The sequence below is a fragment of the Marinobacter xiaoshiensis genome (genome assembly GCF_031631795.1).
Taxonomy (GTDB): domain Bacteria; phylum Pseudomonadota; class Gammaproteobacteria; order Pseudomonadales; family Oleiphilaceae; genus Marinobacter; species Marinobacter xiaoshiensis.
In genome coordinates this window covers 57,672-115,342 of the sequence record NZ_JAVMBO010000018.1, presented here as the reverse complement: position 1 = coordinate 115,342, position 57,671 = coordinate 57,672, and the positions used below count along the sequence as shown (strand labels likewise).

The window sequence follows — 57,671 nt, the reverse complement described above, 5'->3', positions numbered from 1 at the left end:
GTTGAAGCGGCTACCAACGAGGTTATCGCCAACGCAAAGGATATGATGCTAATCCTGGTTTACAGTGTGGTGAGCTTGCTGTGCTTTGCGACCTTCCGTTCTGTGAGAGCTGTGCTGTGTATTGTTGTCCCGTTAGGGCTGACATCGATTCTTTGTGAAGCGATCATGGCCGTGTCGGGTATTGGTATCAAGGTGGCAACCCTTCCGGTTATAGCACTTGGTGTAGGTATCGGTGTGGATTACGGTATCTATATTTACAGCAAGCTTGAGAAGTATCTGCTGGATGGCAAACCACTTCAGGAAGCTTACTTCGAAACTCTGCGTTCAACCGGTAAGGCCGTTATGTTTACCGGTGTTACACTTGGGCTTGGCGTAGTGACCTGGATCTTCTCGCCAATCAAGTTCCAGGCAGATATGGGCTTCTTGCTGTTCTTCATGTTCCTCTGGAATATGATTGGCGCAATCTGGCTGCTTCCTGCGCTTGCGCGATTCTTGCTACGGCCAGATCAAATGGTCGCCAAGGCTCGTGCTGCCAAATAGGAATGTCTACAACAAAAAAGCCCGCTTATGCGGGCTTTTTTGTTGTCCACTCAACTGGTTAGCGTGCTACCTCAAGCTTTATTTATGACGTAAAGTGGTCTATGTTCTATGGTGAGCGTGACACTTGCCCCCGTGCTCAGGCGGGCAGTTGATTACAACGATGATAATAAGGAATGATTCATATGACACTGAAACTTAAAGCCTCTGCATTTGCTATTGCTGCGGCTGTTACCTTGGGTGCTGCTTCTACCGCTGTTTCTGCGCAGGAGCAACGCTTTGTTACTATCGGAACCGGTGGTGTTACCGGTGTTTATTATCCGGCGGGTGGTGCTATTTGCCGCTTGGTCAATATGGATCGCAAAGAACACGGCATCCGCTGTTCCGTTGAGAGCACCGGCGGTTCTGTATACAACCTGAACGCAATCCGCCAAGGTGAGCTGGATCTTGCAGTTGCCCAGTCTGATTGGCAGTACCACGCATTTAACGGCACCAGCCAGTTCAAAGACGACGGCCCTAACAAGAAGCTTCGTGCTGTGTTCTCACTGCACCCTGAACCGTTCACCGTGGTGGCCAGCAAAGGCTCAGGCATCAAGAACTTTGAAGACCTTGCCGGTAAGCGGGTTTCTGTGGGTAACCCGGGCTCAGGCCAGCGTGCCACAGCCGAAGTGCTGATGAATGAAATGGGCTGGACCATGGACAAGTTCTCTCTGGCGGCCGAGTTGAAGGCGGCTGAGCAGTCCCAGGCCTTGTGTGATGGCAACATTGATGCATTCTTCTACACCGTTGGTCACCCATCTGGTGCTATCAAGGAAGCAACCACGTCTTGCGACAGCGTTCTGGTAAATGTTTACAACAACTCAGCCAAAAAGCTGATCGATGACAACCCGTATTACCGGAAAGCTGTTATTCCAGGCGGGATGTACCGCGGTTCTGATAATGACGTAACCACATTTGGTGTCGCCGCTACCTTCGTATCCTCAACGGATGTGCCCGACGACGTGGTGTATGAAGTGGTTAAAGCAGTATTCGAGAACTTTGACAGCTTCAAGCGTTTGCACCCTGCATTCGCGAATCTGAACAAGAGTGAAATGGTGGCTGATGCCTTGAGTGCGCCTTTGCACCCGGGTGCGGCCAAGTACTACAAAGAAGCTGGCCTGATCGATTAATTCGATCCCGGACGCTTGAATTGGCTGCGGGCAATCTCTGCCCGCAGCTTTAATCTTTCTATCGTTTCCCTCTGACAGGATTCTGCTATGACCAATAGCGACCCGAGAGCCGGGGATGGTATCGATAAGCAGAAGGTAGAGGAGTTTCTTCAAACCGAATCCGGTGGAAGGGCTGCAACCGGATCTGCTGCGATCATCCTTTTTGGTGTTCCTTTGCTCTGGTCTCTTTTCCAGCTTTGGATAGCATCACCACTACCCTATATTTTCGAATTTGGCGTACTCAACTCTACGGAGTCGCGTTCGATTCACTTGGCATTCGCATCATTCCTGGCGTTTGCGGCTTTCCCAATGATCCGGGGGAAGCAGACGAATAAAGTGCCGATTTACGATTGGTTGCTGGCCCTCGCAGCTGCAGGGACAGCCTCATATCTTTACGTTTTCTATGATCAACTGGCAAGTCGCCCAGGATCCCCTAATACACAGGATCTTGTGGTTGCTCTGGCGGGCCTGGTTCTGTTGCTGGAGGCCACACGCCGCGCACTGGGCTTGCCGCTGACGATTGTTGCCGGGGTCTTCATCATATACTCCCTCGCTGGCCCCCACATGCCAGATGTGATCTCCCACAAAGGGGCGAGCCTAAATAAGTTGGCTTCGCATCAGTGGTTGGGCACCGAAGGTGTTTTCGGTGTTGCTTTGGGCGTTTCAACCAGCTTTGTATTCCTGTTTGTGCTGTTCGGTGCACTGCTTGAGCGTGCCGGCGCCGGGAATTATTTCATCAAAGTTGCTTACGCCATGCTCGGCCACATGCGTGGAGGGCCCGCCAAAGCGGCGGTTGTTGCCAGTGGTCTCAGTGGCATTATTTCCGGTTCCTCGATTGCCAACGTGGTCACCACGGGTACCTTCACCATCCCGCTTATGAAGAAGGTCGGTTTTCCAGCCACCAAAGCGGGTGCGGTAGAAGTTGCAGCCTCGACCAACGGCCAGCTAACGCCCCCTATCATGGGCGCTGCAGCATTTTTGATGGTTGAATATGTGGGTATTTCTTACCTTGAGGTGATCAAGCACGCCATTCTTCCAGCAATGATTTCCTACGTGGCGCTGATTTATATCGTGCACCTTGAAGCCTGCAAAATGAACATGATCGGTGTGGAGCGCTTGAACAAGCCGACACTCGCTCAGCGCATGCTTGTGTGGGTGATGATTCTGCTAGGGCTGAGCGTGCTTACACTGGCTGTGTATTACGGCGTTGGTTGGATGAAAGACGTGTTCGGCAGCGCAGCTATGTGGGTGCTTACGCCCCTGCTGATAGCGATTTACATCGCACTTGTGGGCTATGGGTCGAGGTTCCCGGACCTGGAGGATGATGATCCGAACGCACTTATGGATCAATTGCCCCCGGTGGGGCCAACGGTGAAAACCGGTCTGTATTTTCTTTTGCCTGTTGTGGTGCTGGTTTGGTGCCTCACGGTTGAGCGGTTCTCGCCGCAGCTGTCAGCATTCTGGGCCACGGTGTTCATGGTGTTTATCATTATCACCCAGCGGCCTTTGAAAGCTTTCTTCAAAAACAGCGGTGATTATTTTGGTGGCCTGAAGCAGGGCGGAGTAGACCTGACTCAGTCACTGGTCACTGGCGCCCGCAACATGGTGGGCATTGGTGTGGCCACTGCCACTGCGGGTATCGTGGTGGGCACTGTGACATTGACCGGTATCGGCCTGGTTATGACGCAGTTCGTAGAGTTTATCTCCGGCGGTAACCTGCTTCTGATGCTGAGCTTCACCGCTGTCATCAGTTTGATTCTCGGTATGGGGCTGCCTACTACGGCTAACTATATTGTGGTGTCTACCTTGATGGCGCCGGTCATCGTTACTCTGGGCGCTGAAAACGGCTTGTTGGTACCACTGATTGCCGTGCACCTGTTCGTGTTCTATTTCGGCATACTGGCTGATGACACGCCTCCGGTGGGATTGGCGGCTTACGCTGCTGCAGCGATTTCCGGGGCGGATCCGATAAGAACGGGTATACAAGGCTTCACCTACGATATACGGACAGCGATTCTGCCGTTCATGTTCATCTTCAACACTCAGTTGTTGCTGATCGGGCTAACTGGCTGGTTCGACTTGTTGGTGACTGTATTTAGTGCCGTGACTGCAATGCTGGTGTTCTCTGCAGCTACCCAGGGCTTCTGGTTTACCAAAACCCGTTGGTGGGAAACCATTGGCCTTCTGCTGATTACCTTCACTCTGTTCCGTCCTGGTTTCTGGTGGGATGAGATATACCCGCCCACTAACGACCGTCCCGGTTCGGAGTTAATGCAGCACATTGATGAAGTGGCTCCAGGTCAGCCCATTATTCTGCAGGCCACCGGTATGTCGCTGTCAGGTGACGATGTCTCCAAATACCTGAAGTTGCCACTGCCTGCAGCCGAAACGCCAGAGAAACGGCTGGCGGCGGCCGGGCTGGAGGTATCTGAAGCCGGTGACGTGATGAACGTCGAGTTCGTCAATTTTGGCAGCGATGCTGAAAAGGCGGGACTCAACTTTGGCTGGACGATAGATATAGTACAGGTGAAAAACCCACGTCCACCTAAAGAGTTGATGTTCATTCCAGCGTTGCTTTTGCTCGCGCTTTTGGCCTTTGTGCAGTTACGACGAAGGGCGGGTGAGGGCGAGCGGCCAGCATTCGTTCCCTCCCCATAGGCAGGCCAGCAAGTATCGTAAAGGCGCAGTAAGGCCCTAAGTAAACCCCGGCATTAACCCGTCGGGGTTTTTTCTGTTAAACTACGCCCCGAAACGGCTCGCGGTTTGTATCGCGGAACGCCGTAACCATGTGATCTCTGGTATAGATCACCGCTGAGTAATTAACAGGAGCTTTTCATGCCCGTCATAACCCTGCCGGATGGCAGTCACCGTAGTTTCGCAGAACCCGTTACCGTACACGATGTCGCCGCTGACATTGGAGCTGGCCTCGCAAAAGCCGCACTTGCCGGCAAAGTAGATGGCCAGCTTGTGGATACCAGCTATCGGATCGAGCAGGATGCCGAGCTTGCCATTATCACTGAGCGCGATGAAGACGGTGTTGATGTTATCCGCCACTCTACCGCTCACTTGCTTGCGATGGCGGTTAAAGAGCTGTTTCCTTCAGCTCAGGTGACTATCGGTCCGGTTATAGACAACGGCTTCTACTACGACTTCAAATTCGACCGGCCTTTTACCAATGAGGATCTGGCCCGAATTGAAAAGCGCATGGAAGAGCTCGCCAAACAGGATATACCCGTATCCCGCTCTGTGCTTTCCCGCAGTGAAGCGGTAAAGCTGTTTGATGAGATGGGCGAGGAATATAAAGTTCGGATTATTGAAGATATTCCGGGTGATGAAGATCTGTCCTTCTATCGCCAGGGCGACTTCATCGATCTTTGCCGGGGCCCTCACGTGCCCAGCACCGGCAAGCTTAAAGCATTCAAGCTGACCAAAGTTTCTGGCGCATTCTGGCGTGGCGATACCAACAACGAGCAGCTGCAGCGGGTTTATGGCACTGCCTGGGGTAACAAAAAAGACCTCAAAGCCTACCTGCATCGCCTGGAGGAAGCAGAAAAGCGCGACCATCGGAAACTTGGTAAAAAACTCGACCTTTTCCATATGCAGGAAGAGTCTCCAGGTATGGTGTTCTGGCACCCGGACGGCTGGACCGTTTATCAGGAAATTGAGCAGTACATGCGCTCAATCCTTCATCGCCATGGCTATAAAGAGATCAGAACGCCCCAGGTTGTCTCCCGCAGCTTGTGGGAGAAGTCCGGGCATTGGGACAAGTTCCGTGATGATATGTTTACCACGGAATCTGAAAAACACGATTTCGCCATCAAGCCGATGAACTGCCCCTGCCATATTCAGGTGTTCAATCAGGGTTTGAAGAGCTACAAAGACCTTCCTCTGCGGCTCGCTGAGTTCGGCTCTTGCCATCGTAATGAAGCTTCTGGTGCGCTGCACGGCTTGATGCGGGTGCGTGGGTTTACTCAGGACGATGCCCACATTTTCTGTGAAGAAGATGCGATTCAACCGGAAGTGTCAAAGTTTATCGAGCTTCTCCATGAGGTGTATGAAGACTTCGGCTTTGAGGAGATTCTGTACAAACTTTCTACCCGCCCGGAAAAGCGTGTGGGGTCAGATGAAGTTTGGGATAAAGCTGAGGCCGCACTGGAAGAAGCCCTGAATCGCGAAGGAGTGGATTGGGAGCTGCTGCCGGGCGAAGGTGCGTTCTATGGCCCGAAAATCGAGTTTTCTCTCAAGGACTGTATCGGACGGGTGTGGCAGTGTGGCACTATTCAGGTAGATTTCTCTATGCCTGGCCGCCTTGGTGCCCAGTATGTTGCAGATAACTCCGAGCGCAAAACGCCAGTTATGTTGCATAGAGCAGTACTTGGCTCTTTTGAGCGGTTTATTGGTATCCTGATTGAAGAGTATGAGGGCGCGTTCCCTACATGGCTTGCTCCAACTCAGGTCGCAATTCTCAATATTACCGATAATCAGCGTGATTATTGTCAGGATCTGGCGAAAAAGTTGGATTCTTTGGGCTTTAGGGTTAATGCTGACTTGAGAAACGAGAAGATCGGCTTTAAAATCCGCGAGCATACAATTAACAAAGTTCCCTTTCTTGCCGTTGTCGGCGATAAAGAAGTCGAAAACAACGCCGTTGCGGTGAGAACCCGCAAAGGTGAAGATTTGGGAACCCTATCGCTTGAAGCGTTCGAACAACTTCTGAAAGAAGATGTTGAGCGCAAGGGCAGAATCAAGACGGAGATTTAACTATTAAACAGCGAACGAATCGGGGTGGGCGTACTCCAAAGGCGCCGATCAATGAGAATATTGATGCAACTGAAGTCCGCCTGATAGATGCCGAGGGCACGCAGGTAGGTGTAGTTCCGATCGCAGAGGCCCTCAAGATGGCAGAGGAGGCGACCCTGGATCTGGTACAGGTTACAGATTCCGATCCGATCGTCTGTAAAATAATGGACTATGGCAAAAAGGTCTTCGACGAGAAAAAGGCGAAGGCTGCTGCCAAGAAGAAGCAGAAACAGACGCAAGTCAAAGAGCTTAAGTTCCGACCAGGAACTGAAGAAGGGGATTATCAGGTAAAACTACGCAACCTGGTACGTTTCCTTGAAGGCGGGGACCGCGGCAAGATCACTATCCGGTTCCGTGGCCGTGAGATGGCACACCAGGAAATTGGTATGAAACTCATGGAGCGCATCGAGGCAGATATCGAAGCGTTGGCGCAGGTAGAAATGCGCCCGAAAATGGAAGGCCGTCAGATGACCATGATTGTGGCTCCCCGCAAAAAGAAGTGAATCTGATTCAGTGATGAATCCCCTGCCTGTCGGTAGGGGTTTTGTCGTTCAGGTTCATATTGATGTATTAAAAAAACAGAATGCGGAGTTTTAAAAAATGCCTAAGATGAAAACGAAGAGTGGAGCGGCCAAGCGGTTCAAGAAAACTGCTACCGGCTTCAAGCACAAGTCAGCCTTCACCAGTCACATCCTGACCAAGAAGAGCCCTAAGCGTAAGCGTCAGCTGCGTGGTACTTCATTGGTTGCCAAATCTGATGTGGCATCCGTAAAGCGTATGCTCCGTAAGTAACGCAGCAAACACTCTCAACGGTTTTAAGGTAGAAGGATTAAGGTATGGCTCGTGTTAAACGTGGCGTGGTTGCACGTCGTCGTCACAAGAAGATTTTAAAGCAGGCCAAGGGTTACTACGGCGCTCGTAGCCGTGTATTCCGCGTTGCCAAGCAAGCGGTTATCAAAGCCGGTCAGTATGCGTATCGCGACCGTCGTAACCGTAAGCGTGCTTTCCGCGCACTGTGGATTGCTCGTATCAACGCTGGCGCCCGGGCTAACGGCCTGTCTTACAGCCGTTTGATCGCTGGCCTGAAAAAGGCAAATGTTGAGATCGATCGTAAGGTTCTGGCCGATCTGGCCATGAACGAGCAGCAGGCGTTTGCCGCTGTTGTTGAGACGGCAAAAGCATCTCTCTGATCGCTTAGCTCTTTCATCGATTACGAATCGAGCCGGTGCCAAGCGCAGATTTATTCGCGTATCAGGCGCCGTTTAATAGGGGAAGGGCACGCTCTTCCCCTATTTTTGTTTAAAGATTTCTTTTTTGAAATCCTCATTTCTGGTTTGGAGCAGGGTCAATGGAAAACCTGGAGCAACTGGTTCAGGACGGTTTAACGGCGGTCGAAAAAGCCGACAGCTTGCAGGCGCTTGATCAAATTCGTGTTGAATATCTTGGCAAAAAAGGCGCTATTACCCAGCAGGCCAAAACCTTGGGTAAGCTTTCCGCCGAAGAGCGACCCGCCGCCGGCCAGAAGATAAATGAGGCGAAAGGACAGGTTGAACAGGCGATTAACGTCAAACGCAGCGACCTGGAGCGAGTTGCCATTGAGCAAAAACTTGCTGGCGAATCCATTGATGTAAGTTTGCCCGGACGAGGTCAGGACCTGGGTGGATTGCATCCGGTGACTCGCACACTGCAGCGTATCGAAGAATTCTTCTCCCGTGCCGGCTACACCGTAGAGCAAGGCCCGGAGATTGAGGACGATTACCACAACTTCGAAGCGCTCAATATTCCTGGCCACCACCCGGCCCGTGCTATGCACGATACTTTCTATTTCAATCCCGGTACCTTGTTGCGCACCCATACCTCTCCAGTGCAGATTCGCACCATGGAGGCTGGTAAGCCGCCGTTCCGTATGATTTGCCCGGGGCGTGTGTATCGTTGCGATTCGGATATGACCCACACCCCTATGTTTCATCAGGTTGAGGGGCTGCTGGTTGAGAAAAATGTCAGTTTTGCTGATCTGAAGAGCACAGTAGAGGAATTTCTACGGGTGTTTTTTGAGCGTGATCTTCAGGTTCGTTTCCGGCCATCTTATTTCCCGTTTACCGAACCTTCTGCTGAGGTGGATATTGAGTGGGGGCGCGAAGCCGATGGCAGTATCAAATGGCTTGAGGTTATGGGGTGCGGCATGGTTCACCCGAACGTGTTTGGGCACTGCGGTATTGATGCCGAGGAATATCGCGGCTTTGCATTCGGCATGGGCGTTGAGCGCCTGGCGATGCTCCGCTATGGCGTGAACGACCTGCGTATGTTCTTCGAGAACGATTTGCGCTTTTTACGCCAATTCCGTTAATAACACGTTTTACGGCATCCGAATCAAACGTCGAAACCGCATCAGAACAAGGCATTTACCATGAAATTCAGTGAGCAGTGGCTGCGCGAATGGGTCAACCCGGAAATCAACTCCCAGGAGTTGATGGATCAGATAACCATGGCAGGGTTGGAAGTCGATGGCTTCGAACCTGTGGCTGGCAAATTTGAGGGCGTCGTCGTTGGAGAGGTTCAATCTGTTGAGCCTCATCCGGACGCAGACAAACTGCGTGTATGCCAGGTAAGCGATGGCGCCCAGGTTGTTCAGGTTGTGTGTGGGGCCCCTAATGTACGTCAGGGTCTGAAGGTACCTTTTGCAGTGGTTGGTGCAGTGTTGCCCGGTGATTTTAAAATCCGCAAGGCCAAGCTTCGCGGCCAGCCGTCTGAAGGCATGCTGTGCTCTGAGTCTGAGCTGGGTTTGTCTGAAAGCCATGAGGGCTTGATGGAGTTACCCTTTGATGCACCCGTCGGAGCATCCTTGAGTGATTATCTCAAGCTGAATGATGTGGCCATCGATGTGGATTTGACTCCCAACCGTAGCGATTGCCTTTCAATTAAAGGTATTGCCCGTGAGGTTGGCGTTCTGAACAGCCTTGTTCCAGAGGCTCCGCAGATTGAGCCAGTAGAAGCTGTGCACTCAGAAGTTCCCGATATCCGCGTGGATGCACCGGAAGGTTGCCCCCGCTACCTGGGGCGTATTCTCCGAAATGTGAACCTCCAAGCCGAAACGCCCTTGTGGATGCAGGAAAAGCTCCGCCGTTCCGGCGTGCGTTCGATTGATGCAGCTGTGGATGTGACCAACTTCGTGATGCTGGAGCAGGGCCAGCCAATGCATGCGTTTGATCGCGATGAAATCAGTAAGGGCATTATTGTTCGTATGGCGCGCCCCGCTGAAAAGCTGGTTCTGTTGGATGGGCAGGAAGTCGAGCTTACTGAGCAGACGTTGGTGATTGCCGACCATGAAAAGCCAATAGCCATCGCAGGCGTTATGGGTGGCGAGCACTCGGGTGTAAGTGCAAAGACCCGTGATTTGGTACTCGAGGCAGCCTATTTCGACCCGATAACACTTGCTGGCAAGGCTCGTCACTTTGGCTTGCATACAGACGCCTCTCATAGGTTTGAGCGTGGGGTAGATTACGAGCTTGCCCGTGACGCTATGGAGCGAGCTACCCAGCTGCTGATGGATATCGTAGGCGGTGAGCCTGGAGAAATCGTTGAAGTGTCCAGCGCCAAGCATTTGCCAAAGGCGCGCTCAATTGACTTGCGATCCAAACGCTTGGCGGATGTGCTCGGTCTGGAAATTGACCGCACAACGGTTGAGGAAATTCTTATCCGGCTAGGATTTCGTGTTGATAAACTCCTGAAGGATGGCTGGCGGATTATGGTGCCCAGCTTCCGGCCGGATATATCCATTGAGGAAGACCTGATTGAAGAAGTTGGCCGCATCTATGGTTACAACAATCTTCCGGTCACCGAACCTACGGGCTCTCTCGGGTTGCGTGTAAATGACGAAGCAACCCGGCCAGTGTCTGCCATACAGAATTACTTTGTTTCTCATGGCTACCAGGAAGCGATTACCTACAGTTTTGTAGATCCGAAAGTACAAGCACAGGTGGATCCCGAGCATGAAGGTATTGCTTTGGCGAATCCTATTTCTTCGGATTTGTCCGTTATGCGAACCACCCTCTGGAGTGGTTTGCTGAAAACGGTTGCTCACAATCAGAATCGACAGCAGCCACGGATACGTTTGTTCGAGACAGGTTTGCGCTTTTTGCACGATGGCCAGAGAATTGATCAACAGCCCATGTTGGCAGGTGTTGTAGTTGGCCCCCAATATCCTGAAAACTGGGTAAACGGTCGCAGAACTGCAGATTTTTTTGATGTAAAAGGTGAGTTGGAAGGTCTTTTCAGTTTGCTGGGTATTCAAATCGGGTTTGTTGGCAGCCGGCACCCGGCTTTACACCCAGGTCAGACTGCCGAGCTAATCCGGGATGGGGAGCATGTAGGCTGGCTGGGCACACTGCATCCACAAGTTCAGAAAAATCTTGAACTTAATGGCACCATTCTAATGTTTGAGCTATCCTTGAATTCGGTCATTACGGGATATGTGCCTAATTTCAAAGAAATTTCGAAATTCCCGGAAGTTCGACGGGATTTGGCGATCATTATTGGTAATGATGTCTCGTTTGCTGACGTAGAGCGTGTAGCCCGCAAACATGCCGGCGAGCGATTAACAGCGTTGCGTGCGTTTGATGTTTATGAAGGTGAAAGTCTGGGCGAGGGTAATCGTAGTCTGGCTCTCAGTTTGTTCTGGCAGCATCCTGAACGCACGTTGAATGAAGATGAAGTGCATTCGCTCTTTAATGGTGTTATCAACGCACTGAAGGAAGAGCTGGGGGCAACACTGAGGAGTTGAGACATGGCGGCTTTGACGAAAGCGGAAATGGCAGAGCGCTTGTACGAAGAATTGGGTCTGAACAAACGCGAAGCCAAGGAAATGGTGGAAGCTTTCTTCGATGAGATCAGAGGCGCACTCAGCCATAACGAACAGGTAAAACTGTCGGGTTTCGGTAACTTTGATCTGCGAGACAAAAAGCAGCGGCCCGGCCGAAACCCCAAGACCGGTGAAGAGATTCCGATAAGCGCACGGCGTGTTGTTACTTTCCGCCCGGGACAGAAACTGAAACAGAAAGTAGAAGCGTATGTTGGAACCCAGTCATAACAACGAACTCCCTACGATTCCCGGGAAGCGTTACTTTACGATAGGTGAAGTCGCAGAGCTGTGTGCGGTTAAGGCACACGTACTGCGTTATTGGGAGCAAGAGTTTCCGCAGCTGTCACCAGTCAAGCGTCGTGGTAACCGCCGTTATTATCAGCGTGCTGATGTGATAACCATCAGGCAGATACGCAGCTTGCTTTACGAGCAGGGCTATACCATCGGTGGTGCGAAGCAGAAGCTGAGTAGCCACGAAGTGAAAGACGACACAACTCAGTACAAGCAGCTTATTCGTCAAATGATTACCGAGCTTGAAGACGTCCTGGACGTGCTCAACGCCCCAGTAAAATAGACCGTGTAATTAAGTAGAAAAGCCGAAGCGATTTACCATCACTTCGGCTTTTCTGTATCTTGTATCCGGTCTTAGCCAGATTCGTTGCTTACTGCTTTTTGCAGGTTTTGATGCCGAGCAGTGAATAAGCAGGGCAGTTGCCCAGCAGAGCGGTCGCCAGTGGCACAATACCAATCCAGCCCCAAGGTGTTTGTGGCCCAACAAACACCAACGCCAGAAGCACAATGCCGACAATGGCGCGAATAATTCTGTCCGCAGAACCCATATTAATGCTCATAATCCATTCTCCTGTGTTGGTATGAGGCTACAGTTGTCACTTTAGCCCTCACCGTGAGTCCGTTCAGTGATAAAGTCACACTGACCCCTTCATTATTCAATGCCCATGGAAGAGTTCATGCTACAGCACAGTATTCTGGAGACGTTGCCCCGGGAGCTTCAAAAAGAAGCCCTTGAGAGTATTCAGGTTATGCGATTCCCGCCAGGTAAGATCCTGTTCCGGGCCGGAGAGCATTGCCAGGGCTTGCCCCTGATGCTCAGCGGTGCAATCAAAGTGCAGATGACGGGCGTGTCTGGTAACAGTATTGTGCTTTATCGCATGGGAGCCGATGACATTTGCACCTTGTCTATCGGTTGCCTGATGACAGGGTATGGCTATCGGGCAGAAGCTATCGTGGACGAAGAGGCTGAGGCAGCAATGGTTCCCCGGGGGCTATTTGACCGGCTGATGGACCAGTCTGCCGCCTTCCGTCTTGGAATAATGGAGTCATACGGACGCCGGCTGGATGACCTGATGCTCCTGGTAGAGGAAGTGGCATTTCGCCGAATGGATGAGCGCCTTGAAGAATGGCTTCAGGCTCGCAAAAGCCCAATACACATCACCCATCAGGAGCTGGCTGTTGAGCTCGGCACCGCCCGAGAGGTTGTTAGCCGGCTTTTGAAGGAGCTTGAGCGCAAGGGGCGGGTGAGCTTGGCGCGAGGGAGGATTGATGTCTCAGGTTAAGATTACAAGCGCCCCGAAGGTTTAGTCCGGAGCGCCCAAAGTGCTCAGTTGATCAGGCGAATTCTGGGTGACAGCTTAGCCTCATCCCAGTTAACTGTTGCCGGCTGAGTGTCTTTGCCGGTAAACAGGTGCCCAACCTCTGGTATGGCATAACGCAGATCGCCACGAGTTGGGCGTTGCTGGTTAAACTCCGCATGGCTGATGCCAACTTCCCAGATGTTATCTGAGCCTTCACTCGCCCAGCCCTCTGGGCGCAACTCAACGCGCACTTCGGATCCAATCAGGCTAACGGCTTCGATGCGCAGTGGAAGATTGGCGTGTGCGGCAGGCGCTGTGGCCAGGCGTACTTCATGGGGCCGCAGGTAGAGCTGAGCAGTGCCTTGGTGCTGGATGTCCGGAACTGTTACCCAGGCGCTGCCCTGGCTCAAGGTGCCATGCTTGATGTCACCAGACAGCACATTTACCTGCCCGAGGAAGTCGAACACGAAGCGGCTGTCTGGTCGGGCGTAAAGCTCAGTTGGCTCGTTCACCTGTTCCACATTGCCTTGGCTCATGACCACTACCTGATCCGATAGCTCCAGAGCTTCTTCCTGATCGTGAGTCACGAAAATGCTGGTGAAATGGAATTCATCGTGCAAATTGCGCAGCCAGCGCCGCAGGTCTTTACGCACCTTGGCATCCAGTGCACCAAAAGGCTCGTCCAAAAGCAGAATTTTGGGTTGTGTTGCAATGGAGCGGGCAAGGGCTACACGCTGTTTTTGACCGCCAGAGAGCTGAGCGGGGAAGCGATTGGCCAAATGCGGCAACTGAATCATTTCCAGCAGCTCGCCAACTCGCTTTTGAATCTCTGCTTTGGATGGACGCTGTTTCCGCGGCAGTGAATCCAGACCAAACGCTATGTTCTGTGCCACGGTCATGTGGCGGAAAAGGGCGTAGTGCTGGAACACAAAACCTATGTTTCGGTCACGTACGTGCAGCTTGGTTACATCTTTGCCCGAGAAACTGACTCGTCCGCTATCGGCAGACTCGAGGCCGGCAATAATGCGCAAGAGCGTTGTTTTGCCAGAGCCGGAAGGGCCAAGGAGTGCGGTCAGTTTGCCTTCAGGAATATTCAGAGAGACGTTGTTGAGCGCCTGGAACTTCCCGAAACGCTTGTTGATGCCATCAACAGTGATAGTCATTACGCTGTCTCCTCTGTTTGCAGACGATTCAGGGAGCGTGTCTGCCGCCATTCCACGAAACCTTTTACAGCCAGCGTAAATACAGCGATGCCGGCCAGTAGCGAGGCGCTCGCAAAAGCGCCAACAATATTGTAATCCTGGTACAACAGCTCGACGTGCAGGGGGAGCGTGTTGGTTTGTCCGCGGATATTGCCGGACACTACCGATACAGCGCCAAACTCGCCCACTGCCCGAGCGTTAGTCAGTACTACTCCGTAAATCAGCGCCCATTTGATGTTGGGCAGTGTGATTGTGCGGAATATTCTCCAGCCAGAAGCGCCCAGCACCACACCAGCCTCTTCTTCTTCGCTGCCTTGCTGCTGCATCAGCGGTATCAACTCGCGGGCAACAAATGGGCAGGTAACGAACACAGTAACCATCACAATGCCGGGCCAGGAGAACATCAGCTGCATGTCGTAACCAGCAAGCCAGCCGCCAACCCAGCCGTTACGACCGTAGAGCAGAAGGTATAACAAGCCCGCAACAACCGGAGATACCGCAAACGGAATATCAATCAGAGTGATCAGTAGTTTGCGGCCGGGAAAACGAAAGCGTGTGACAAGCCAGGCCAGTGCAGTGCCAAAAACCAGGTTAAGGGGCACGGTAAGCGCAGCCACAAACAGCGTCAGGCCGATAGCATGCAGCGTGTACTGGTCCGTCAGGTTGTCTGCCAGGGTTCCCCAGCCAGCGCCCAGAGCCTCAACAAAAATCACAAGTAATGGCACGATCAACAAAGCTAGCGCTATGGCGACTGCAATGCCGATCAACAGCCATTTCATTGCCGGGCTATCGCCAACACGCCGGTGCCGGGAAGATTGGGAGGCATTCATGGATTTAGCGCCCCTCTATGCGTTTAAGGTAGCGGGCCTGCCACAGGGTGATTGCAAAAAGCATCACTAGCGACACCATCAGTACCACGGAAGCTATGGCACTGGCGGCGGCATAGTCGTATTCCTGCAAGCGGACAAAAATCATCAGGCTGGTGACTTCGCTCACATAAGGCATGTTGCCCGCAATAAAGATAACGGCACCGAACTCTCCCAGGCTTCGGGTAAACGACAAGGCCACCCCAGTCAGCAGAGCCGGCCAAAGGGCAGGGAAGATTACCCGGCGGAACACCAGGCCATCGCTGGCGCCCAGGCTCACGGCCGCCTCTTCGTCTTCAGGCGCGAGTTCTTCAAGAACCGGCTGAACTGTGCGAACTACAAACGGCAGACTGGTAAACGCCATGGCCACAACTATTCCTACAGGCGTAAAGGCAACCTCAATTCCCAGCTTGCTCAGCCATTGCCCGTACCAGCCATTCTCTGCAAACAATGTAGCGAGAACGATGCCCGCTACAGCAGTGGGCAGGGCAAACGGTAAATCAACGACCGCATCAATCAGTCGTTTTCCCGGAAATTCGTAGCGCACCAGAACCCAGGCCAGAAGTAATCCGAAGATGCCGTTAAACAGTGAGGCCGCCAGTGCTGCAAGGGCGGTAACTTTGTAAGAGGCGACTACCCGAGGGTCAGTGATTACAAACCAGAACTGATCGAAGCTCATGGCAGAAACTTCCATCACCAGCCCAGTGAGTGGCAGCATCAGGATAAGGCTGATAAACAAAAGCGAAATACCGAGGCTCAAACCGAACCCCGGTAGTACCCGCTTGCTGCGGTTTCCGATCCGTGGCCAGCGCTGAGAGACTACAGCGCCGGCCTGGTTAGCCGTGGACATGAATTACCGCCGGCGTTGCAGTTGGTCGAGTTTGCCGCCACTGGCAAAGTGCTCTTTGGTGGCGTTTTCCCAGCTGCCGGCAATGGCATCGATGGGCAGCAGTTTTACTTCAGGAAAGCGATCTGAAGTTTCTTGCTTCACGGTCTCGTTATGAACCCGATAGTTGAATCCAGCCAGCAGGCGCTGGGCGTCTTCACTGTACAGGTGCTCAAGATAGGCTTTCGCAAGATCCTCGGTTTTGTTCTGCTTCACGTATTCATCGATCCAGGTAACCGGGAACTCTGCCAAAAAGCTTACTTTTGGCGTTACAACTTCATATTCACCATTGTCGTAGCGATCTGCCAAATTCAGTACTTCTGATTCAAATGTCAGAAGAACATCACCAATTTCACGCTCAATAAATGTAGTGGTTGCACCACGCCCGCCGCTGTCGAATACCTTTACGTGCGAAAGGAAATCCTGAAGGAAACTATCAATTTTTGTCTGGTCGTCGCCAAAGCGGTCCTGGGCGTAACCCAGGGCAGCCAGGTAAGTGTAACGGCCGTTGCCTGAGGTTTTCGGGTTGGGCATAACCAGGGCCACATCTTCTTTAATCAGGTCGTCCCAGTTTTGAATGTTTTTCGGGTTACCCTTGCGAACCAGAAACGCCATGGTGGAGTAGTAGGGCGAGCTGTTATTAGGCAGACGCTCGGCCCAGTTCTCCGGAATCAGGCCGCCACGAGTGTGCAGGATATCGATATCCGTAACCTGGTTGAAAGTCGCTACGTCTGCTTTCAAGCCCTGGATGATGGCCTGTGCCTGCTTTGAGGAGCCAGCGTGAGACTGGCTAACTTCAAGCGTTTCACCGGTTTGCTCTTCCCAGTACTGGTTGAAGTGCACGTTGTAAGCCGCAAACAGTTCCCGGGCAATGTCATAGGAGGTGTTAAGCAGCTCACGATCGGCGGACACAGCCGGTTGTGCAAAAAGTGAAGCGCCTAGCGCAAGACCGGTAACCAGGCCCTTGAGTTTACTTGGCATGACAATCCCCTAAACCAGATGATTTGATGGTGGGTAATTTACCAAAGTCATCTTAAGTCTTGAAAGAATATAAAATGATTTATTCAGATCGATATGGAATAAGCGAGGGTGTGTCAGATATAAAAAAAGGGCACATCCAAAGATGTACCCTTTTCGTGATATTTGGTCGGGACGGTAGGATTTGAACCTACGACCCCTTGCACCCCATGCAAGTGCGCTACCAAGCTGCGCTACGCCCCGATTCGCTAATTTATGCCGTTACAAAGCTTGGCTTTGATGGCGTGTGCCGCGGAGACTTAAAAGAGGAATCTCAGTGGCTTAGCGGGAGCGAAGTCTACACTAGCCCGGATTGAAAATAAACAGGCATTGTCGAATTCTGGTTCGAATTTTTAGCGTAGCTTGGTTTCTCTGAGTTTTTGGATGAATTCTGGTGGATCAAAGCTTTCTGCCTGTGAATCGGCCCAGTATTTATCGAAGACAGCCATGCCGGTTTTCCCTTCAAGCAGAGCGCCAGGGGCAAGGAAGGGGAATAGGTCGATGTACGAGTGCACTACTGTTTTCGATACCCGGCGAACTATGTGTTCGGGCCCGAGTTCACCAGGATGGCGCAGGCCAGAGGCTTCCAGCATGTTTTGCAGGGCATCCAGGGTGTTCTTGTGAAAGTTGTACACCCGCTGGCTTTTGTCTTCTACATCAAGCTTGCTACTCCTTCTGGGGTCCTGGGTTGCCACCCCGCTGGGGCAACGGCCGGTATGGCAGTTCAGGGCCTGAATGCAGCCAAGCGAAAACATGTAGCCCCTTGCAGAGTTGCACCAGTCGGCGCCGAGGGCCAGAGTACGGGCGATATTAAAGGCCGAGGTGATTTTGCCAGCTGCGCCTATGGATATGTCTTCTCGTAGATTGGTGCCCACCAGCGTGTTGTGTACGAGGAGCAGAGCCTCTGTCATGGGGGTGCCAATGCGATTGATGAACTCCAGTGGTGCTGCGCCAGTGCCACCTTCGCCGCCATCAATAACAATAAAGTCGGGTTTACGACCGGTTTCGAGCATGGCTTTTACAATGGCGAACCACTCCCATGGGTGGCCAATGGCCAGTTTGAAACCCACAGGTTTGCCGCCGGACAGATCCCGCAACTGATCCAGAAATTCCAGCAGTTCAATGGGGGTTGAAAATGCCGAGTGCTGTGATGGAGATACACAATCCTCTCCCACAGAAACTCCTCGGGCCTCTGCGATTTCCGGGGTTACCTTGGCGCCAGGAAGAATACCCCCATGGCCAGGTTTTGCACCTTGAGATAGTTTGACCTCTATCATTTTTACCTGGTCGAGCGTCGCATTCTTCGCGAACATTTCAGGGTTGAAGGTTCCGTCTTTGTGTCTGCAGCCGAAGTAGCCGGAGCCGATTTCCCATACCAGGTCGCCACCGGGTTGTTTGTGGTAGCGGGAAATAGAGCCTTCGCCGGTGTCGTGGTAAAAGTCGCCCATTTTTGCGCCCGTGTTCAGGCTTAGAATAGCGTTGGCAGAAAGGGCGCCGAAACTCATGGCGGAAATGTTGAAAACACTTGCGCTGTATGGCTTTGCACAGCGCGAGCCAATCAGCACGCGGAAATTACTGTCTGGTATTTTGGTTGGGCGGAGGGAGTGGTTGATCCACTCGAACCCATCTTCGTACATTTTCAGTTGTGAGCCGAATGGCCGCTTGTCCAGCACATTTTTTGCCCGCTGGTAGATGAGCGTGCGCTGGTCCCTTGAGAACGGCTGCTCATCGTTGTCGGACTGGATAAAGTACTGGCGAATCTCGGGCCCTATAGATTCAAACAGGTAACGAAAGTGCACCATGATGGGGTAGTTTCGGCTGATAGTGCGTTTCTTTTGCAGCAAGTCGTAGGTGCCAAGTATCGCCAAAGCGCCGAATATGCCGGGGAAAAGATAACCTGCTTCGAAGTATAGGCTCAGGGAAAGCGAAACAAGAAAGCCTGCAATACTTAAAGCGTAAGCTGAGTACCGCATCGGGAATGTGGTTGTTTTCTCCATGAATTTCTCACTTGGCTCAGTAAATACTGTGAAGAGGGTGCATCAATCGGTTGGTCTTCAGTATATCCATGCGGTCCGTAACTTATAGCCGATTGCATGAGTTTTTTGCTTTCAAGTTCGTTGTTTGGTCTATGCTGAAAGAGTACTAATAGCGCTTTTGATGTTTTGAGCTCAAAACATTAATATGGCGCGCCTGTAACATTTGAATCCAGATTATTACGAATTTTCGATACCAAATTCAAAAATCAGGAGGCGCCATCACGTGGGCGACGTAGTTAAAGACGAGTATCAAACAGATTACGTAGCCGGCCAGGATAATGTAAGACCATTCGGGCTGGATCTTCACGCACCGGTATTTCCGATCACGGCGGTATTGGTTGTGCTTTTTGTGGTGGGGACACTCATGTTTCCTACCGCTGCCAACGAACTGTTGGTTGGTACGAAGGACAGCATCATTGAAAACTTCGATTGGTTCTTTTTGCTAAGCGCCAACGTGTTTGTGATTGTATGCATTGCATTGATTTTTATGCCAGTGGGTAAGATTCGCTTGGGCGGCATGGATGCCAAGCCCGATTTCTCTACCATTTCGTGGTTCTCAATGTTGTTCGCAGCAGGCATGGGTATTGGCCTGATGTTCTGGGCAGTGGCAGAGCCAGTGGCTTATTACACTGACTGGTTTGGCACACCGTTTGGAGTGGAGGCGAACACGCCTGAAGCGCGTAAGCTTGCTATGGGCGGCACTATGTATCACTGGGGGCTTCACCCATGGGCGGTTTACTCCATTGTTGCACTGTCTCTGGCGTTCTTTGCGTATAACAAGAACATGCCGCTGACCATCCGCTCCGCGTTTTTCCCGTTATTGAAAGACAAGGTTTGGGGCTGGCCGGGCCATATCATCGATACACTGGCAGTTGTTGCCACAATTTTCGGCTTGGCAACCTCCCTGGGATTCGGTGCTCAGCAAGCGGCTTCTGGCCTTAACTACCTGTTCGGTATGGGTTCCGGCATCAACGTGCAAATGGCGATCATCGTTGGCGTAACAGCAGTTGCGCTTCTGTCGGTACTGCGAGGCCTGGATGGTGGCGTTAAAGTGTTGAGTAATATCAACATGGCACTTGCTGGCATTCTTTTGTTCTTTGTTATTTTTGCCGGCCCCACCATGAGTATTTTGCAAAACCTCTGGGCGACGACATCCAGCTATGTGGGGAACGTAGTGGCCTTCAGTAATCCGTTCGGCCGTGATGACGAAGCATGGATGCGCGGCTGGACTGTGTTTTATTGGGCTTGGTGGATTTCCTGGTCACCTTTTGTGGGCATGTTTATCGCCCGGGTTTCCAAGGGCCGTACAGTTCGTGAATTTGTAACGGCAGTTCTGATCATCCCTACCGTTATTACGGCAGTGTGGATGAGTTCCTTTGGTGGTGCGGCGCTTGAGCAGATTGATCAGGGCATTGGTGCGCTGGCAGAAGATGGCATCACAGAAGTATCCCTGGCGATGTTCCAGATGTTTGCAAACCTTCCGCTGACTGAGATCCTGTCGTTTGTTGGCATTGTGCTGGTGCTGGTGTTCTTTATCACTTCATCGGATTCAGGCTCACTGGTAATAGATAGCATCACCGCCGGCGGCAAAACCGATGCACCTACAGCACAGCGTATATTCTGGGTGATCATGGAGGGGGCCATTGCAGCGGCACTGATCTTTGGTGGGGGTGCGGATGCGTTAAGCGCTATCCAGGCGTCTGCAGTGAGTGCGGGCTTACCGTTCACCGTGATCCTTCTGATCATGACCTGGGGCTTGCTGAAAGGTCTGGCTCATGAGCGCAAGTTGCTGATTGCACGAGGTGAAATGTCATAGGAAGTGACACATAAAAAAACGGAGCCTTGGCTCCGTTTTTTTATGTTCGTTGTATTCCGTTCAAAGGCTCGCGAAGTTTTTCATAGCGTAGTTCGCGCGCTCTCTGGGTGTGAAATGAGGGCGCTTGAGACGCTCAACAGCGCGCAGCCTGGGCAGCAAACCGCGGCCATTGGCCATCTGGATAGCCAAGCCTGGCCGTGCATTCAGTTCAAGAAGTTGTGGGCCATGCTGAGCATCCACTACAAGGTCAACGCCCATGTAGCCCAGCCCTGTTGCCTCGAAGCAGCGTGAAGCCATCTCCAGCATCTCATCCCAGGCTTCAATTTGGATGTTTTCCAGGGGTAAGCCGGTATCGGGGTGAAGTTTAATAGGGCGGTTGAATTGTACTGCATTCAGGCTTTTACCCGTGCTCAGATCCAGGCCAACACCTACCGCACCCTGGTGCAGGTTTGCTTTGCCATCAGAGTCGGTTGTTGCAAGGCGCAGCATAGCCATCACCGGGTAGCCCTGGAATACGATTATACGTATGTCAGGTACGCCCTGGTGTGAATAGCGAGCCAGCGATGGGGCAGATTCCACCAGGTCTTCAACAATAGCCACATCCGGAGTGCCAGCCAGTGAGTAAAGGCCGGCCAGAATGTTGGTCAGGTGCCGCTCAAGTACAGAAGCCCCCACTCGCGCACCGGATGCCTTTACAAAGCTATCTCCGTCCCGGCCAGTGATCACTGTAATGCCTTTGCCGCCAGATCCTTTGGCAGGTTTGATGGCGAAACCCGCAAGCCCTTCTGCCATTTCCCGAAAGCGAGAGATCTCGTGTTGTTGTTTTACAACCTGCAGCAGCTTTGGGGTTTTCACATCATACTCGGCAACGGCCAGCTTCGTTTTGAGCTTGTTGTCCACCAGCGGATATGATGAGCGCTCGTTATAACGGGCAATGTAGTCAACGTTGCGCCGGTTCATGTTAAGCATGCCCAAGCGATTCAGTGCGCGCGGAGAGATCCAGTCCATATCAGTCGTAGACCTTCATTGGAGTAAAGCGTCTGAGTTCGCTGAGCTTGTAGCCGGTATATTGGCCCATCAATAGAATCAGTCCCAAAATCGAAAAATGCAGCTCCGGGAAGTTGAATGTCAGATGGCCGGCCAGGGGCGCGCTCATCAGTAAGTAGGCGCAAATAGCAACAAACAGGCTGCCAGAACCTTGAACCAGAACCTCCTGGCCGCCTTCTTCTTCCCAGAGAATGGACATACGTTCGATAGTCCAGGCGATGATGACCATCGGGAAGAAGGTCACTGTCATGCCTGTGTTAAAGCCCATCTGATAACCGAAGATACTGAGGCCGGCAGTTATGAAGATAACAAGGATGATCAGGGCTGATATGCGTGATACCAGAAGCAAGTTCAAACTGGAGAGATAGCCGCGCATTGCCAGTCCAATGGCAACCACTGAAAGGAAAGCGACGAGGCCAGGGACCAGAGTGGTTTGAACGAAGGCAACTGCTATCAACACCGGCATGAAGGTGCCTGATGTGCGAATGCCGATAACAATACGCATAAATGCAACAACAAGCGCGCCGAGCGGCAGTAACAGAAGCATGCGGAACATGCTTTGTTCTTCAATAGGGAGTTCATAGAAACTCAGGAAGCCCAAGCCATTGCCGTCAGATTGCATGGCGGAAAGCTGGAGTGCCGGGATAGTTTGCCGAAGTATGGAGAAGCTGACTTCGGAGTTGTCACCACCCACAACGTCGAGCAAGGATTCTGAGCCCTGGCGCCAGAGTAACAGATCTTCGGGAATGCCTTGGGCAGCAGTTTTCGGGTTCAGAGTAAGCCATTTTTCGCCGTTATATATCTGCAGAAAAGGTGTTAGCTGTTGCCGGCGCCGAGCATCCTCAAGTTTCAGGCCATCGGCCGTGCGAGCAGGAATCCCCGAGTGGTTAAGCATGTCTACCAGTAGCTGCAGATAGTTATCTTCAGACACAAGAAGCGTTGTGTTCTGAACGCGGGTATCTGGCTGCATCAACCGGATCAGTTCGCGGGTCATACTTTCAGGTGTGCTTGAGCGAGCTTCTGCCTGGGCCAGAATTTCACGCACAGCTGTCGCCTGGGGTTCTTCCCAGAACAGTCGGCGGGTTTTTGGTGGTTGGGCGGGGGGAGTTTGCTCTGCGCCCGGGTCGGGTATGAACTGCGCCTTGAAGTACAAGGTTTGCGGGCCAGCAACTTCGCGCTTCGTCCACTCTGCACGCCGGCTACCCGCTTTATCAATAATCGAAAACCCGTAACCTGGCGAGGCAGCTTGCTCGGTCAGAATCCGGAATCCGGGCGGATGCTCAGGCACATTCAAGCTTGCTACGATTGGTTGATTTGATCCATTAAAGTCTACCCGGGCCTCAACCATCCAGACTGGGTGCTGTTCCCCGGTGAGCCAAGGAATTCCCAGTTCAACGTTGCGCCAAATGGCAAGTGAGATACCCGCAGTAATCAGCAGGAAGACAGCAATATAGAATGGCAGGCGGGAGGGGCTAGTCACGATTATTTCCCGTTGTCGTTATCTGTGCGAATGGAGTCAGGCAGTTCCGTTACGTACTCCTTGCCAACATCAATCAGCATGACATCCCGGAGAACGTTGCGGCCAATGAGTGCCTGGTACGTGAGGTTGCTCCGGTCTGAAAGCGTAAACTCTGCTACCTGTTGATGGTCACCAATGGAGAATTGTAGTTCTACTACTACGCGCCTTTCTGCGCCATCTGCACTGGCCTGAATTACTTTTACGCGCCGGGAAATCTCTTTCTCAAGGGTAACGAAATCTTTTGTGCCGGGAACTGGAACATCAAAACGCACCCAGTTGCTGCCGTCGCGTTCGAAACGGGTAATATTGCGAGCATCAATGGAGGACGTTTCAGCACCGCTATCAATGCGGGCTTTGTAGATCAGCCCGGGGCCGGCCAGATAAAAGTTCTCTACTTCGCCAACGATTACTTTCCCTTTAAGTCTGTCAGCCCGGCCTTTCGATCTATCGGTAGCGGGGCAGGCTTTCTGCGCAGGGATGGGGGGGCAAGAGGGCTTCGCAACTTGCGTTGCAATGGCATCCAGCACCTTTTGTGTTGCGACTTCGTTCTGTTCCAGAATCTTGTCGTGGCGAATCGTTGCGTTGTTTTCCATAGTGACCAGTGTCGCGCGCTGGGTCTGAACTGATGTGTTGAGATCGCCAAGATCGGATTTTGGCACCATGAAATACCTGTCTGCCGAGCAACCCGTCAGCAGAGCAGTGCCTGCTAAAACCACAACGGATAACGTCGATAGACCAGCTCGCAATTGTTTGGAACGCATTAAAAACCCCTGAGCCGGTTGCCGGTCACACCTGGAATAGAATGGGTGTAACAGTCATAAAAAAGATTAACGGAGAATATCCGGGGCAGGAGTATACAACAACCGACGTGTGTATTTGTTTTACAGTTGGTTAAGACGGATTCGCTATCTGCTCTGGCTGCTGCTTAGCGGAACAGAAAGTGGCTGGTGCCCAGAACCTCATCGGAACGTAAATATTCCTGAATCACCGGTGAGCAGTTGAGGTAAAAAAGAAGCAGCTCCTTTTGAATGTCCTGATCCTGAATCCGCGCGGCAAACACAATTAAATCGCGAATAGCATCGTCAGAGGCGGCATCCGACGTTTCGGGGCTCTTGCCATACCGGTTCTTGAGCAGGAGCGTGAGTCGTTCAAGGTGGAACTCGCCAGTGTGGGTAATGTGAGGCAGTAATCTGAAATCGCCTGAACCATAAAAATGAGGATCGCCTTCTCCGCACTCATTATAAGGGCTGTCGGTCTGTCGGAAATCAGCGCCCAGCTTTCGCCAGAGTTCTTTCAGCATGATAAAGGATCCAGTTTGGTTCGGTGTCGGCCCAATAAGCAGTTAACAAAGTGTAATCCGCCAGTTTTGGGCGACATATACTCTTTTAGTGGATATTACGGTGCGCGTCCATAGTCGGATTCGAGCGCATTACCAAATTGCCAAACAGTCGTGATGTACGCCGTGCATATGCCTCATGGCAAAGACTGCCGGCGAAAAGGTTATTGCGTTCCTATAGAATGTAGTGCGTGGGTAAGCTCACGTTAATCCGAACAAATACTGAACCAACCAGAGGAGCTTTACCTGTGCCCGAGGCCGTAAGTGAGTTTGCAGTATCCCGGCCAGAGATGTTGGTTGTATTGGTTACTCTGTTGTTTGCAACTCTGGTTGTTATTGTTGGGCTCATGGCAAAGGCAAGAGCGGAAAGCAAGGCGGCTGGCCTGCAATCTGATGTGGCGGCCCACAGCCGGAGAATTGAAGAGCTTTCAGAAGAACGCCAAAACCAGCAGTTGAAAATTGACTCCCTCCGGAGTGAGTTGGGTGAGACCCGAGCTTTACTGCGAGAGCAGCAGGTTGTGCTGAAAGAGGAGCGGCGGTCTGCTGCCGAGAAGCTTGCGTTGCTGGAACGCAATCGGGATGCGCTGAAACAGGAGTTTGAAAATCTTGCCAACCGGATTTTTGAGCAGAAGAGTGAGCGTTTCACTCAGCAAACCCGCACAAGTATTGATTCCCTGCTCAACCCGTTTCGGGATCAGTTGCAGGACTTTCGGAAGCGGGTAGAAGATGTCTACACCACCGAAACCCGGGATCGACAAGCGCTTCGCAGCGAAATTAAATCGCTTCAGGACCTTAATCGCCAGATTACTGAAGAAGCTGCCAACCTTACACGGGCGCTTAAGGGCGACAAAAAAATCCAGGGCAACTGGGGAGAGTTGATTCTGGAGCGGGTTCTGGAAAAGTCCGGGCTGCGTAAAGGTATTGAGTACGATACCCAAGGCAGTTACCGGGATGCAGAAAACCAGCTGCTCCGGCCGGATGTGGTGATACACCTTCCGGATAGCCGAAATCTGGTGATTGATTCCAAAGTTTCGTTAGTGGCTTATCAAACATGGACTACGGAAGAGGACGATAGCGCCCGGGAGGAGGCCCTTAAAGAACATGTGGCAGCCGTGCGCACCCATATTCGCACTCTGAGTGAAAAAGACTATAGCCAGTTAAGTGGCTTGCACTCGCCGGACTTTGTTTTCCTTTTTATGCCTATAGAACCGGCTTTTGTGGCAGCTTTTCAGCAGGACGAGAACCTTTTCTCAGAAGCCTTCGAGCGAAAGATTATTGTAGTAACACCTACAACGCTGTTGGCGACCTTGCGTACAGTTGAAAATATCTGGCGGTACGAACGCCAGAGCCAGAATGCCCGTTTGATAGCAGAGCGCGCGGGCGCTGTTTATGACAAACTCAGGGTGTTCGTAGAAGCCATGGAGCGCCTGGGCGGGCAACTGCATACTGCTCAGGTTACCTACGACTCGGCCATGAATACGCTCACCAGAGGCCGAGGTAACCTTGTTTCACAAGCCAACCGGTTTGTGGAACTTGGTGTGCGGGTGAAAAAAGAACTGCCGAAGGCTGTCATGGATCAGGCCGAGGTGGATTTTGAGCAGAACGTGCCCCGCGAAGAGCCGGGTTCGGAAAATCAGGCAATCGGTGCAGATAACGATCAGGAGTAAGTACCATGGCAGTACGTTTTGGGAACAGCCGTTTACCCGCCTTGGCATTAAAAGGCCGGCAGCTGGCCAAAGTGGCAATTATTGCTTCGGCCTTGCTGGCAGGGCAGGCTGCCGCACTGGCACCGGAGCATGAAACCCGTCGCTTGATGCTGGCGACTGAAGAAGCAGTGGCCGCAGAAAACTGGGCTGAGGCGAGTGAGTATCTTAATCGCTTGCAGCTGCTGGATGCAGAAAAGCCCGCCGATTACTTCTACTACCGTGGCAGGGTAATGCTTCAGTCTTCGCACCTCAATGAGGCGCAAGCCGCACTCGAGGGCTATGTCACCAAAGCCGGAGCTGACGGTAGTCATTACCAAAGCGCCTTGAAACTGATTACCGATATTGAGCGGGCGCGGAAAGAGAAAGCTCTTACCCCTCAGATTGAAGGTGAGGCTAAAGTTGCGGTGATTGAGCCGGCAGGAGATAAGCGCCTTGAGTCTCTGCGCAAATTGTATCTGGCCGATACGGACCGCGAAGCTCTGGTATTGCACCTCAATAGCCTTTTTGGGGTTGCTGGATGGCGGCAGGACCAGGCAATTGTTCGACTTGATCGGCCAGCGGATATTGAATATCGCCTGAGCGTTAGCGGTGATGCAATCGCCTATCAGGAAATCAGGCGCAATAGCTCTGGCGGCGCCACACGGATAGCTGGCCAGATTCCCGTGTATGGGGTAAACCCTCAGGTCGAGTGGCGGTGTGACACAGCTCTGGCGACCTGTTGGGTGTACGATCCACGAGATGGCTCCCGCTTGTTCCAGCTTTCACCGAATCGCAGCCAGGCAGAAGAGATTGCCCAGACTCTGGGGCGACTGATTCGCAACCTGCAGGCCCCCTCCGGCTCCTAGCTTTCGGTTTTGAGGTTACCCCGCTCGCCTTCACGATAGGCACCCGGGGTAACCCCTGTCCATTTCTTGAAAGCCCGGTGAAATGTTGAGGGCTCTGTGAACCCGACTTTTTCTGCAATATCGTTAATAGACAATTCCTGCCGGCTTAAATAGTAAATTGCCATATCCCTACGCAGTAAATCCTTGATCTCCTGAAACGATGTGTTTTCCTGCTTCAGTCTGCGACGCAATGTTTGCGGGCTGGTATGCAGTTCGCTGGCAATCCATTCGAAATCGGGCAGGGGCTTTGAAAAGTCCCGACCAATGAGCGCCCTGATTTTTCCGGTAAATGTATTGCTCTCATCTGGGCGAGATAACAGATCTGCTGGTGACGTTTTCAGGAACTGCAGGATTTCCGGTTTATCCCTGATCACCGGTGCCGACAGAAAACGTTTATCAAACGTAAGGGCGGTGGAGTCGGAATCAAACTCGAGGGGACAATGGAAAATATGACGGTATTCATCGCCATGAGCGGGCCGTGGGTAATTAAACTCGGCTTTTTCCAGCTCTACCGGTTGGCCTACCAGCCAGCTGCCCAATCGATGCCAGATAACCAGAATGCTCTCGCGCAGAAAATAGTCGGGGTCGTGAATCTCGCCTTCAATGCGGGACACCAGTCGCACTTTTTGACCACCGGTTTCCAGCTCCATTGTGGCCATGGGATCAAATAGCCGGGAAAACTGATACGCGCGGCGATAAACTGCCTCAAGCGTAGGGCAGTCGATAACCAGCGCACACATGGTAGCAAAGGTGCCGGCTCGGGCTCGCCGTGGCCCCATGCCCAGAAACTCATCATCCATGCGGTACCAGGCAATCTGTAGCAGCGAACTGAATTGATCGCTATTGACCCGAGCCATCTCAATGCGCAAAAGATCAGGTGATATGCCTGCATCCCGAAGCATTTTCCCGGTATCAAGCCCCAAACGCTCAGCGCCAGACAGGGCAGCCTGCACAAAGTGCCGTGAAACTGTCAGATCAGACATTAATTTCGCCATTCCATAAAAACCAGACCCATCATAAAACCCCCAAGCCACAATGCAACCGAAGCCATTGTAAGAATTGGCTAATTGTAATGGCGTAACCTGCGGTTGGCCCTTATGGCAAAACCGGGCAGCATGGGGAAAGCACGAACAACCTATCACAAACAAGGAGAACACTATGGCAGGTCCGTTGACCTCGATGAAAATTCTGGACTTCAGCACACTGCTGCCCGGGCCATACGCCACCATGCTTTTGGCAGACATGGGCGCAGAAGTGTTGAGAGTAGAAGCGCCAGACAGGGTAGACCTTACCCGAGTTATGCCGCCTCACGATGCGGGGGTAAGTACAGCTCATGCATTTCTTAATCGTGGCAAGCAATCGCTAGCGCTTAACCTGAAAAAAGAAGGCAGCAAAGAGAAGATTCTGGAACTGGTGAAGGATTACGACATAGTGATCGAACAGTTCCGCCCCGGCGTTATGGATCGGCTGGGCATTGGTTATGAAACCCTGAAAACCATCAACCCCAAGCTTATATACTGCGCCATCACCGGCTACGGCCAGACTGGCCCATATAAAGACCGGGCAGGGCACGACATAAATTACCTCTCCATAGCCGGCGTGAGCAGCCATTGCGGCCGTGAAGAAGACGGCCCCCCACCTATGGGTATCCAGATTGCCGACGTAGCTGGCGGCTCTCACCACGCGGTGATGGGCATACTGGCAGCGGTGATTCACCGCCAGCAAACTGGAGAAGGGCAGTTTGTTGACATTAGCATGACCGACGCCGCCTTCGCACTCAACGGCATGGCCGGTGCCGCTAACCTGGCTGGCGGCCAAGAGCAGAAGCCTGAAGGCGCCATGCTCAACGGTGGCTCTTTCTATGACTACTACAAAACGCAGGATGGCCGTTGGCTCTCCGTGGGAAGCCTGGAGCCACAGTTCTCCGCAAGACTGTGCGACATTCTGGAGCTGGCTGAAATGAAGAGCTTTGCCCTGAGCCAGAACCCGGATCACCAGAAAGCCTTCAAAGCTGCGCTCAGTGAAAAGATACAGCTGAAAACTCTGGAGCAGTGGCAGGCTATTTTTGCTGATGTGGATGCTTGTGTGGAGCCGGTTTTGACGATTGCCGAGGCGGCTGAGCACCCGCAGTTGAAGGCCAGGGATATGGTGATTGGGGTTGATCGAGGCGATGGCACACTGCAGAAGCAGATTGGGTTTCCGATTAAGTTTGAGAAGACGGGGTGTGAAGCTTCTTTTATTGGGCAAGTGTTGGGGGCTAGCAACGATACTGTAGGTTAAGGTTAAAACTAAAAGCCCAGACAAAAAAACCTCGCCATGTAGGCGAGGATTTTTTGTCTGGGCTATAGCCTTGAAAATCCAAGGCTATAGCCTGACCCCAGTAAAGCTACTTATTGGGGTTGGCTGGCCATAATCAGTTCGTCGGGTCTCCATTTACAACGACAGGTGCTGCGAGAGCGAACTCAATAGCTCCACCGTCAGAGTTAAAGAACGAGATGATATTCCTAGCCATGTCGGCGAATACAGCCTCTTGTATCCCGGCTTCGGGTTTGATGACTGTGTTGTGGGAGCCTGCACTGAAGCGGACAGCAGCGTTGCCCGTCACTGGGCCGTCTGCGCTATAGGCGGTTGCTTCTAGCAAATCAAGTAAAGGCTCTGTACCTGCGAGAGGAGCCGGCAGAGCTTGTCCCAGTGGACCAGTGTAACTCCCCGCATAGAGCTCATCTGCTGCAACTGGAACCGTTTGATCCTGAGTTGCGGGGTCAGAGCCATCACCATAAATCTCGTTGGCATACACCGGTGTTCCCTGCGATGCGAGATTTTGCGCAAAGTTGATTGAGTCTGCGGAGTCCAGGGTTGTTTGCGCAATGGTCAAATAAAGCTCAAGGTTTGATTTGCCTTGTGCCACACCCTTTTTCGCTAGGCCGCCTAAAACCGTTGGTCCAATATTAGGCGAGTTCTCCAGAAGCCGTGCTATACCGCCCCCTGATGTTACGAGAGCTGCAGCTTTGACGGGATTCAGTTCAGTGTTGGAGTCGCTAGCTGCGGCTTTGTTGTTGGTCGCAACGAACGTAGTGCCGACTATTCCACCCAGAGAGTGCCCAACAAAGTAAACCTTTGAAGGATCAAGATCTGGAGTGCCATCGCCATCGAAGTCGATTGTTGCGATCGATGCGTTAAGGTTCATCAGGTCAACAACAGCCTGTCGAGCGGCATCACGCGGTAGAGGTAGAACCGCCAGGTTCAGGAAGTTTGCTCCTGAGGTACCGTTGGCACTGGCTCCATAATTAATGGGGATTATTTTGCCTGTTGCATTTGTCGCATATCCGAAGTGGCGCTCCTTAAGGTCGGCAAACGTCGGATGCGCTTTGAAAGCGGGCTCATTGTTCGGCGTGCCAGCATCGTAATCAACACTCAATCCTAGGAATGGGTTTGCAGACTGATCACTGGCTAATAGCGGTGCTACTCCATGCAATGGCAGATCTATTGCTAACGTCGCATAACCGGCGCCGGCAAGCTGGTTTCCAAGCGTGAGCGAATGGCCACGTTCGCCAAAAATGCCGTGTTGGTAGATGACAACTGGTAATCCGCTAGCGCCAGTTGAGCCGGCACTGCCAGCGCCTGCTGGGGTCTGTAGCAGCACGGGAGCCTGTACGTCAGTGCCGCCAGTTTCGCCACCAGGGAAGGGGAATCTGTAAGTTACTTTGTCAGTCGGTGGTGTAACACCTCCGGGAATTGTCTCGTTAGCCTGCCAAGCAGTTGTCAGAGCAGAGGGTGCATCGATGTCTGAAGAGGGTACCTGAAGGTAGTAGGGAAGTTCAATTTGACCCAAGTGGATGTCAGCATTTATGGGGAGGCCAAAAGCTGCTGCTGGCTTGGCGTTACCGCCAGCTGTATAGAATGCTGTGTCTCGTTTTTTGGGCTGCGGGAGCGCGGCCTCCAAGATTGCTTCGGTGCCTCCGGCAGTTTGGGCAAACGTTACGCTATTACCACAGTCGTAGCCCCCAACCTGAGCGTTGGTAATGCTACCTTGACCGATTAATTCGCTCACTGTAGCTACTACTGTTTGCGCTTTAGCCTTCAGGGCGTTTTCGGGAAGCTGTCCGAAGCTAGTTATGTCTGAATCATAACCAGGAGCGCCGGGAGTCAGTTCTGGGATAAAGGAAGGCGTGTTTGGGGTCGTGACGGCCCCAATCAATGCAGTGTTCAAGCAGAGATTTTCAGGCGAAACCTGATTGCTGGGGTAACCACCACCCACTTCCATCGCAGAAAGCGTTAGCTGGCCTGTGACCAATTTATATATGGCGTCTTGTTTGGCTGCGGTTATTAGGCTTTTCTCAAAAAACGAAGCCGGGTTTGCAATGCTGTCCAGAACGGCGCTGGTGCCGCCAGTGGTTGCAGTGTAGGCCAGAGCCACGTTGGTACGATCAATGACAGGCAGACCCTGAACTTGGCGAGCTTGGTTGGTGGCGGCATTAAAGTATGCTTCAGCCAATGATTGCCAACCTAATGCTGCATCTCGAACCGGGGCAAGAGCACCAGGGTTCCCAAGAACGGCTTCTTTGTCAGCAACGGTTGCGAAAAGGGGATCTTTGATGATTTTTTCATCATTTAGATCTGTAATGCTGTCCGTCACGACTACTAAATAGCGTGTTTGCGGCTTGAGAGGTTTTAGCGGTGTAATACGTAGAAAGTTTGCAGTGCCGCCATCAAGGCCTATAACCTCAGCCCGGAAATCAACAGGCGTAGCCCCCGCTGCAATCGCTGGAATTGGAATTTCTACGCTTTTGGTTTGCGGTAGCTTAGTAGACGGATTGATTCTGGCTTCACCTTTAACTGGAGTCAGCTCGTCACTGCTAATGCCATCAGCGTAATCTGCAGGTTCTAAACCATCTTTGACATACAGGGTTGTCGAACTAACAGCATCACCACCTGGATAGGCCAGTTCGAGTAAAAATACGTTTTGCTCTGCATTAGGCACCCCGGGAGCAACAAACTGAGTGTCCTTCACAGACGATTCTTTAATTGAGCCTTCAAAAGGAATGTCGATTGGTGCGACTGTTGAAATGCCGTCCAAAAAGCCAAGCGCATACGTTCCAGGGTTAAAGTCGGGGGCAGTAATGTCAGTGACTTTGCTGTCACCGAAAGTGCCATCCGCTACGGTTGGGTTGTCTTCTGCATTGCTCGTTGGCTGAAACAGCAAGTCACTTGGAATTGGTAATACTTTGGTAACTGGGTTGAACTTTGGCCAGGTTTTACCATCGATGGCCGGATTAGAAATTTTATAATCCGGATTAGCATTCGCCCCTTCGTCACCGCCGCTGAGGCAGCCTGTTAGCCCAAGGGAAGACGCCACGGCAAGACTTATTAGAGTTTTCTTGAACATGGGTGGAACCTTTTCCTGTTGTTGTATCGTTATGTTCGGCAACTAACGGGGCCGGTCTGAAGCGGTAAACCCGATGTCAGTGGCCTGTTCTGCATAAACGGTTGTCTGAAATTGTAGCCAGCGCTTTAAGCCAATTTCTATATCTATGACTATAGCGACACTAAAGCGCGTGTTGATCAGCCAAAAGTGTGATTCTTGCTGTTTGGATCCTCCTCGCACAAAGGGGAACTTGGCCTTTATGAAAAATAGATGGCTGTACGACGTTTGTCGAGCCCAAGCTGACGATATCCGGGGGTTTTTACAAAATGTGGCAAATGCCCGCCAGAGCAAGACAACTGGCGGGCGAGAGGATTATTTAAAACGTGAGAAATCCGGTTTGCGCTTTTGCATGAAGGCTCCGAAGGCTTCTGCAGCTTCTGGTGATTTCAGGCGAGCTGAAAACAGTTCACCTTCGGCCAGCATGGTTGCCTCAAGTTCCTGTTGGATGGGCTTGTTGAGAAGCATTTTCGTTGCCCGAATGGCAGCTGGTGCCTGGTTTACGAGCTTTTCACAAGTTTCCAGCGCGGCTTTCTCGGTGTCGGAGGGATCGCACACTCTATTAATCAGTCCCAGCCGATAGGCGTCTTCCGCGGTGAAGGCTCCGCCCAGCATCAATAGCTCGGCTGCCCGTACCCGGCCGACCCAGGAAGGAAGTAAAAGGCTTGAGCCACCCTCAGGGCACAGGCCCAGGTTTGCAAAGGGCATCTGGAAGCGAGCGTTAGTGCCTGCGAAGACGAAATCGCAATGCAAAAGCATAGTTGTGCCAATGCCTACGGCTGGGCCATTTACAGATGCCACGACTGGCTTTGTCGCTTTGGCCAGCAACATCAGGAAGCGGCCTACAGGCGTTTCTCTGAAGCTGCCTTTCAATCCGCTGGCGAAATCACTGAGGTCGTTGCCGGCGGTAAAACAGTCTTCACTGCCAGTAAATAGTACGCAGCGAATGCCGTCATCGGATTCGGCTTGCTCAAGCGCATCGCCCAGTGTCGTGTACATGGCGTGAGTAAGAGCGTTTTTGCGCTCCGGGCGGTTAATGCGAACAGTCAAAATCTTGTTGTTGATTTCGGATTGAACAAAGTCTGTCACTGTCTCTCCTGGGGTGCTTCCTGAAGTGGTTTTTGTCATTTGGTTAGGATGATACCTTTTTTCAGGTGATTGTTAAGATAAAAGCTTTGCCTTTTGCCCAATCCCTCGCGCTCGCGAATTTCTGGTAAACTATGCCTCCTGTTTTTTGACGATCCGATCATAACGATACCAACCTGATGAGGCGCCTATGACCACCGTAATCCGCCAGGATGACCTGATTGAAAGCGTAGCGGACGCGCTGCAGTTCATTTCTTACTATCACCCGAAAGATTTTATTGACGCGGTGCATGAGGCTTACCAGAAGGAAGAGTCCCAGGCGGCCAAGGATGCCATGGCGCAAATTCTGATTAACTCGCGCATGTGTGCTCAGGGGCATCGCCCGCTGTGCCAGGACACAGGCATTGTGACCGTGTTCGTCAATATCGGCATGAATGTTCAGTGGGACTGCGAGATGCCACTGGACGATGTAATCAACGAAGGCGTGCGCCGCGCCTATGCCAATCCGGACAACGTACTGCGGGCATCGATTCTTGCAGACCCGGATGGCAAGCGTCAGAACACTGGCGACAACACGCCTGCAATCATTCACTACAAAATGGTTCCCGGCGACACGGTTGAAGTTCATGTGGCAGCCAAGGGCGGTGGCTCTGAAGCCAAGTCGAAGTTCGCCATGCTGAATCCGTCCGACTCGGTAGTGGATTGGGTTCTGAAAATGGTGCCTCAAATGGGTGCTGGCTGGTGCCCACCTGGTATGCTGGGTATTGGTATTGGTGGTACGGCTGAGAAGGCCATGCAGCTGGCAAAGGAATCCCTGCTGGACCCAATCGATATCCACGATCTGCAGGCACGTGGTGCCTCCAATCGCGCTGAAGAACTGCGCCTCGAGCTGTTCGATAAGGTGAACGACCTTGGTATCGGTGCTCAAGGCCTGGGTGGCCTGACGACTGTGCTGGATGTGAAGGTAAAAGATTACCCGACTCACGCAGCAAACAAACCGGTTGCGATTATTCCGAACTGCGCGGCGACTCGACACGCGCACTTTACTCTGGATGGCACCGGCCCCTCTTTGCAAACACCTCCGAGCCTGGAAGACTGGCCGGAAATCACTTGGGAAGTGGGTGAGGGCGTGCGCCGGGTGAACCTGAACACCATTACACCGGAAGAAGTAAAAGAGTGGCAGCCGGGTGAAACCGTTTTGTTGTCTGGCAAGATGCTGACCGGTCGCGACGCAGCCCACAAGAAGATGGTGGATATGATCAACGCTGGCGAAGAATTGCCGGTGGATCTGAAAGGCCGCTTCATCTATTACGTGGGCCCGGTTGATCCTGTACGTGAAGAAGTGGTTGGTCCTGCAGGCCCCACTACTGCAACCCGTATGGATAAGTTTACTCATACCATGCTGGAGAAGACTGGCCTCACCGGCATGATTGGTAAGGCTGAGCGTGGTCAGGTAGCTATCGATGCCATCAAGGAATTCGGCGCGGTGTACCTGATGGCTGTGGGTGGCTCTGCTTACCTGGTCTCCAAGGCCATCAAGCATGCCGAAGTGGTCGCCTTCCCGGAACTGGGTATGGAGGCTATTTACGAGTTTGACGTGGAAGACATGCCGGTAACTGTGGCGGTGGATTCCAAGGGTACGTCGGTTCATCAGACTGGCCCGGTGGAATGGCAAGGGAAGATTATTGCTGCGAAAACCGTCTGACGTTAGCTGAGTTATAAAGCCGAGGGTCAGGTTTCACTATCTGGCCCTCGGTTCTCCCTTCCTGATTTCTCCGCCGTTAACTCGAACAGCTGATGTTCATGTGTTTGCCCCAGTCCGGTGGCAGCGCAGCGTATTTTTCATAACCCGGTTGCTCGTCGAAGGGCTTTTCCAGAACCTTGAGTAATTCCTTCATGGGTTCAAAATCGCCATTTTGAGCTTCCAAAATCACTTTCTGCGCGAGGTAGTTCCGCAAAATGTATTTTGGGTTCACCCTGCGCATCTCATATTCCCGCTCATCCCGGGCGCGGGTTTCTTTCTCAAGCCGTTCCGCATAACGTGCGAGCCATTCATCAGCTACTTGGCGATCCACAAACAAATCCCGCAAGGGCGCATGACCGTGGTCATACAGGTTTGAGAGAGCGCGAAAGAAGGTTGTGTAGTCGGCATGGTGTTCGTTGAGCATGCTGAAGGTGTCCATTACCAGGCTGAGATCGCCTTCGTCTTCCTGGGCCAGGCCGAGCTTTTCCCGCATGTTCTGTAAGAAGCGCCCGTTGTACGCGGCTTCATACCGCTGTAGCCCTTTTCGGATGGTATCTTCGTCCATCACCGGTAGCAGCGCATTGGCAAGATACTGGCAGTTGGCAAAGCCGACTTGTGGCTGGCGGTTATAGGCATATCGACCGCCCTGGTCAGTGTGATTGCTGATGTAACCGGCATCAAAATCGTCCAGAAACGCGAAAGGCCCGTAATCGAAGGTGTCGCCGATGATGGACATGTTGTCGCTGTTCATCACGCCATGGCAGAAGCCTACGGCTTGCCAGTCTGCGATCAGTCTTGCAGTACGCCCCACCACTTCTTCAAACCAGCGTGCATGGCGTTCTTCCTCGGGTAGTTGAATCAGGTGTGGGAAGTGCAGTGATATAACGTGTTCCAGCAGGGTTTTTATCGCTTCCGGGCCTTCATGGTGCGCTGCAAACTCGAAGTGGCCAAACCGGATGTGGCTCTGGGCGACTCGCACCAGTGCAGCAGCAGTTTCGATGGATTCTCTGCGTATCGGATCCCGGGCGCTGACCATAAACAGGGCACGGGTCGTTGGAATACCAAGCCCATGCATGGCTTCGCTACACAAGTATTCGCGAATGGTAGAACGCAGAACTGCGCGGCCATCGCCAAAGCGGGAGTAGGGGGTCGTCCCCGCGCCTTTAAGGTGCCAATCCCATCGGCGGTCATCGGGGCCTATGGTCTCCCACAACAGCAGCCCGCGGCCATCACCTAAATCCGGGTTGTACATACCAAACTGGTGGCCGGTATATTTCATGGCAACCGGGTCCATGCCTTCAAGCAGCTCTGCACCGCCCCCGATTTTTGCCCAGTCGGCTTCGTTGGTAGCGTGGAAGCCCATTTCCTGCGCCAGCTTGTGGTTGAAACACGCCATTTTGGCGTCTTTTAACGGAGTGGGCTGAACGCGGGTGTAGAAGCTGTCTGGGAGTTCCAGGTAACGGTGCTCTACACGAAAACCATTGCTGCTCATATAAGGCCTATACTCCAAATCGATAAGAATACTTGCAAACTATTAACTAACACCGGGAATCAGCTCTGCTTGTGAATGCGCTCGAAAATACTATCGCCACTTTAATAGACCAGGAAGGTCTTCCTGAAAGTTACGCCAACACGGTGCAGCAGATCATTGTGCCTTTGGTGCATTATGCCTCGCAGCTCTATAGGTCGGCGCAACGAACGCTTGTTTTAGGTATTCACGGAGCACAGGGAACGGGCAAATCTACCCTCTCCCTGTTTATGAGAGAACTGCTCTCAAAACACTGGAACTGCCCTACAGCTTGTTTCTCTCTCGATGACATCTACCTTACCAGAGCAGAGCGTTGGGAGCTTGCGGAGCAAGTGCACCCATTGCTCATAACCCGAGGGGTGCCAGGCACACACGATCTTGAGCTTGGTCAGCGGGTAATAGATCAGCTCCGCTCAGCGCAACCGAAGGATGAAACGGCCGTCCCTGTGTTTGATAAAGCGATGGATGACAGGGCGCCCGCAGATGATTGGCCAGTATTCAAAGGCAGGCCGGCTGTCATTTTGCTGGAAGGCTGGTGTGTGGGAGCCGTAGCGCAAAGCAAGGAGGCACTTATAACGCCCGTGAATCTATTGGAGGAGCAGGAAGACACGGAAAGGGTATGGCGCGACTTCGTGAACCAATGCCTGAACACCACTTACAAGGATTTCTTCAGCCAGCTGGATAGCCTGATTATGCTTAAAGCGCCTTCCATGGAGAGCGTTCTGGAATGGCGCACCTTGCAGGAACACAAACTGGCAGTGCGAATTAGGACAGCAGTTGCAGCTACTGATAAATCGAAGCAGTTGCAGGTTATGAGTGATGATGAAATCGCACGGTTTATTATGCACTATGAGCGGATAACCAGGGCATCTCTCGCGGAAATGCCCGCTCGTGCGGAAGTAGTGATAGGCGTATCGGAATCTCATTTCCTTAGCTTCAAAGTCGAACCACCCATCCACATGGGGTATCCTGATAGGCCCCGCGATTTATAGCTGGATATTCAATAGCTGGACACCCAAGAGTGCCGAGATTCGATACATGATGAAAGCAATCAAGATAGTCGGTGATTCCCTGGTGTGGGAAGACTATGCGAGCTTCGATGATTTGCCTGCAAACCACGTAGAAATTGATGTTGTCTGGACTGCCGTTAACCGGGCTGATTTGTCTCAGCGGGCGGGCGTTTATCCTCCACCTCCCGGAGCATCGGAAATTCTAGGGCTGGAAGTCAGCGGCCGTATTGCAGCCATAGGCGAAGCCGTAACGGGCTTTGAAGTGGGCGATGAAGTTTGTGCGCTTCTGACGGGGGGAGGCTACGCAACCAAGGTGTTGGTTCCCGCAGCTCAGGTGTTGCCCATACCCAAGGGGTATTCGTTGCAAAAAGCCGCAGCGCTTCCGGAGGTGTTTGCGACGGCTTGGTTGAACCTATATCAGGAAGCCGACCTCAGGCCCGGTGAGCGTGTATTGCTGCACGCGGCAGGAAGCGGCCTGGGAACCACAGTTATTCAGATAGCAACAGCGTTTGGTAATCCGGTGTTTGCCACTGCAGGTGACGACGACAAGCTGGAAGTGTGCCGTAAGCTGGGAGCAACGGGCACCTGGAACCGCAAGAACGGGTCGTTTGTGGATGCGGTGAAAAGCTGGGGCGGCGTGGATATGGTGCTGGATCCAGTCGGCGGAGGATACATTAAGGATGATCAGAAGGTCCTGAGTGCTGATGGCCGCATTGTTCTGATCGGTCTTCTGGGAGGACGTTTTTCGGAAGTCGATCTGGGCCTCATGCTTATGAAGCGCCACAAGCTGATCGGCTCGACTCTGCGTTCCCGTTCAGTCGCGGACAAGGAGCGTGTGATGCAAGATTTGTATCGCCATGTTTGGCCGTTGCTGGTTGCCGGGCAGATTGAGCCGGTGATTGACAGTGCCTGGCCCATTGAGCAGGTTGAAGACGCCATGGCTCATGTGGAAGCCAACAAAAATACCGGGAAGGTACTCCTCCAGATAGGGGAATAGCCTTCCCGGCGTTATGCGCCGGTTACTTTAATCGGCGATGTGCACCAGCTGCTTGCCGAAATTCTTGCCCTTCAGCATGCCTTTGAATGCCTCAACAGCGTTTTCGAGGCCTTCAGCAACCGTTTCGCGGTACTTGAGTTGGCCTGAGGCAATGCGGTTGGTGAGAATGTCGGTAATTTCCTGGTGTTTGTCCTGCCACTCGGTTATCAGAAAGAAACGGTGCTCCGGAACCGGGTCGAGGCGCTTGAGAATATCAAACGGTGTCTCTACCTTATCTGTGCTCTTGGCGTTGTAAGCCGAGACGAAACCGCAAATGGGCACCCGCGCTCCGGGGTTCAGTAGTGGCGCAACGGCTCTGGTTACGTCACCACCTACGTTTTCATAATAAATATCGATACCGTCGGGGCAGGCGGCTTTCAGGTCGGCTTCCAGATTGCCCGCTTTGTAGTCTACGCAGGCATCGAAGCCCAGCTCGTCTACCACATAGCCGCACTTCTCTGACCCACCTGCAACACCCACCACGCGGCAACCCGCAAGTTTGGCGGTTTGACCAACTACTGTGCCCACGGGGCCAGAAGCTGCGGAGACTACCACCGTCTCGCCGGATTTCGGTTTTCCCAAGTAGGTTAAACCGCAGTAGCCGGTGCGACCTGGCATGCCTGCGACACCCAGATAGGTTTGCAGCGGAACGCCCTCTTTTTGATCGATTTTGTACACCATCGACGCATCTGCGGGGAAGGTGACATACTCCTGCCAGCCGGAATAGCAGGTAACCAGATCGCCGACTTTAAGCTTGTTTGACCGGGACTCAACAATCCGGGCCACGCTTTCGCCCACAATGGGGTCGTCTATCGCAATGGGATCCATATAGCCTTTCGCATCGTTCATACGTGGGCGCATGTACGGGTCCAGCGAAAGCCATAGCACCTGTGCAACCACTTCGCCCTCTTCGGGCATACGCACTGGGCGCTCTTCTATTGCCAGATCGCCCTCCTGAATTTCGCCGTTGGGACGCTGCTTCAGCACAATGGCGCGATTTTGGTATTGGCTCATGGTGTTTCCTCTGTTTATGCATGGTGGAGCGCAACTTGAGGGGCGGCGGTCTTGGGCCGGCTTTTCATTTAGGTTGCGTAAAGAGACCAGATTAGCTTGAAGGAGAACAAACTTGTGGTCAAGCTCTCATGTTTCTGGCCGTACCGGTTAGCGGGGTTACATTCCGGAATCGGGGGGTTATAATCGGGCACCGGCTCAGGACGAGCATGAATAACACATCAATCTTCAGGGACAGAAGACATGCCCCAGGCAAGCGGACTGCAGTTTACCGCCCGTGTTGGCGAACTCCCCACTGATCTATTTTCCGTTGTCGGCTTTACGCTGACAGAGCGGCTATCCGAGCTTTTTCACGGCCGCCTTGAACTGGCCAGCATCGACCCGGATATAGATGCATCCGAAGTGCTGGAGCAGCAAGTGGATCTGGTTGTGTGGCAGGATGGCGTGCCCCATCGCCGCTTCACCGGGGTAGTTAATGAGTTCGCCCGAGGCGATTCCGGCCACCGCCACACCCGCTATGAGATCGCTATCGAGCCGCCTCTGTGGCGCTTGGGTCTGATGCACAACAGCCGCATCTTCCAGACTCAAACTACAGACACCATCGTGCGTACCCTGCTGGAAGAACGGGGTGTCGTGGATTCCGTGTTTGATCTGAAACGCGCCCCCCAGGAACGGGAGTATTGTGTACAGCACCGGGAAAGCGACCTGGCCTTTATCGGGCGACTGGCTGCCGAAGAAGGTTGGCACTACCGCTACCAGCACGGCAGCGTGGATGGCAGCGAACAACCCGGCCTGATTATTGCCGACCACCACGGCGATGCACCAAAACTCGACGCCGCCGAATACAACGGCAAAGCCGGTGGCAGCACCCAACAACCTGCGGTATTCCGCTTCCGCTACGAAGAACGGGTTCGCGCCGCTTCTGTAGCCACCAAAGACTACACCTTCAAAAACCCCGCCTACGCCCTGATGCACGAACACAGTGCCACCAGTGCCAATCAACGGCAGGATTACCAGCACTTTGATTACCCCGGCCGTTTCAAAGCCGATGCCAGCGGCCAGCCGTTTACCGAAGCCAGGCTGGATGCCCTCAGAAACGACGCAAGCACAGCTCAAGGCGAAAGCAACCGCCCTGACTTCACCTGCGGTGCCAAAACCGAACTCACCGAACACGACAACTCCAAACTGAATCGGGACTGGCTACTGACTGCCGTCACACACACCGGCAAACAGCCCCAGGCCATGGAAGAAGAGGGCGGTTCTGGCCCCACTACCTACCACAACACCTTCAGTGCCGTACCCGCCGACAAAACCTGGCGGCCAACGGTTAGCCATCGCCCACTCATGGACGGCCCGCAAATCGCTCTGGTGACAGGCCCGGAAGGGGAAGAAATCCACTGCGACGAATTTGGCCGGGTAAAAGTACGCTTCCCCTGGGACAGATACAGCAAGAACGACGAACACAGCAGCGCCTGGTTGCGCGTAAGCCAGGGCTGGGCTGGCGGCCAGTATGGCTTCATGGCCCTGCCCAGAATCGGCAACGAAGTGATCGTCTCCTTCCTCGATGGCGACCCGGATCAGCCCATCATCACTGGCCGCACTTATCATGCGACTAACACGCCGCCTTACCCGCTGCCAGAACACAAAACCCGCACCACCCTGAAAACCCAAACCCACAAGGGCGAGGGCAGCAACGAACTGCGATTTGAAGACGAGGCAGACAAAGAACAGGTCTACATCCACGCCCAGAAAGACCTGGACCTGCTCACCGAAAACAACCGCAATGAAGTCATAAAAAACGACAGCCATCTGACCGTTGAGAATGACCGCTTCAGCCACGTAAAAAGCAACGACCACCTCACGGTAGACGGTGAAAAACGCCAAACCATCGGAGCCGACTGCAGCCAGACCATCGGCGGCACCCTGCACCAGAAATCCGGCAGCGCCACCCTCTGCGAAGCCGGGAGTGAAGTTCACCATAAAGCCGGTGCCAAAGTGGTTTTGGATGCCGGCGCCGAAATCACCATCTCCGGCGGCGGCAGCTTTATCAAACTCGACCCCAGTGGAGTAACGCTGAGCGGGCCGGGGATAAAGTTAAATTCTGGTGGGGCGCCGGGGAGTGGCTCAGGGCAGGCGGTCGTTACTCCGGAACTCCCAGCAGTACTTGGTATAGATGGTGCGGCAATGCCACAGCCGCCGGAACTGGCGATGGTGGGCCAACGCAAAAATGCCTCTCCTGACCAAATGGAGGTTGATCAGTTACCGGGCACAGATCGAAAGCTGATCGTCGATGTGATTGGTGGGCATAACAGCGGGGCAGCAATTGAGGTTATCAAGGATTCTTCAGAAGGGGGCAAAGCGTGACAGGTTCTGTGACTTTTACCGATGAATCCAGGGAACGTTCAGTTCGTCGCAAAGCGGAATACGACGACAGTAATCCCCATGACCTGGTGCTTACAATCAATAAAAGGGAAGGGGGGCAGATTACTATTCCGCTTCTGAAAAATGCCCGTTCGAATATTGAACGGGAAGAGTTTCAGGAGAACACCCTGTTAAGAATTAAACCCCTTGCAGAAATCGAAAGCGCACTGCCTGTTTCTACAGGTTATGGAGCTCCAGTCTATCAAGGCAAGGCTGTTGCGATGCTCCGGCCAGGCTACTTGTATGTGTTTCGCCGAGGCAGGCTGTGGCGTGAGCTGGAGATTGGGCCAGACTCAAAAGTGAGTGATGTTGATCTCACGGCTGTCCAGAATGAAATTGATAACCCGAAGAGTAAATTACGGGTTGAACGCCCAGCGGAAGGTGAATGGTTCGACGATGTACTCGTACCCGTATTCCTGCAAGGGCAAGCGGTTATGCACGACTTCCGCATGGCGTACAGTGAGGTGCAATGGGACTGGAGCTATATCCAGAAACTGGAGGCTGACGATAAGGCCAGGAATGCCCGCACAACAGGCATTGGCCATGCCTGGGCTGTAACTGCCGCAGAGGGCATCAGCTTCAAGACCGGGTTTCCGGCTTCCAGGGTTGAGGATTTGCCGGAGCTGCGGGCAAGGGATCTCGGCATTGAGCTAATGCTGGAAAATCCGCGAGATTTTACGCCAGCCTTCGAAACTCCATCGGATTCCGAGCTCTGTGTAAAACTGGCCGCCCGCTTGCGTGAAGCTCAGGAAGAAGGTGGGCAGCCCGTAGAGCTTGATATCAGCTGTGATCCCGACAAAGACCGGCTGGCCGACCTGAGAGGGCAGAAAGGGCTAGCTTGTATTGCCTTGCCAGACCCGCTTTTCAAGCTGCGGCATTCGCTTGCTCAGTTGCATTTGGCTTTGCATTATCTTGATGCGATTGATGTGTCTATTCAGAAAAACCCGATGGTTCATTCTGCAATGCTGATCCGACAGGCGGTTTTTGATCCGCAAGCAGGTGGTAAAAAACCATCATTGGCAAAGTATGCAGAAGCCATAGACCGGCAGAAGTTAGATGAAGTGTTGCACACGTCTGAAAAGAATCATGCCATTCGCATCATTGAGCAGCACGCCGAAGACCTGATAGCCACGATCAAGATAGGGGAGCTTGATCCAATTTTTGAAGATTACCGGACATGCAGTGATCATGCGATCTGTGAAGCCTATTTGTTGGTGGCGGATAAACTCAATGTCTTGCAGCAGATCCCCGGCGTGCTTAAAGCTCAAGGTGCAAGCAGTGATGTCGAGGTCTTAACCGGATTAAAACAATGGATACTCAGGGGAAGTTTTCTAGCTGATTGGTCACCGCAACCTGATTCTGAGAGTTCAACTGATGAGAAGGGCGAGATGCCGTCTCCTTATGAACGCTTGCGAGCGCTTGCTGATGGGGGCGTCGAGATTGATGAGGCACTGCTAAACCGCCTGAATACGCAGTCTCTCGTATATCTGGAGAAGCAGCTGCAAGAGAAAACAGAAGGCGGTGATAGCGTTATTAAGGATATTTCCAATGCGGGAAGAGTTGGAGGGTTAGTATCCGGTGCTTTGTCAGAGTGGAGTTCCGCGATATTGGCGGTATGTAAGCGTCTGATGGAGGATGGGAAAATTCAGCAAGTTGAATTGCAGAGAGTTATGCAGGCCGTTTCATCGAACCTCGCGTTAACTGATCCCGAGCTGAAAAGCATTAAGGTGATGGATCGGGCTGGAGCTCTTATCAGCGGTTCAATTCTAGGTGTGAAAGGAAATGGGCTCGACCGGGGATTAAATGATTTTGACCACACAGAAGGCGTGCTCACCCGAAAAAAAGACTATTTGTATGCGGACCTATTGGACAGTTCTGATGAGGTAATTGCATCAAGCAGCCCCACACGAGCCGCTGATGCTTTGGAGGAAGCTGTTAATAAGGTAGCTGGTGGAACCATGGTGTTCTTTGCGCCCGAAGCCCAGAAGCTTAGCCTGTTGAAGGTGGATTTTGCTAAGCGTGTCGGGAAAGTTGTGGATGGGCCAGCTGTGTCCCGTGGGCTGGTGATTTTGGCAGCGTTTAATATCTTTTTGGAGTCGCAATCTTTATGGAAGACATGGAAACAAAATGATCAGGGTAGTCTGGCGCTAGCGATCACAAGGACATTCGCAAGTGCAGGTGCTGACCTGCTTGCGGCATCATTAAAATTCAGCGTGGTACTTGGCGAGAATACAGCTCATAAATCAGGCGTTTATAGAGTAGCAACACGCCCGTTATTTGATATGAAGAACTTGGTACTCGTCGGTAGCCGATTAAAAGCATTGCAGGCTACCACATTGGTGCGCACGGTCGGGCTTGCAAGCTTTGTCGCGGGTGCCATTGGCGTTGGAATAAGCTATTGGGAAATGCGAATTAGCTTGTTAAACAAGGATTTCGATGCTGCAACTGGCCATTTGATTGCCGCCACTGGAGGATTGGTGTTTCTAGCATCCCCTCTCATGGCGACTCTGTTGGCTATACCGGGCTGGGGCTGGGCGGTATTGGGAATGTCGATGGTAGTTGGAGGTGGGCTCTTTGCAGATTCAGTAGCAGACGATTCATTTGAGCAGATCTTAAAGCGTGGTCCTTGGGGCGTCTACCCAGACAGTCTGCTAACTCAGCAAGACGACCGTGCTTATTATAATCAGTTGCTAACCCTGCTTTCACCGATAGAGGTGACGGCTAAAAAGTATGCAGATGTTGAGCCAGACCCAGCACTATCTCCTCGGAATTATTCCCCCCGGCCGGATGATTATGTGATAACCCTGCAACTCCCTCTCGTTAGTCGGTTGAATCTTTTCCATGGAACCGAGTGCAGAGCTGATCTACCTGCTAGGCCGTTAAATATGGTCGTTCAGGAAGTTGCTTATCAATCAATTAATGCAAGTGTTGTTGCTCCGGGATCGGTTGCGCCGGTTAGCAGTACTTTACTCCTCAAAGCTACACCGCTGACGAATGTCGTGGCTAGGCAATCCCTACCGAATCAGTCCGCTGTTCGGTTTCTGGTAAAACGCGAGCTCAGTGACAGTGAATATCGCAGCATACTCTATCAACAGTCGGTGGAGACGCGAGTACGAGTTGGGCTTCAGGTTACTTTGGATACCGAGCTTGGGCCGCTGGTATTTCCTGCGCCCGTTTATGGCGATTACGAACCATATAATATGACCAGCCACAGTAGCCCACCACCTAAGGATCGGACAGCATTGGATCCTCATTCTCAGCCTAAATCCCCTTATTGGTTTTTCACAGAGGTAACCGCATGAGTAACGAACAAGCTGTGCCTGCGTATACGCACATGGCTTTCAGGGCCTCGGCTATACACCCATTACCGGCAAGTTCAACAAAGCGCACCCGTATTGGCGAAGAGCTACAGCCTGTTGGTACCTACGTGGGTGCCATCCCGTACCACGGAACCATTCAGGATGTTGAGGCACTTCAGGATCATGAAAAGACTGACCCGGAGTTCACAGACAAAGACTGGTGGTGGGATCACCATAAAATTCGGTTTTTGAATGGAAAGCTAGGTCTCAAATTCCTGTTATTAATTATTCCTCTCACTTGGGTGCTTTTTTTATGGTTCAGCGGGATTGGGGTGATCTGTTGGGGGACAATAAAAATACTTGATCAACCCGGAATTTCAGACTTTAGTGCCATAGTTGTGATGGTTGTTGGCTTTATTCTGACTTTATCCTGGTTTGCTTTCGCAATTTGGATCACGCCAGTCACCACCAACTGGCTAATGAGCACCGGACTCGGATTTTTTCTCAAACCTTTCGAAAAAAACATCCATAAAAAACTGGACGACACCCTCGAAGATGGTTGCAGTGAATTCAACCGCCTCACAGGCCAGGTTCGCATTGCCCTCGGCCGAAAGCGCTTTTTCGACGCGCCTTTTGTGGAGTTTGATGCCTATGTTGAGCGGGTTGTTCAGCAAGGCGGTATCTTCTATCGACTCATGTTGGTACACCGCTACACCCAGAAAACCTTCAACAAGACCGCTTTCAGCACCATTGAAGCGGAAAAGCACGAAGTTTTGGCCCTGTGGGATATGCTTCAGCGCTACATGGATGTGACCCAGCCCTTGCCGGATACACCGCGTCTGGAACCCTTTCGTCACCTGGATCCGGTCACTGCGGAACATGATAAGCAAACCGGTCGTAACCCCCGTTACTGGCGTGACCTTGATCTGGACTCCTGGAAAGACGGAGAGGGGTGGCGGGAATTATATCAGCGGCAAAGACAGTATCCGTGGGGCAGCCGGGCTTGCAAACTTACGCCACAACTGGGCAGGATCTCGATGGAAGAATATCGCCAGAAACGCCCAGCAGGCTCCTGGCCAATTTGAGACAAAGAGCCCGCTAATGGCTTGACCTTGCGGCCAGGAAACTAACCATGGCCGGCGGGGAGCCTGAGGGTCTTGCCAGACAGAGGGAATTCAGCGGCGACGCACGGAGCAATACGGGAAACAGAGATTAAAAATTAACTCAACTTCAGGGAAGGTGAAAATGAGTGATTGTGTAGAAGCTACATGCACAGCCTGCGATGGCAGGAATCAACTTACTGCGGGTCAGATGGAAGTGCTTGGGAAATCCGAGCCTGTTGAGTGTTCCCAGTGTGGGGTACTGGTAAAGATTAAAGCGGATGCCGAATCAGAGCTAAAAGCAAAAGTATCGGTTTTAATACTCACCATTGGGGCGGCAACGGTTGGCGTGGTAGCGCTGATCAATATATTTGGTGATGCCGGATTTCCTACTTATTTTGTGGCGATTCCATTCATTTTGATTTCAGCAATCATGAGTTCAGCGCTGAGCGGTGGTGCTGTTCAGTTACAGAGTGTTGACGCTTCTGGTTGATGGGTATCCCCCTCTGGCTGGTGACCGCCTGATCGCCGAAGAAACTGACGAAAGGCTGTCTGGAAGTTGTGCTGAGTACCTGGCCTGGCTGGCGCATGGCCAATTGGATGTTACAAGGAGAGTAGACAATGGACTATCAAATCAAAGAACTCATGAAGCAGGGGCTTAGCCGAAATGAAATCTTCGAGCAGCTCAGAAAACAGTCGGGCAACCAAATGCGCTTGGCTAATAAGATTGCAACGTTCGAGCCTGGCTCATCCTCGAGACGAACTGTCCTGCTTAATCGAGTCCTCCTTACTCTCTGTCTGCTTCAGGCGTGTTTCGGGATCTGGGTGATATACTCCAACGTGGTGCCGATGGATGAAGAGTTCGGTTGGCAAGGAATCGTTGCAACGTTCATTTTGACGATCTTCTATTTTGTCGGCCTGTTCAGAATGTCTTTTACCGGGTACGCCTCATTTATTCTTCTCTGTATTAGCGTTGCTGCTGGCTATGTCTATTTCTTCAATTATTTCCCGGTTGTTTCAGTCGTGGGTGTTCTGTTGGCGATTTCAGGAGGTGCGCTTTCGTATTCAATAAAGGTTCGACTGTTTCCTCACATGGGATTTATGGATGTGAAGAAGGATGAAAACGGAACGTACATTTTCGAATGATGCTCGGAATCGGTGCTCGGAGGTCAGGGGGCAAGTAGCTCACTGACCACTCCCCCTCAAACCTTTAACCCGCTGCTCCAACATCTCAGCAGCCGCTTTTTCTGCCGAAACCGGCTCGCCAGCCACCAATTCGATTCGCGACCAGAAACGTTTCGGAAGGTGGCTCAGCGCCGGCCCGCCGCAGTGGCTGAAAAAGCTGCCCCATAGCCCCCGAAGTGCCATGGGCACAACCGTTACGGGCCTGCGCTGGATGATAATTTCAACGCCGTTTTTGAAGGTGCCCACTTCGCCGTCAGATGTCAGTTTTCCTTCCGGGAATATACACACCACGTTACCCGCATCCAGTTCTTCGTCGATGCGCTCAAAAGCAGCATCGTAAATCTCTGGTACTTTATTCCTTGGGCCGATCGGAATGGTTTTGGCGAGCCTGAACAGACCGCCGAGAATGGGCATTTTGAAAATTTGGTGGTCCATCACGAAACGAATGGGTCTGCGCACTGCGCCAGCGATGATCAACGCGTCCATGTAAGTCACGTGGTTACAAACCAGCAACACCGGGCCGTCATCCGGAATCTGGCGAAGGCCTTCATGGCGTACCCGGTAGATAGTGTGTGACAGCACCCAAACGATAAAACGCAAGGCGAACTCAGGAACCTGCTGATAAACGAAGCCAGCCACGATCAGGTTCATGATGGAGAGCACCAGAAAGAATTCCGGGATACTCAGCCCGATCACGCCCAGCATTAAAATACCCATACCAGCGCTGACTACCATGAATAGGGCGTTGAATACGTTTAGTGCCGCAATTACACGTGCCCGTTGGGGTTCCGGGGTTTGCTGTTGTACAAAGGCATATAGCGGAACGATAAACAGGCCGCCAAAGAAGCCGATGCCCAGAAGATCAATGGCCAGTTGCCGGTGCTGGCTGTCGGTGATGATCATCCACCAGTCGGTCGGTACCGGATTGGCGGGCATATTGAAGTACAGATCAAGCCCGAACAGGCTGATGCCCAGCGAGCCGATGGGCACTATGCCCAGTTCTATCCGATGCCCGGACAGCCGTTCACAGGCAACTGAGCCCAATGCGATCCCGATGGTGAATACGGCGAGCAGCAAGGTGACAACGGTTTCGTCGCCCATCAGATCTGTTTGCGCGAAGCTGGGGAATTGGGTGAGGTAGGCGGCGCCCAGAAACCAGAACCACGAAATGGCCATGATGCACAACAACACTGAGTGATTCTCGGCTGCCAGTCGCATCAGGTTCCAGGTTTCTCGCAGGGGGCGGAAACCAATGGTCATTTGGGGGTTGGTAGAGCCCGTAACCGGAACCTGTCGTGCGGCCAGATAACCAACAACGGCAAGAACCACTACACCGATTGCCGCCAGTTTCTCCGGCTGCTCGCTGCCCATTAACAAGCCGGCCGCAAGCGTACCCACCAGAATCGCAACGAATGTGCCCATTTCTACCAGAGCATTGCCGCCCACGAGTTCATCATCTGTGAGCACTTCGGGCAGGAGGGCATATTTGACCGGGCCAAAGAAGGTGGATTGCACGCCCATCAGGAATAACAGCAGTAGCAAAGCCTCATACCATCCGTGCCACAAGCCAACAGCGGCCAGCACCATGATTGCAATTTCTGCCAGTTTTACCCATCGGATAACCTGGGACTTTTCGTATTTGTCCGCCAATTGACCAGCAATACCGGAGAACAGAAAGAACGGCACAATGAACACGAATGCTGCAATATTAACCGCCACATCAATCGGCAGGCCCATCAAACCACCTGCGGTATAGGTAATTAAAAGCAGCAGGACATTGCGAAACAGATTGTCGTTGAAGGCGCCAGAAAATTGCGTCAGGAAAAACGGCAGGAACCGGCGCTTTGAAAGCAGTCTAAATTGGCTGTGGTCATCCATGGTGCCTATCCTTTATCAGTGTTTTAGAGGCCTGCTTTGCTTGCAAGCTTGATCTGCATGGTGCTGATATTATTGGCTTATTGTGGCAGGCGTTTCCTGAAATTGGTACGAAAATCATGGCCAATCTTCCGGCACCACAAACACCCGATCCACCTCGTGCCAATTGCCGACCCGCGGATCTTCCCGCAATACCGCAAACAGCTGTGGAATGCCTCTGTCTTCTACGCGCCTAAGAGCATCCATAGCAAGCTCAGCATCTGGCTTCTCGCGCTGAAACCAGCCGCCAATCCAATGCGGTTTGTTGAGCACAACCCAATGTGACGTGTCTAATGCTTTTGCGTGGGACACATACATCCACCGCCCACGCAGATGCTCACTGGGAACATAATCCGGAGTGACTGCCTGCGAGGCATCGGGATAGAACAAATACCCCGGCATGAAAATCCGTGATGTCAGCGGTCCTGTAATGCCATATTCCGACAGCATTGCGATGGTTTCAGGCAACCATGTGCGCCTGCTTTGTTGTTCGAGCAGGCTGGTTGTTTTTATGTCCAGCCGGTCTCTGGCATTGGGGCCGTACCAGAGGGTTGTTCCGTTTGGCTCTGGCACACCAAGATAGAACTTGATGGCAATTTCGTGGTGTTCAATGCGGTCTTCTGCACGGTTGTGCACCACGAAATCCAGCTCTCCGATGGTGTGCCCGGCAGATTGTATCTGTTGGTTCTTCATCAGAATGGGCCAGCCGAGCAGGTTTTCCAGCAAAACCTGATACAGTCGTTCGAAATAGAATCCCAGTCTGCGCTGTGGCGGCTCTCTCAGTAACGGAGGTGAAGCTTCAGGATATTCATCCCAGAGCTTAAGCAGGTCAGGATAGTTCGAAGGCAGATACTCTGCAGGCTCAAAAATGATCGGCGAATGCATCAGTTGCGGTGCCTGGCACAGCCAGGCGAGATGGTTGATCGCTGGAGTTTGGTAAGGGCTAGTCAGTTCCGACTTGAGGTTTGCGTCCATCCGTCCAGAATACCGTAAACTGTGAGGTAATAAAGATGCGGCAGCCCTGTGCCAGTCAAAGCGCAGTGTTCACCGCTTGAAGCAAAAGGATACGGAAGGAGGCAGTATGCAGTACCTACATACGATGATCCGCGTAGGGGATCTTGAGAAATCCCTGCATTTTTTTTGTGACTTGCTGGGTATGGTTGAGATCGACCGTAGAGACAGTGAGAAAGGGCGTTTTACGCTCGTGTTTCTCGCAGCGGCAAAGGACGAAGTTCAAGCGCGTGAGCATAAGGCACCCACGCTGGAGTTGACCTATAACTGGGACCCGGAAGAGTACACGGGTGGCCGTAACTTTGGCCATCTGGCTTATCGGGTAGATGATATATATGCGCTTTGTGAGAAGCTGCAGGCTGGAGGCGTTACGATTAACCGTCCTCCCCGGGATGGTTACATGGCGTTTATCCGCTCACCAGACAATATTTCCATAGAGTTGCTGCAGAAAGGCGAGCCGTTGGCGCCTAAAGAGCCTTGGGTCAGTATGGAGAATACCGGCAGTTGGTGAGTGCTGCATGCCCGTCGGAATTGCAGATCAACCGAAACATCCATAGAATTGTGAAGATTTTAAAGGTTAGTTTTAACTAACGCCTCAAGCATCAGGATGATGCGATAAAACAGGGAAACGTTTGATGGAAGATTGGCAAGGATGCCTCGCCCCCCAATGTCAGACTGCATTGCTGAATGCCCGCGAAGATGTTGATCGCCGTGGCGGCGCAGTGATAACGGTTGAAGACTTTCTGCTTGCATTACTGGAGTCCAGCCCCTCCGCAAGCTATTTTCTGCGCGGATCAGGCGTGGATATGGATGAGCTGATCCGTACTGTCCAGTGTGAACAACCCATAGTGACTGAAGTAGGCGGTGAAGGCCTGCTTTCCTCCCAGCTCATCTACTGGCTGGCAACGGCTCGAGAATCCTTTGGTACACCTGCCTGGCTTGATTGGCCTCAGCTTCTTGAAGTGCTCGCAAGACATGCTGAGCGCTTGCAGGAAAAAGCCTATGTTGCCGTGCTTGAGTTGGTATCGCAGTGGCCCGAATCGAGTGATGAATATAGTGATGGCGAGGGTTCTGCAAGGCCTGGTATTGAGGATGAGCAGACAGCGCCGGTGGTGGTTACCGATGCGAATTGGATCGAACTTGCAGAAGATGTAGCTATTACTCTTGCAGCAACGCCGGGCGTTGTGGTGTGGGTCAGAGGAGAACGTGGCGCGGGCAAGTCTGTTTGGCTGCGTTCCCTGTTATCATCGCTGGCACAACCTTATGTTGAGATGGATCTGCGTAGCGAAACGGAGGTAATGGCCAGTGAGCTTGCGGTCATTCCCGCGAATGCCAAGAAGCCTTGGCCGGTCCTGGTCCTTGATAACGTATCACCAGTGGATCTATTGGCATTGATGGATCGTCCTTCGGGCCTTGCGTCCGAGCTTGTTCAGCGATGGCAAGGGCCTTTAGTGTTATTGGGGCCGGATACGTCACAAGGCAACGAAAAACCTTGCCGTACTCTGGAGCAGTTGCTTGGTCGAACGCTGGAGATCTGTGACATGCCACTACCCAGCGAGATGCAGCGAAAAGCCATCCTGGTCGCCCATCAAGCAAATATAGAGCGTCGCTGGAATATACTGCTCTCTCAATCCGGGATACAGTTCGCTGCTTCCCGACACAGCCGATGTGTGTGTACACCCGGTGGAATGTTGCAGTGGGTTGAGCGGGCAGCGGCACGATTGGAACTGTTTGCCCGGCGCGGCCCTGTGGGCTCTGTAGCGCTTTCCGGGCAGGCTGACACGCTCCGGCGTCAGAGCCTTGTTGCTATGGCGCGGCAAGAACCGCTGGATGAGATCGAGCAATCTTTAGAGGAATTACATTTGTTGCGTACGGCTGCTGAAGTGGCATGGCACGAACGCAAAGCTGCAGGAACCTTGCGCCTGTTAACGGCGGAGGATTTGCGGCATGAACTGGAACGCTGGCTTGCAGCGCGGCCCGGGCCGGTTCACTATGTGCTCCATTGTGACCACCACCATGGAGAATCTGCGAGTGCAGGATCTGGAAATCTACATTCGTGACCTGGAAGCAGGCGCCGTTCATCATTGGCTTGAGAGCCATGTAAAGCAGTTGGTGCTTGATGACAATAATGTTGCATCCGTTACCAAGGGCACTGCTGTTTTTGGGGAAGCTTTTCTGAAGATAACGCTCTATCCCCAAGCTTTCGGAAAGCGGTTCACATCATTGCTTATAGAGGGTGAGCAGCTACCCTGGAACAGCGATCTGGAGTGTGCACGCAGCGCATGGCGAACCATAGACACTGAAATCCGTTGCAGCCCCGGAGAGTGGAAAGAAGGCGAGTCAGCGGAAGACGAGAAGTGGTGGCGACTGGACAGTCGCGGTGAGCAACTAGTCGTATGGAACTGAGAGTCCCGGAACTGGATTAACCAGAACGAAAAAAGGCAGCCGCTAAATAATAGCAGGCTGCCTTTTTTGCATCAGATCAGATTTCAGTCGCTCAGGATAGAAACGTTATCTGCTTGCAGGCCCTTGTCGGCGTCAACAACGCTGAACCGAACCAGTTGGCCTTGGCGAAGTACTCGGCGGCCACTTCCACGAATGGCACGGAAGTGAACAAACACCTCGTCTCCGCTGTCGCGGACAATAAAGCCGAATCCCTTCTTAACGTTAAACCACTTCACAGTGCCTTCTTCGTCGCCTTCTGGGCTATCGTCGTCGTAGTCGGCTTCACCATCGTCATAGTTCTGGTTAGAACTCTGGCTCCGTGATGGTGAACTGGCTCGCTTCGAAGTGGCGCGCGCGGGCTGTTTGGCTGCGATAGCGACGGCAAGAAAGCCGACAATGCCAAAAACAATTAAGCTGATTACGTACGCTGCGATACCCTGGGCGCTGCCGAGAACGAACGGCGTGCTTGTTGCCAACTCATTGCTCTGTGACTGAGAAAGGATCTGGAACAGCTCCGGGGTAAAAGAGACCAGCAGGAAGCCTAGGATAAATGGGGCGGGAATAGCGATCAGAATAGCAACAAGGATCGCTTTGGCTGGATTACGCATTGACTGAGAATTCTCCATTTTTCATTAACGCTGACGATAAAAAACCGGATATCGGGTAAAATCGTTTATCCGGCCAGTGATTACCACCTGACTTCCTGGAAAACGGGAACTCGGGCGGGCAAAAGCGGCATGATAACAGATTATCCCTGCTGCTTACCAAGCGACTGTTGTGCCGAATGCCTCAGAACTATATTTGAAAGCGCGCTGGCCGCAATTTGTACCCTATCTATTTGAACGATTCATCTGATGGAGTTTCAGTACCTGATGAGCCAAAAAGACCTGCAAAACAGACTGGATGAACTGGAAACACGGCTTGCCTTTCAGGACGACATTATCAATACCCTGAGCGAGCAGTTGGCAAAGCAGGAGATGGATATTCGTGAACTCTGGAATGCCAAACGATTGCTGCACAGTCAGATAAAGGATGTTTCTTCATCCAATATCAAACGAGAAGAGGAAGAGTCACCACCTCCGCATTATTGATCATCGAGATGCGACCTCATAAAACCAAAAGGCCAGAGCATGTGCTCTGGCCTTTTGGTTTCAGCTTGTTTTGAACCTGATGCTCAGGCGAGTAATTCCACCAGAATTTGTTCATAGATTTGAGAGAGGGTGTCCAGATCATCAGCTTTCACGCACTCGTTTACCTTGTGAATGGTTGCATTGATCGGACCCAGCTCTAAAACCTGTGCGCCGGTAGGCGCTATGAAGCGCCCATCAGACGTGCCACCTGAGGTAGAAAGCTCGGTTTCTCGCCCAGTCACATTGCGGATAGCACTTTGCGTGGCGGAGACCAGTGCGCCTTTGTCTGTAAGGAACGGACGGCCACTGAGATGCCATTGCAGGTCATATTTAAGGTTGTGCCGATCAAGCGTAGCGACAACTCTTTCTTCAAGACTTTCCGCAGTGTTCTCCGTGCAGTAACGGAAGTTGAAGTGCACCAGACACTCTCCGGGAATAATGTTGCTGCCGGTGCCGGCTTCCACTTTTGTGATCTGAAAGGTTGTGGGAGGAAAGTAATCGTTGCCGTTGTCCCAGAACTCATTAGCCAAAGTGTGCAGAGCAGGTGCAACGGCATGAATGGCGTTTTCTGCAAGGTGCGGGTAGGCCACGTGACCTTGGGTGCCATGCACAGTGAGGTAGCCATGCAAGGAGCCGCGGCGCCCATTCTTGATTACATCGCCTACTTCCTTAGTGCTCGATGGCTCTCCAATAAGGCACCAGTCCATTTTTTCTGAACGGGCTTCGAGTGCCTCGATTACCTTTACGGTGCCATTTTGGGCAGGGCCTTCTTCATCACTTGTGATCAGCAGGGCGATGGAGCCGCGATGGTCTGGGTGGGCGCTTACAAAGCGCTCGCAGGCAGTAACAAATGCAGCAAGGCTGCCTTTCATATCAGCCGCACCACGGCCATGGAGGTACCCCTCTTTTATAACCGGATCAAATGGGGGGTGGGTCCAGTTTTTTTCCGGCCCGGTGGGCACCACATCAGTATGACCAGCAAAGGCCAGTACAGGACCCTCGGTGCCTTTTCGGGCCCAGAGGTTATCCGTATCGCCAAAGCGCATGTGTTCGCCGATAAACCCCAGGGGAACCAGGCGAGACATCATCAGCTCCTGACAGCCAGCGTCTTCTGGAGATACCGAAGGGCGGCTAATCAGGTCGATGGCCAGATCGAGCGTTGGAGAATTAGTTGTTTGCATGCAGTTCTTCATTCAGCTCGATGGCGGATTGGTTGGTTTTGCATTCCACAGCGCCGGATTGGCTGTTTCGGCGGAAGAGCAAGTCTGGCTTGCCGGCCAGGTCACGGGCTTTTACAACTTCCACTAGCTCGTTGTTGCCATCGAGTAAGGCAACCTTGGTGCCGGCTGTAACATACAGGCCGGATTCAACCGTGCAGCGGTCACCCAGCGGAATGCCGATACCTGCATTCGCGCCAATCAGGCAGTTCTCACCAACGGAAATAACCATGTTGCCGCCGCCTGAAAGGGTGCCCATGGTGGAGCAGCCGCCGCCCAAGTCAGAACCTTTGCCTACCATAACGCCTGCAGAAATACGTCCCTCAACCATGCTGGTGCCTTCGGTGCCGGCATTGAAGTTGATGAAGCCTTCGTGCATAACGGTAGTGCCTTCGCCCACATAGGCACCAAGGCGCACTCTTGCTGTGTCTGCAATACGAACGCCGCTTGGTACCACGTAGTCAGTCATTTGTGGGAACTTGTCCACGGATTTCACTTCCAGAGTGCGTCCCTCAAGGCGAGCCTTGAGCTGTCGCTCCGGCAGTTCGTTCAAATCAATCGCGCCTTCGTTGGTCCAGGCAAGATTCGGCAAAAGGCCAAAGATGCCGTCAAGTTTTAGACCGTGGGGCTTAACCTGCCGATGGGAAATCAGATGCAGCTTGAGATACACCTCCGGAGTGCTGGATGCAGCGCCATCTGTTTCTAATACGGTCACTACCACGGGGCGCTTGCTGCCGGCAGCCTTCTCTGCCAGTAATGCCTGCTCTGTGGCGCCGATCTGGCGCAGGGCAGTGGCAAGCTGGGTAAGTTGTTCAGCCGTCGCCTGGATGGCCTGATTGTCACCCTTGTAGTTCAGTGCAGTTTCGACTGCATCTATCAGCTCTGTTTCCGGTGTGATAATCGGTTGCTGGTAAAAAACTTCCAGCCATTCGCCCTGGTTGTTTTGGCTGCCGATTCCTATACCGAATGCAAAGCTCATGCAGTGATTGCTCCTGTTTATATGATAGTTGCTACTTGATGGTTGTTGCCCAATCGTCGGCGTTAAAGCCAACATAAACTGCGCCGTTGTGCTCGACTACAGGGCGTTTAATGATGGAGGTGTTTTCCAGCATGATATCGTGGGCAGAAAGGGCAGTGATTGTATCACGAACCTCTTCGCTGAGCTTGCGCCAGGTGGTGCCACGGCGGTTCAGCAGGGTTTCCCAGCCCACAGCCTGTTCCCACTCGGTTAGCGTGGCTTCGCTGAGCCCATCCTTTTTGAAATCGTGGAATTCGTAAGAAATGCCCTGTTCGTCAAGCCACTTACGGGCTTTTTTGACGGTGTCGCAGTTGCGGATGCCGTACAGTTTCATAGTTCAGTTTGCCTTTACAAATTCAACAATGCGTTTTGCTGCTTCCACACATTCTTCCAGTGGCGCAACCAACGCCATACGAACCCTGTTCTCACCCGGGTTGTAGTCATCCACCGTGCGGGACAGGTAGCGACCAGGCAGAACATGAACGTTTTGCTGGGCTGACAACTCCTTGGCAAAGGTTTCGTCATCCATTGGTGTGACCGGCCATAGATAAAACCCGGCATCGGGAAAATCGACGTCCATTACTTCGCGCAGAATGGGCACTACAGCTTCAAATTTTGCGCGGTAAGCCGCCCGGTTTTCCCGCACGTGGTCTTCATCCTGCCACGCGGCAATGCTGGCTAGCTGGTTATGAACCGGCATGGCACAGCCATGATAGGTGCGATAGCTCAGGTAGCCTTTGAGTATGCTTGCATCGCCGGCAACGAAGCCTGATCTAAGGCCTGG

Annotated in this window: 50 protein-coding genes and 1 tRNA gene (2 of these 51 cut by a window edge); 28 read left to right on the top strand and 23 right to left on the bottom strand. The window is 52.6% G+C overall.

Annotated elements, in window-relative coordinates:
- From RKA07_RS15985 to RKA07_RS15935, 11 genes are all read left to right on the top strand, one after another.
- On the top strand, positions 1–540 hold the final stretch of the coding sequence (locus tag RKA07_RS15985) for an efflux RND transporter permease subunit (protein ID WP_200203754.1). It extends 1,845 nt beyond the left edge of the window; 540 of the gene's 2,385 nt are visible here — the last part of the coding sequence; its start codon lies beyond the left edge, outside the window; the stop codon is at positions 538–540.
- A 182-nt stretch (positions 541–722) separates the two neighbouring features.
- A complete protein-coding gene (locus tag RKA07_RS15980; protein WP_200370013.1) occupies positions 723–1,706 on the top strand; it encodes a TAXI family TRAP transporter solute-binding subunit in 984 nt (327 codons plus the stop codon).
- 87 nt (positions 1,707–1,793) lie between these two features.
- A complete protein-coding gene (locus RKA07_RS15975; RefSeq protein ID WP_200203758.1) occupies positions 1,794–4,403 on the top strand; it encodes a TRAP transporter permease in 2,610 nt (869 codons plus the stop codon).
- A 177-nt stretch (positions 4,404–4,580) separates the two neighbouring features.
- On the top strand, positions 4,581–6,506 hold the full coding sequence (gene thrS / locus RKA07_RS15970; protein WP_200203760.1) for a threonine--tRNA ligase: 1,926 nt from the start codon (positions 4,581–4,583) through the stop codon (positions 6,504–6,506).
- A gap of 2 nt (positions 6,507–6,508) precedes the next feature.
- Entirely contained in the window at positions 6,509–7,048 is a 540-nt protein-coding gene (gene infC / locus RKA07_RS15965; RefSeq protein ID WP_200204081.1) for a translation initiation factor IF-3, read from the top strand.
- 97 nt (positions 7,049–7,145) lie between these two features.
- Positions 7,146–7,337 (top strand): 50S ribosomal protein L35, encoded by a 192-nt coding sequence (gene rpmI, locus RKA07_RS15960; RefSeq protein WP_100639828.1) that lies wholly within the window; start codon positions 7,146–7,148, stop codon positions 7,335–7,337.
- 44 nt (positions 7,338–7,381) lie between these two features.
- Entirely contained in the window at positions 7,382–7,735 is a 354-nt protein-coding gene (gene rplT, locus RKA07_RS15955; RefSeq protein ID WP_200203762.1) for a 50S ribosomal protein L20, read from the top strand.
- 158 nt (positions 7,736–7,893) lie between these two features.
- Positions 7,894–8,892, top strand: a complete 999-nt coding sequence (gene pheS / locus RKA07_RS15950) for a phenylalanine--tRNA ligase subunit alpha (protein ID WP_200203764.1) — start codon at positions 7,894–7,896, stop codon at positions 8,890–8,892.
- Positions 8,893–8,952: 60 nt separating this feature from the next.
- Positions 8,953–11,325, top strand: coding sequence for a phenylalanine--tRNA ligase subunit beta (gene pheT, locus RKA07_RS15945; RefSeq protein ID WP_310966795.1), 2,373 nt, complete (start codon positions 8,953–8,955; stop codon positions 11,323–11,325).
- 3 nt (positions 11,326–11,328) lie between these two features.
- Positions 11,329–11,631, top strand: a complete 303-nt coding sequence (gene ihfA / locus RKA07_RS15940; protein WP_071264800.1) for an integration host factor subunit alpha — start codon at positions 11,329–11,331, stop codon at positions 11,629–11,631.
- The gene (locus RKA07_RS15935; protein WP_200203768.1) at positions 11,612–11,977 is read left to right on the top strand and encodes a MerR family transcriptional regulator; all 366 of its coding nucleotides are present in this window, start codon (positions 11,612–11,614) and stop codon (positions 11,975–11,977) included. Before ihfA ends, RKA07_RS15935 begins: the two co-directional genes overlap by 20 nt.
- Before the next feature lie 88 nt (positions 11,978–12,065).
- Here the strand turns inward: RKA07_RS15935 and RKA07_RS15930 are convergent, their stop codons facing one another.
- Positions 12,066–12,254: a YgaP family membrane protein gene (locus RKA07_RS15930; protein WP_200203770.1), complete on the bottom strand. Its 189-nt coding sequence runs from the start codon at positions 12,252–12,254 to the stop codon at positions 12,066–12,068.
- Between the two features lie 117 nt (positions 12,255–12,371).
- On the opposite strand from RKA07_RS15930, the gene RKA07_RS15925 reads away from it, so the two are divergent.
- Positions 12,372–12,977 carry a Crp/Fnr family transcriptional regulator gene (locus RKA07_RS15925; RefSeq protein WP_200203772.1) on the top strand — a complete coding sequence of 202 codons (606 nt, stop codon included), beginning with the start codon at positions 12,372–12,374 and terminating at the stop codon, positions 12,975–12,977.
- Between the two features lie 44 nt (positions 12,978–13,021).
- On the opposite strand, the gene RKA07_RS15920 is transcribed toward RKA07_RS15925, so the two are convergent.
- From RKA07_RS15920 to RKA07_RS15895, 6 genes are all read right to left on the bottom strand, one after another.
- The gene (locus tag RKA07_RS15920; protein ID WP_200203775.1) at positions 13,022–14,158 is read right to left on the bottom strand and encodes a sulfate/molybdate ABC transporter ATP-binding protein; all 1,137 of its coding nucleotides are present in this window, start codon (positions 14,156–14,158) and stop codon (positions 13,022–13,024) included.
- The gene (gene cysW, locus RKA07_RS15915; protein ID WP_310966794.1) at positions 14,158–15,027 is read right to left on the bottom strand and encodes a sulfate ABC transporter permease subunit CysW; all 870 of its coding nucleotides are present in this window, start codon (positions 15,025–15,027) and stop codon (positions 14,158–14,160) included. The genes RKA07_RS15920 and cysW overlap by 1 nt, the downstream gene beginning before the upstream one ends.
- A gap of 4 nt (positions 15,028–15,031) precedes the next feature.
- Positions 15,032–15,862, bottom strand: coding sequence for a sulfate/thiosulfate ABC transporter permease CysT (cysT, locus tag RKA07_RS15910; protein WP_413785031.1), 831 nt, complete (start codon positions 15,860–15,862; stop codon positions 15,032–15,034).
- 54 nt (positions 15,863–15,916) lie between these two features.
- On the bottom strand, positions 15,917–16,930 hold the full coding sequence (cysP, locus tag RKA07_RS15905; RefSeq protein ID WP_310966792.1) for a thiosulfate ABC transporter substrate-binding protein CysP: 1,014 nt from the start codon (positions 16,928–16,930) through the stop codon (positions 15,917–15,919).
- Between the two features lie 163 nt (positions 16,931–17,093).
- Positions 17,094–17,170: transfer RNA gene (locus RKA07_RS15900), tRNA-Pro, on the bottom strand.
- Positions 17,171–17,319: 149 nt separating this feature from the next.
- Positions 17,320–18,963, bottom strand: coding sequence for an FMN-binding glutamate synthase family protein (locus RKA07_RS15895; protein WP_200370006.1), 1,644 nt, complete (start codon positions 18,961–18,963; stop codon positions 17,320–17,322).
- 262 nt (positions 18,964–19,225) lie between these two features.
- Here RKA07_RS15895 and RKA07_RS15890 point away from each other — a divergent pair, with 262 nt between their 5' ends.
- The gene (locus tag RKA07_RS15890) at positions 19,226–20,818 is read left to right on the top strand and encodes a BCCT family transporter (RefSeq protein ID WP_200370005.1); all 1,593 of its coding nucleotides are present in this window, start codon (positions 19,226–19,228) and stop codon (positions 20,816–20,818) included.
- Between the two features lie 60 nt (positions 20,819–20,878).
- Here the strand turns inward: RKA07_RS15890 and RKA07_RS15885 are convergent, their stop codons facing one another.
- The 4 genes from RKA07_RS15885 to RKA07_RS15870 all read right to left on the bottom strand — a co-directional run bounded on the left by RKA07_RS15885 (position 20,879) and on the right by RKA07_RS15870 (position 24,684).
- The gene (locus RKA07_RS15885) at positions 20,879–21,826 is read right to left on the bottom strand and encodes an alpha-L-glutamate ligase-like protein (RefSeq protein ID WP_310966791.1); all 948 of its coding nucleotides are present in this window, start codon (positions 21,824–21,826) and stop codon (positions 20,879–20,881) included.
- Position 21,827: 1 nt separating this feature from the next.
- Positions 21,828–23,345 (bottom strand): inactive transglutaminase family protein, encoded by a 1,518-nt coding sequence (locus tag RKA07_RS15880; protein ID WP_310966790.1) that lies wholly within the window; start codon positions 23,343–23,345, stop codon positions 21,828–21,830.
- Positions 23,346–23,347: 2 nt separating this feature from the next.
- A complete protein-coding gene (locus RKA07_RS15875; protein ID WP_227715343.1) occupies positions 23,348–24,145 on the bottom strand; it encodes an ATP-dependent zinc protease family protein in 798 nt (265 codons plus the stop codon).
- Between the two features lie 164 nt (positions 24,146–24,309).
- On the bottom strand, positions 24,310–24,684 hold the full coding sequence (locus RKA07_RS15870; RefSeq protein WP_200203797.1) for a hypothetical protein: 375 nt from the start codon (positions 24,682–24,684) through the stop codon (positions 24,310–24,312).
- Between the two features lie 284 nt (positions 24,685–24,968).
- Here RKA07_RS15870 and RKA07_RS15865 point away from each other — a divergent pair, with 284 nt between their 5' ends.
- A complete protein-coding gene (locus RKA07_RS15865; RefSeq protein WP_310966789.1) occupies positions 24,969–26,387 on the top strand; it encodes a DNA recombination protein RmuC in 1,419 nt (472 codons plus the stop codon).
- A gap of 5 nt (positions 26,388–26,392) precedes the next feature.
- Entirely contained in the window at positions 26,393–27,271 is an 879-nt protein-coding gene (locus RKA07_RS15860) for a hypothetical protein (protein WP_227714791.1), read from the top strand.
- Here RKA07_RS15860 and RKA07_RS15855 read toward each other — a convergent pair.
- Positions 27,268–28,293, bottom strand: coding sequence for an AraC family transcriptional regulator (locus RKA07_RS15855; RefSeq protein WP_310966788.1), 1,026 nt, complete (start codon positions 28,291–28,293; stop codon positions 27,268–27,270). The two genes, RKA07_RS15860 and RKA07_RS15855, sit on opposite strands and share 4 nt — an antisense overlap.
- A 175-nt stretch (positions 28,294–28,468) precedes the next feature.
- Between RKA07_RS15855 and RKA07_RS15850 the strand changes: the two genes are divergently transcribed.
- On the top strand, positions 28,469–29,590 hold the full coding sequence (locus RKA07_RS15850) for a CaiB/BaiF CoA transferase family protein (RefSeq protein WP_310966787.1): 1,122 nt from the start codon (positions 28,469–28,471) through the stop codon (positions 29,588–29,590).
- Positions 29,591–29,723: 133 nt separating this feature from the next.
- On the opposite strand, the gene RKA07_RS15845 is transcribed toward RKA07_RS15850, so the two are convergent.
- Positions 29,724–32,738: a hypothetical protein gene (locus RKA07_RS15845; protein ID WP_310966786.1), complete on the bottom strand. Its 3,015-nt coding sequence runs from the start codon at positions 32,736–32,738 to the stop codon at positions 29,724–29,726.
- Positions 32,739–33,047: 309 nt separating this feature from the next.
- Positions 33,048–33,821 carry an enoyl-CoA hydratase gene (locus tag RKA07_RS15840; protein WP_200203815.1) on the bottom strand — a complete coding sequence of 258 codons (774 nt, stop codon included), beginning with the start codon at positions 33,819–33,821 and terminating at the stop codon, positions 33,048–33,050.
- Between the two features lie 187 nt (positions 33,822–34,008).
- On the opposite strand from RKA07_RS15840, the gene RKA07_RS15835 reads away from it, so the two are divergent.
- Positions 34,009–35,523: a fumarate hydratase gene (locus tag RKA07_RS15835; RefSeq protein WP_310966785.1), complete on the top strand. Its 1,515-nt coding sequence runs from the start codon at positions 34,009–34,011 to the stop codon at positions 35,521–35,523.
- Between the two features lie 76 nt (positions 35,524–35,599).
- On the opposite strand, the gene RKA07_RS15830 is transcribed toward RKA07_RS15835, so the two are convergent.
- Positions 35,600–37,054, bottom strand: coding sequence for a protein adenylyltransferase SelO (locus RKA07_RS15830; protein ID WP_310966784.1), 1,455 nt, complete (start codon positions 37,052–37,054; stop codon positions 35,600–35,602).
- A 71-nt stretch (positions 37,055–37,125) separates the two neighbouring features.
- On the opposite strand from RKA07_RS15830, the gene RKA07_RS15825 reads away from it, so the two are divergent.
- Positions 37,126–38,082 carry a P-loop NTPase fold protein gene (locus tag RKA07_RS15825; protein WP_310966783.1) on the top strand — a complete coding sequence of 319 codons (957 nt, stop codon included), beginning with the start codon at positions 37,126–37,128 and terminating at the stop codon, positions 38,080–38,082.
- Between the two features lie 46 nt (positions 38,083–38,128).
- Positions 38,129–39,097, top strand: coding sequence for an NAD(P)H-quinone oxidoreductase (locus tag RKA07_RS15820; protein WP_310966782.1), 969 nt, complete (start codon positions 38,129–38,131; stop codon positions 39,095–39,097).
- Positions 39,098–39,124: 27 nt separating this feature from the next.
- Here RKA07_RS15820 and RKA07_RS15815 read toward each other — a convergent pair whose 3' ends face one another.
- Entirely contained in the window at positions 39,125–40,150 is a 1,026-nt protein-coding gene (locus RKA07_RS15815) for an NADP-dependent oxidoreductase (protein ID WP_310966781.1), read from the bottom strand.
- Between the two features lie 240 nt (positions 40,151–40,390).
- Here RKA07_RS15815 and RKA07_RS15810 point away from each other — a divergent pair, with 240 nt between their 5' ends.
- The 5 genes from RKA07_RS15810 (at position 40,391) to RKA07_RS15790 (ending at position 48,113) form a co-directional block, all read left to right on the top strand.
- Entirely contained in the window at positions 40,391–42,511 is a 2,121-nt protein-coding gene (locus RKA07_RS15810; protein ID WP_310966780.1) for a type VI secretion system Vgr family protein, read from the top strand.
- Positions 42,508–45,870 carry a toxin VasX gene (locus RKA07_RS15805; RefSeq protein ID WP_310966779.1) on the top strand — a complete coding sequence of 1,121 codons (3,363 nt, stop codon included), beginning with the start codon at positions 42,508–42,510 and terminating at the stop codon, positions 45,868–45,870. The genes RKA07_RS15810 and RKA07_RS15805 overlap by 4 nt, the downstream gene beginning before the upstream one ends.
- Positions 45,867–46,952: a hypothetical protein gene (locus RKA07_RS15800; RefSeq protein WP_310966778.1), complete on the top strand. Its 1,086-nt coding sequence runs from the start codon at positions 45,867–45,869 to the stop codon at positions 46,950–46,952. The genes RKA07_RS15805 and RKA07_RS15800 overlap by 4 nt, the downstream gene beginning before the upstream one ends.
- Positions 46,953–47,178: 226 nt before the next feature.
- Positions 47,179–47,460: a hypothetical protein gene (locus tag RKA07_RS15795; RefSeq protein ID WP_200203839.1), complete on the top strand. Its 282-nt coding sequence runs from the start codon at positions 47,179–47,181 to the stop codon at positions 47,458–47,460.
- 128 nt (positions 47,461–47,588) lie between these two features.
- The gene (locus RKA07_RS15790) at positions 47,589–48,113 is read left to right on the top strand and encodes an MFS transporter (protein WP_200203841.1); all 525 of its coding nucleotides are present in this window, start codon (positions 47,589–47,591) and stop codon (positions 48,111–48,113) included.
- 39 nt (positions 48,114–48,152) lie between these two features.
- Here the strand turns inward: RKA07_RS15790 and RKA07_RS15785 are convergent, their stop codons facing one another.
- Together RKA07_RS15785 and RKA07_RS15780 are read right to left on the bottom strand one after the other, a co-directional pair.
- Positions 48,153–50,030, bottom strand: a complete 1,878-nt coding sequence (locus RKA07_RS15785; protein WP_310966777.1) for an MFS transporter — start codon at positions 50,028–50,030, stop codon at positions 48,153–48,155.
- A 114-nt stretch (positions 50,031–50,144) separates the two neighbouring features.
- Positions 50,145–51,041: a DUF1853 family protein gene (locus RKA07_RS15780; protein WP_310966776.1), complete on the bottom strand. Its 897-nt coding sequence runs from the start codon at positions 51,039–51,041 to the stop codon at positions 50,145–50,147.
- A gap of 106 nt (positions 51,042–51,147) precedes the next feature.
- On the opposite strand from RKA07_RS15780, the gene gloA reads away from it, so the two are divergent.
- From gloA to RKA07_RS15765, 3 genes are all read left to right on the top strand, one after another.
- On the top strand, positions 51,148–51,588 hold the full coding sequence (gloA, locus tag RKA07_RS15775; RefSeq protein ID WP_200203855.1) for a lactoylglutathione lyase: 441 nt from the start codon (positions 51,148–51,150) through the stop codon (positions 51,586–51,588).
- Positions 51,589–51,712: 124 nt separating this feature from the next.
- Positions 51,713–53,137 carry a hypothetical protein gene (locus RKA07_RS15770; RefSeq protein WP_200203858.1) on the top strand — a complete coding sequence of 475 codons (1,425 nt, stop codon included), beginning with the start codon at positions 51,713–51,715 and terminating at the stop codon, positions 53,135–53,137.
- Positions 53,109–53,483 (top strand): hypothetical protein, encoded by a 375-nt coding sequence (locus RKA07_RS15765; RefSeq protein ID WP_200203860.1) that lies wholly within the window; start codon positions 53,109–53,111, stop codon positions 53,481–53,483. The genes RKA07_RS15770 and RKA07_RS15765 overlap by 29 nt, the downstream gene beginning before the upstream one ends.
- An 83-nt stretch (positions 53,484–53,566) precedes the next feature.
- Here the strand turns inward: RKA07_RS15765 and RKA07_RS15760 are convergent, their stop codons facing one another.
- Entirely contained in the window at positions 53,567–54,130 is a 564-nt protein-coding gene (locus RKA07_RS15760; RefSeq protein WP_200203862.1) for a cold-shock protein, read from the bottom strand.
- Between the two features lie 264 nt (positions 54,131–54,394).
- Between RKA07_RS15760 and RKA07_RS15755 the strand changes: the two genes are divergently transcribed.
- Positions 54,395–54,613, top strand: a complete 219-nt coding sequence (locus RKA07_RS15755) for a SlyX family protein (RefSeq protein WP_200203864.1) — start codon at positions 54,395–54,397, stop codon at positions 54,611–54,613.
- Between the two features lie 83 nt (positions 54,614–54,696).
- Here the strand turns inward: RKA07_RS15755 and dapE are convergent, their stop codons facing one another.
- The 4 genes in view from dapE to dapC are tightly spaced (at most 31 nt apart) and all read right to left on the bottom strand, a layout consistent with a single transcriptional unit that may run on beyond the window.
- A complete protein-coding gene (dapE, locus tag RKA07_RS15750; RefSeq protein WP_200203866.1) occupies positions 54,697–55,833 on the bottom strand; it encodes a succinyl-diaminopimelate desuccinylase in 1,137 nt (378 codons plus the stop codon).
- Complete coding sequence (dapD, locus tag RKA07_RS15745) at positions 55,820–56,848, bottom strand: 2,3,4,5-tetrahydropyridine-2,6-dicarboxylate N-succinyltransferase (protein WP_200369984.1); 1,029 nt, start codon at positions 56,846–56,848, stop codon at positions 55,820–55,822. The genes dapE and dapD overlap by 14 nt, the downstream gene beginning before the upstream one ends.
- A 31-nt stretch (positions 56,849–56,879) precedes the next feature.
- Entirely contained in the window at positions 56,880–57,221 is a 342-nt protein-coding gene (locus RKA07_RS15740) for an ArsC family reductase (protein WP_200369983.1), read from the bottom strand.
- Between the two features lie 3 nt (positions 57,222–57,224).
- Positions 57,225–57,671 carry the 3' portion of a succinyldiaminopimelate transaminase gene (gene dapC, locus RKA07_RS15735; RefSeq protein WP_200369982.1) on the bottom strand. It continues 750 nt past the right edge of the window, so 447 of the gene's 1,197 nt are visible here — the last part of the coding sequence; its start codon lies off the right edge, out of view; the stop codon is at positions 57,225–57,227.

Coding starts and splice junctions, on each gene's coding strand:
- RKA07_RS15780 (WP_310966776.1), bottom strand. CDS start 51,041: ATGGACGCAAACCTCAAGTCGGAACTGACTAGCCCTTACCAAACTCCA.
- rplT (WP_200203762.1), top strand. CDS start 7,382: ATGGCTCGTGTTAAACGTGGCGTGGTTGCACGTCGTCGTCACAAGAAG.
- dapE (WP_200203866.1), bottom strand. CDS start 55,833: ATGCAAACAACTAATTCTCCAACGCTCGATCTGGCCATCGACCTGATT.
- rpmI (WP_100639828.1), top strand. CDS start 7,146: ATGCCTAAGATGAAAACGAAGAGTGGAGCGGCCAAGCGGTTCAAGAAA.
- RKA07_RS15830 (WP_310966784.1), bottom strand. CDS start 37,054: ATGAGCAGCAATGGTTTTCGTGTAGAGCACCGTTACCTGGAACTCCCA.
- RKA07_RS15885 (WP_310966791.1), bottom strand. CDS start 21,826: ATGGACTGGATCTCTCCGCGCGCACTGAATCGCTTGGGCATGCTTAAC.
- RKA07_RS15740 (WP_200369983.1), bottom strand. CDS start 57,221: ATGAAACTGTACGGCATCCGCAACTGCGACACCGTCAAAAAAGCCCGT.
- RKA07_RS15815 (WP_310966781.1), bottom strand. CDS start 40,150: ATGAGCCAATACCAAAATCGCGCCATTGTGCTGAAGCAGCGTCCCAAC.
- pheT (WP_310966795.1), top strand. CDS start 8,953: ATGAAATTCAGTGAGCAGTGGCTGCGCGAATGGGTCAACCCGGAAATC.
- RKA07_RS15860 (WP_227714791.1), top strand. CDS start 26,393: ATGGCAGTACGTTTTGGGAACAGCCGTTTACCCGCCTTGGCATTAAAA.
- RKA07_RS15790 (WP_200203841.1), top strand. CDS start 47,589: ATGGACTATCAAATCAAAGAACTCATGAAGCAGGGGCTTAGCCGAAAT.
- RKA07_RS15820 (WP_310966782.1), top strand. CDS start 38,129: ATGATGAAAGCAATCAAGATAGTCGGTGATTCCCTGGTGTGGGAAGAC.
- RKA07_RS15875 (WP_227715343.1), bottom strand. CDS start 24,145: ATGCGTTCCAAACAATTGCGAGCTGGTCTATCGACGTTATCCGTTGTG.
- RKA07_RS15855 (WP_310966788.1), bottom strand. CDS start 28,293: ATGTCTGATCTGACAGTTTCACGGCACTTTGTGCAGGCTGCCCTGTCT.
- RKA07_RS15935 (WP_200203768.1), top strand. CDS start 11,612: ATGTTGGAACCCAGTCATAACAACGAACTCCCTACGATTCCCGGGAAG.
- RKA07_RS15810 (WP_310966780.1), top strand. CDS start 40,391: ATGCCCCAGGCAAGCGGACTGCAGTTTACCGCCCGTGTTGGCGAACTC.
- RKA07_RS15980 (WP_200370013.1), top strand. CDS start 723: ATGACACTGAAACTTAAAGCCTCTGCATTTGCTATTGCTGCGGCTGTT.
- RKA07_RS15870 (WP_200203797.1), bottom strand. CDS start 24,684: ATGCTGAAAGAACTCTGGCGAAAGCTGGGCGCTGATTTCCGACAGACC.
- RKA07_RS15770 (WP_200203858.1), top strand. CDS start 51,713: ATGGAAGATTGGCAAGGATGCCTCGCCCCCCAATGTCAGACTGCATTG.
- cysP (WP_310966792.1), bottom strand. CDS start 16,930: ATGCCAAGTAAACTCAAGGGCCTGGTTACCGGTCTTGCGCTAGGCGCT.
- RKA07_RS15760 (WP_200203862.1), bottom strand. CDS start 54,130: ATGCGTAATCCAGCCAAAGCGATCCTTGTTGCTATTCTGATCGCTATT.
- cysW (WP_310966794.1), bottom strand. CDS start 15,027: ATGAATGCCTCCCAATCTTCCCGGCACCGGCGTGTTGGCGATAGCCCG.
- RKA07_RS15795 (WP_200203839.1), top strand. CDS start 47,179: ATGGAAGTGCTTGGGAAATCCGAGCCTGTTGAGTGTTCCCAGTGTGGG.
- dapD (WP_200369984.1), bottom strand. CDS start 56,848: ATGAGCTTTGCATTCGGTATAGGAATCGGCAGCCAAAACAACCAGGGC.
- RKA07_RS15930 (WP_200203770.1), bottom strand. CDS start 12,254: ATGAGCATTAATATGGGTTCTGCGGACAGAATTATTCGCGCCATTGTC.
- thrS (WP_200203760.1), top strand. CDS start 4,581: ATGCCCGTCATAACCCTGCCGGATGGCAGTCACCGTAGTTTCGCAGAA.
- pheS (WP_200203764.1), top strand. CDS start 7,894: ATGGAAAACCTGGAGCAACTGGTTCAGGACGGTTTAACGGCGGTCGAA.
- RKA07_RS15755 (WP_200203864.1), top strand. CDS start 54,395: ATGAGCCAAAAAGACCTGCAAAACAGACTGGATGAACTGGAAACACGG.
- RKA07_RS15895 (WP_200370006.1), bottom strand. CDS start 18,963: ATGGAGAAAACAACCACATTCCCGATGCGGTACTCAGCTTACGCTTTA.
- RKA07_RS15800 (WP_310966778.1), top strand. CDS start 45,867: ATGAGTAACGAACAAGCTGTGCCTGCGTATACGCACATGGCTTTCAGG.
- RKA07_RS15975 (WP_200203758.1), top strand. CDS start 1,794: ATGACCAATAGCGACCCGAGAGCCGGGGATGGTATCGATAAGCAGAAG.
- gloA (WP_200203855.1), top strand. CDS start 51,148: ATGCAGTACCTACATACGATGATCCGCGTAGGGGATCTTGAGAAATCC.
- RKA07_RS15835 (WP_310966785.1), top strand. CDS start 34,009: ATGACCACCGTAATCCGCCAGGATGACCTGATTGAAAGCGTAGCGGAC.
- RKA07_RS15850 (WP_310966787.1), top strand. CDS start 28,469: ATGGCAGGTCCGTTGACCTCGATGAAAATTCTGGACTTCAGCACACTG.
- RKA07_RS15785 (WP_310966777.1), bottom strand. CDS start 50,030: ATGGATGACCACAGCCAATTTAGACTGCTTTCAAAGCGCCGGTTCCTG.
- RKA07_RS15925 (WP_200203772.1), top strand. CDS start 12,372: ATGCTACAGCACAGTATTCTGGAGACGTTGCCCCGGGAGCTTCAAAAA.
- RKA07_RS15920 (WP_200203775.1), bottom strand. CDS start 14,158: ATGACTATCACTGTTGATGGCATCAACAAGCGTTTCGGGAAGTTCCAG.
- ihfA (WP_071264800.1), top strand. CDS start 11,329: ATGGCGGCTTTGACGAAAGCGGAAATGGCAGAGCGCTTGTACGAAGAA.